66 protein-coding genes and 2 tRNA genes (1 of these 68 cut by a window edge) are annotated in these 53,791 nt (G+C 68.7%); 42 read left to right on the top strand and 26 right to left on the bottom strand.

Annotated elements, in window-relative coordinates; translation table 11 throughout:
* Together BGO15_RS11965 and BGO15_RS11960 are read left to right on the top strand one after the other, a co-directional pair.
* Positions 1-1,702: the 3' end of a Pls/PosA family non-ribosomal peptide synthetase gene (locus BGO15_RS11965; RefSeq protein WP_056519971.1), read on the top strand. 2,219 nt of this gene lie to the left of the window's left edge; 1,702 of the gene's 3,921 nt are visible here — the last part of the coding sequence; its start codon lies off the left edge, out of view; it ends in the stop codon at positions 1,700-1,702.
* The gene (locus BGO15_RS11960; RefSeq protein ID WP_056519974.1) at positions 1,699-3,054 is read left to right on the top strand and encodes a M1 family metallopeptidase; all 1,356 of its coding nucleotides are present in this window, start codon (positions 1,699-1,701) and stop codon (positions 3,052-3,054) included. The genes BGO15_RS11965 and BGO15_RS11960 overlap by 4 nt, the downstream gene beginning before the upstream one ends.
* On the opposite strand, the gene BGO15_RS11955 is transcribed toward BGO15_RS11960, so the two are convergent.
* The 3 genes from BGO15_RS11955 to BGO15_RS11945 form a co-directional block, all read right to left on the bottom strand.
* Positions 3,014-3,640, bottom strand: coding sequence for a 4'-phosphopantetheinyl transferase family protein (locus tag BGO15_RS11955; protein ID WP_056207214.1), 627 nt, complete (start codon positions 3,638-3,640; stop codon positions 3,014-3,016). The genes BGO15_RS11960 and BGO15_RS11955 overlap by 41 nt on opposite strands.
* The gene (locus BGO15_RS11950) at positions 3,615-3,842 is read right to left on the bottom strand and encodes a three-helix bundle dimerization domain-containing protein (RefSeq protein ID WP_056207212.1); all 228 of its coding nucleotides are present in this window, start codon (positions 3,840-3,842) and stop codon (positions 3,615-3,617) included. Before BGO15_RS11950 ends, BGO15_RS11955 begins: the two co-directional genes overlap by 26 nt.
* 127 nt (positions 3,843-3,969) lie before the next feature.
* Positions 3,970-4,046, bottom strand: a tRNA-Met gene (locus tag BGO15_RS11945).
* Between the two features lie 109 nt (positions 4,047-4,155).
* Between BGO15_RS11945 and BGO15_RS11940 the strand changes: the two genes are divergently transcribed.
* Positions 4,156-4,968, top strand: coding sequence for a carbon-nitrogen hydrolase family protein (locus BGO15_RS11940; RefSeq protein ID WP_056519978.1), 813 nt, complete (start codon positions 4,156-4,158; stop codon positions 4,966-4,968).
* A 39-nt stretch (positions 4,969-5,007) separates the two neighbouring features.
* Here BGO15_RS11940 and BGO15_RS11935 read toward each other — a convergent pair whose 3' ends face one another.
* Positions 5,008-6,210 (bottom strand): pyridoxal phosphate-dependent aminotransferase, encoded by a 1,203-nt coding sequence (locus BGO15_RS11935; protein WP_156454828.1) that lies wholly within the window; start codon positions 6,208-6,210, stop codon positions 5,008-5,010.
* Between the two features lie 106 nt (positions 6,211-6,316).
* Here BGO15_RS11935 and BGO15_RS11930 point away from each other — a divergent pair, with 106 nt between their 5' ends.
* Positions 6,317-7,783, top strand: coding sequence for a S1C family serine protease (locus BGO15_RS11930; protein WP_273190501.1), 1,467 nt, complete (start codon positions 6,317-6,319; stop codon positions 7,781-7,783).
* 30 nt (positions 7,784-7,813) lie between these two features.
* On the opposite strand, the gene BGO15_RS11925 is transcribed toward BGO15_RS11930, so the two are convergent.
* Positions 7,814-8,758 carry a hypothetical protein gene (locus BGO15_RS11925; RefSeq protein ID WP_056207208.1) on the bottom strand — a complete coding sequence of 315 codons (945 nt, stop codon included), beginning with the start codon at positions 8,756-8,758 and terminating at the stop codon, positions 7,814-7,816.
* A gap of 90 nt (positions 8,759-8,848) precedes the next feature.
* Between BGO15_RS11925 and BGO15_RS11920 the strand changes: the two genes are divergently transcribed.
* Complete coding sequence (locus BGO15_RS11920) at positions 8,849-9,115, top strand: DUF3039 domain-containing protein (protein ID WP_045248541.1); 267 nt, start codon at positions 8,849-8,851, stop codon at positions 9,113-9,115.
* 21 nt (positions 9,116-9,136) lie between these two features.
* Here BGO15_RS11920 and BGO15_RS11915 read toward each other — a convergent pair whose 3' ends face one another.
* Positions 9,137-10,456, bottom strand: coding sequence for a nicotinate phosphoribosyltransferase (locus tag BGO15_RS11915; RefSeq protein ID WP_056207206.1), 1,320 nt, complete (start codon positions 10,454-10,456; stop codon positions 9,137-9,139).
* A 45-nt stretch (positions 10,457-10,501) separates the two neighbouring features.
* On the opposite strand from BGO15_RS11915, the gene murI reads away from it, so the two are divergent.
* The 4 genes from murI to BGO15_RS11895 all read left to right on the top strand — a co-directional run bounded on the left by murI (position 10,502) and on the right by BGO15_RS11895 (position 13,808).
* On the top strand, positions 10,502-11,350 hold the full coding sequence (murI, locus tag BGO15_RS11910) for a glutamate racemase (RefSeq protein WP_056520003.1): 849 nt from the start codon (positions 10,502-10,504) through the stop codon (positions 11,348-11,350).
* The gene (rph, locus tag BGO15_RS11905) at positions 11,347-12,081 is read left to right on the top strand and encodes a ribonuclease PH (protein WP_045248539.1); all 735 of its coding nucleotides are present in this window, start codon (positions 11,347-11,349) and stop codon (positions 12,079-12,081) included. The genes murI and rph overlap by 4 nt, the downstream gene beginning before the upstream one ends.
* A 4-nt stretch (positions 12,082-12,085) precedes the next feature.
* Complete coding sequence (gene rdgB, locus BGO15_RS11900; RefSeq protein WP_056207204.1) at positions 12,086-12,685, top strand: RdgB/HAM1 family non-canonical purine NTP pyrophosphatase; 600 nt, start codon at positions 12,086-12,088, stop codon at positions 12,683-12,685.
* Between the two features lie 205 nt (positions 12,686-12,890).
* Positions 12,891-13,808 carry a cation diffusion facilitator family transporter gene (locus BGO15_RS11895; RefSeq protein WP_045248537.1) on the top strand — a complete coding sequence of 306 codons (918 nt, stop codon included), beginning with the start codon at positions 12,891-12,893 and terminating at the stop codon, positions 13,806-13,808.
* Between the two features lie 11 nt (positions 13,809-13,819).
* Here the strand turns inward: BGO15_RS11895 and BGO15_RS11890 are convergent, their stop codons facing one another.
* Entirely contained in the window at positions 13,820-14,509 is a 690-nt protein-coding gene (locus BGO15_RS11890) for a DedA family protein (RefSeq protein WP_056207202.1), read from the bottom strand.
* A 51-nt stretch (positions 14,510-14,560) separates the two neighbouring features.
* Positions 14,561-14,642: transfer RNA gene (locus tag BGO15_RS11885), tRNA-Leu, on the bottom strand.
* A 223-nt stretch (positions 14,643-14,865) separates the two neighbouring features.
* On the opposite strand from BGO15_RS11885, the gene BGO15_RS11880 reads away from it, so the two are divergent.
* The 6 genes from BGO15_RS11880 (at position 14,866) to BGO15_RS11855 (ending at position 19,183) form a co-directional block, all read left to right on the top strand.
* Entirely contained in the window at positions 14,866-15,366 is a 501-nt protein-coding gene (locus BGO15_RS11880) for an ATPase, T2SS/T4P/T4SS family (RefSeq protein WP_056207200.1), read from the top strand.
* A gap of 93 nt (positions 15,367-15,459) precedes the next feature.
* Positions 15,460-15,819 (top strand): Cd(II)/Pb(II)-sensing metalloregulatory transcriptional regulator CmtR, encoded by a 360-nt coding sequence (gene cmtR, locus BGO15_RS11875; protein WP_056207198.1) that lies wholly within the window; start codon positions 15,460-15,462, stop codon positions 15,817-15,819.
* The gene (locus BGO15_RS11870; protein WP_056207196.1) at positions 15,816-17,732 is read left to right on the top strand and encodes a heavy metal translocating P-type ATPase; all 1,917 of its coding nucleotides are present in this window, start codon (positions 15,816-15,818) and stop codon (positions 17,730-17,732) included. The genes cmtR and BGO15_RS11870 overlap by 4 nt, the downstream gene beginning before the upstream one ends.
* On the top strand, positions 17,732-18,340 hold the full coding sequence (locus BGO15_RS11865; protein WP_056207194.1) for a cadmium resistance transporter: 609 nt from the start codon (positions 17,732-17,734) through the stop codon (positions 18,338-18,340). The genes BGO15_RS11870 and BGO15_RS11865 overlap by 1 nt, the downstream gene beginning before the upstream one ends.
* Complete coding sequence (locus BGO15_RS11860) at positions 18,337-18,861, top strand: signal peptidase II (RefSeq protein WP_082483053.1); 525 nt, start codon at positions 18,337-18,339, stop codon at positions 18,859-18,861. The genes BGO15_RS11865 and BGO15_RS11860 overlap by 4 nt, the downstream gene beginning before the upstream one ends.
* Positions 18,862-18,871: 10 nt before the next feature.
* A complete protein-coding gene (locus BGO15_RS11855) occupies positions 18,872-19,183 on the top strand; it encodes a DsbA family protein (protein WP_056207192.1) in 312 nt (103 codons plus the stop codon).
* Between the two features lie 7 nt (positions 19,184-19,190).
* Here the strand turns inward: BGO15_RS11855 and BGO15_RS11850 are convergent, their stop codons facing one another.
* Genes BGO15_RS11850 through BGO15_RS11840 form a run of 3 tightly spaced genes read right to left on the bottom strand, consistent with a single transcriptional unit; the run spans position 19,191 to position 22,586 of the window.
* Entirely contained in the window at positions 19,191-21,137 is a 1,947-nt protein-coding gene (locus BGO15_RS11850; protein WP_235557483.1) for a site-specific integrase, read from the bottom strand.
* 5 nt (positions 21,138-21,142) lie between these two features.
* A complete protein-coding gene (locus tag BGO15_RS11845) occupies positions 21,143-21,478 on the bottom strand; it encodes a helix-turn-helix domain-containing protein (RefSeq protein WP_056207187.1) in 336 nt (111 codons plus the stop codon).
* Entirely contained in the window at positions 21,468-22,586 is a 1,119-nt protein-coding gene (locus BGO15_RS11840) for a tyrosine-type recombinase/integrase (RefSeq protein WP_273190858.1), read from the bottom strand. Before BGO15_RS11840 ends, BGO15_RS11845 begins: the two co-directional genes overlap by 11 nt.
* Before the next feature lie 125 nt (positions 22,587-22,711).
* Here BGO15_RS11840 and BGO15_RS11835 point away from each other — a divergent pair, with 125 nt between their 5' ends.
* Both BGO15_RS11835 and BGO15_RS11830 read left to right on the top strand, forming a co-directional pair.
* Entirely contained in the window at positions 22,712-22,936 is a 225-nt protein-coding gene (locus BGO15_RS11835; RefSeq protein ID WP_056207185.1) for a hypothetical protein, read from the top strand.
* 114 nt (positions 22,937-23,050) lie between these two features.
* Positions 23,051-24,142, top strand: a complete 1,092-nt coding sequence (locus tag BGO15_RS11830; RefSeq protein ID WP_056207183.1) for a hypothetical protein — start codon at positions 23,051-23,053, stop codon at positions 24,140-24,142.
* Here the strand turns inward: BGO15_RS11830 and BGO15_RS11825 are convergent.
* Positions 24,120-24,632: a hypothetical protein gene (locus BGO15_RS11825; RefSeq protein ID WP_156454830.1), complete on the bottom strand. Its 513-nt coding sequence runs from the start codon at positions 24,630-24,632 to the stop codon at positions 24,120-24,122. The genes BGO15_RS11830 and BGO15_RS11825 overlap by 23 nt on opposite strands.
* A gap of 92 nt (positions 24,633-24,724) precedes the next feature.
* On the opposite strand from BGO15_RS11825, the gene BGO15_RS11820 reads away from it, so the two are divergent.
* On the top strand, positions 24,725-25,084 hold the full coding sequence (locus BGO15_RS11820) for a hypothetical protein (protein ID WP_286748356.1): 360 nt from the start codon (positions 24,725-24,727) through the stop codon (positions 25,082-25,084).
* Between the two features lie 18 nt (positions 25,085-25,102).
* Here BGO15_RS11820 and BGO15_RS11815 read toward each other — a convergent pair whose 3' ends face one another.
* Positions 25,103-26,431: a recombinase family protein gene (locus BGO15_RS11815; protein ID WP_268768936.1), complete on the bottom strand. Its 1,329-nt coding sequence runs from the start codon at positions 26,429-26,431 to the stop codon at positions 25,103-25,105.
* Between the two features lie 114 nt (positions 26,432-26,545).
* The gene (locus BGO15_RS11810) at positions 26,546-28,003 is read right to left on the bottom strand and encodes a recombinase family protein (RefSeq protein WP_162237871.1); all 1,458 of its coding nucleotides are present in this window, start codon (positions 28,001-28,003) and stop codon (positions 26,546-26,548) included.
* Between the two features lie 81 nt (positions 28,004-28,084).
* Here BGO15_RS11810 and BGO15_RS11805 point away from each other — a divergent pair, with 81 nt between their 5' ends.
* The 3 genes from BGO15_RS11805 (at position 28,085) to BGO15_RS11795 (ending at position 30,387) form a co-directional block, all read left to right on the top strand.
* Positions 28,085-28,576, top strand: coding sequence for a hypothetical protein (locus BGO15_RS11805; protein WP_056207301.1), 492 nt, complete (start codon positions 28,085-28,087; stop codon positions 28,574-28,576).
* Between the two features lie 61 nt (positions 28,577-28,637).
* The gene (locus tag BGO15_RS11800; RefSeq protein WP_056207176.1) at positions 28,638-29,657 is read left to right on the top strand and encodes a diacylglycerol/lipid kinase family protein; all 1,020 of its coding nucleotides are present in this window, start codon (positions 28,638-28,640) and stop codon (positions 29,655-29,657) included.
* Positions 29,658-29,895: 238 nt separating this feature from the next.
* Positions 29,896-30,387, top strand: coding sequence for a hypothetical protein (locus BGO15_RS11795; RefSeq protein WP_235557484.1), 492 nt, complete (start codon positions 29,896-29,898; stop codon positions 30,385-30,387).
* On the opposite strand, the gene BGO15_RS11790 is transcribed toward BGO15_RS11795, so the two are convergent.
* The 8 genes from BGO15_RS11790 to BGO15_RS11755 all read right to left on the bottom strand — a co-directional run bounded on the left by BGO15_RS11790 (position 30,371) and on the right by BGO15_RS11755 (position 39,107).
* A complete protein-coding gene (locus BGO15_RS11790) occupies positions 30,371-31,036 on the bottom strand; it encodes a response regulator (protein ID WP_056207174.1) in 666 nt (221 codons plus the stop codon). The two genes, BGO15_RS11795 and BGO15_RS11790, sit on opposite strands and share 17 nt — an antisense overlap.
* Positions 31,033-32,259, bottom strand: coding sequence for a sensor histidine kinase (locus tag BGO15_RS11785; RefSeq protein ID WP_056519984.1), 1,227 nt, complete (start codon positions 32,257-32,259; stop codon positions 31,033-31,035). Before BGO15_RS11785 ends, BGO15_RS11790 begins: the two co-directional genes overlap by 4 nt.
* Before the next feature lie 23 nt (positions 32,260-32,282).
* Positions 32,283-33,413 (bottom strand): fatty acid desaturase family protein, encoded by a 1,131-nt coding sequence (locus tag BGO15_RS11780; RefSeq protein WP_082486421.1) that lies wholly within the window; start codon positions 33,411-33,413, stop codon positions 32,283-32,285.
* Between the two features lie 296 nt (positions 33,414-33,709).
* Positions 33,710-35,152, bottom strand: coding sequence for a glycoside hydrolase family 130 protein (locus tag BGO15_RS11775; protein WP_235557485.1), 1,443 nt, complete (start codon positions 35,150-35,152; stop codon positions 33,710-33,712).
* A gap of 11 nt (positions 35,153-35,163) precedes the next feature.
* Positions 35,164-36,177 (bottom strand): hypothetical protein, encoded by a 1,014-nt coding sequence (locus BGO15_RS11770; RefSeq protein WP_056519987.1) that lies wholly within the window; start codon positions 36,175-36,177, stop codon positions 35,164-35,166.
* Positions 36,177-37,307, bottom strand: a complete 1,131-nt coding sequence (locus BGO15_RS11765) for a glycosyltransferase (RefSeq protein WP_056207167.1) — start codon at positions 37,305-37,307, stop codon at positions 36,177-36,179. Before BGO15_RS11765 ends, BGO15_RS11770 begins: the two co-directional genes overlap by 1 nt.
* A 149-nt stretch (positions 37,308-37,456) precedes the next feature.
* Positions 37,457-38,479, bottom strand: coding sequence for a glycosyltransferase family 4 protein (locus BGO15_RS11760; protein ID WP_056207299.1), 1,023 nt, complete (start codon positions 38,477-38,479; stop codon positions 37,457-37,459).
* A gap of 67 nt (positions 38,480-38,546) precedes the next feature.
* Positions 38,547-39,107 (bottom strand): hypothetical protein, encoded by a 561-nt coding sequence (locus tag BGO15_RS11755; protein WP_056207165.1) that lies wholly within the window; start codon positions 39,105-39,107, stop codon positions 38,547-38,549.
* Between the two features lie 261 nt (positions 39,108-39,368).
* Here BGO15_RS11755 and BGO15_RS11750 point away from each other — a divergent pair, with 261 nt between their 5' ends.
* Genes BGO15_RS11750 through BGO15_RS11740 form a run of 3 tightly spaced genes read left to right on the top strand, consistent with a single transcriptional unit; the run spans position 39,369 to position 41,694 of the window.
* Positions 39,369-39,911 (top strand): CpaF/VirB11 family protein, encoded by a 543-nt coding sequence (locus tag BGO15_RS11750; RefSeq protein ID WP_082483050.1) that lies wholly within the window; start codon positions 39,369-39,371, stop codon positions 39,909-39,911.
* Positions 39,908-40,771, top strand: a complete 864-nt coding sequence (locus tag BGO15_RS11745) for a type II secretion system F family protein (RefSeq protein WP_056207164.1) — start codon at positions 39,908-39,910, stop codon at positions 40,769-40,771. Before BGO15_RS11750 ends, BGO15_RS11745 begins: the two co-directional genes overlap by 4 nt.
* The gene (locus BGO15_RS11740; RefSeq protein WP_056207162.1) at positions 40,768-41,694 is read left to right on the top strand and encodes a type II secretion system F family protein; all 927 of its coding nucleotides are present in this window, start codon (positions 40,768-40,770) and stop codon (positions 41,692-41,694) included. Before BGO15_RS11745 ends, BGO15_RS11740 begins: the two co-directional genes overlap by 4 nt.
* 170 nt (positions 41,695-41,864) lie before the next feature.
* On the opposite strand, the gene BGO15_RS11735 is transcribed toward BGO15_RS11740, so the two are convergent.
* Both BGO15_RS11735 and BGO15_RS11730 read right to left on the bottom strand, forming a co-directional pair.
* A complete protein-coding gene (locus BGO15_RS11735) occupies positions 41,865-43,253 on the bottom strand; it encodes a recombinase family protein (protein ID WP_268768918.1) in 1,389 nt (462 codons plus the stop codon).
* A 190-nt stretch (positions 43,254-43,443) separates the two neighbouring features.
* The gene (locus BGO15_RS11730; RefSeq protein WP_056207158.1) at positions 43,444-43,695 is read right to left on the bottom strand and encodes a helix-turn-helix domain-containing protein; all 252 of its coding nucleotides are present in this window, start codon (positions 43,693-43,695) and stop codon (positions 43,444-43,446) included.
* Between the two features lie 93 nt (positions 43,696-43,788).
* On the opposite strand from BGO15_RS11730, the gene BGO15_RS11725 reads away from it, so the two are divergent.
* From BGO15_RS11725 to BGO15_RS11680, 10 genes are all read left to right on the top strand, one after another.
* Complete coding sequence (locus BGO15_RS11725) at positions 43,789-44,055, top strand: helix-turn-helix domain-containing protein (RefSeq protein ID WP_056207156.1); 267 nt, start codon at positions 43,789-43,791, stop codon at positions 44,053-44,055.
* A gap of 17 nt (positions 44,056-44,072) precedes the next feature.
* Positions 44,073-44,216, top strand: coding sequence for a hypothetical protein (locus tag BGO15_RS11720; RefSeq protein ID WP_162237870.1), 144 nt, complete (start codon positions 44,073-44,075; stop codon positions 44,214-44,216).
* Between the two features lie 31 nt (positions 44,217-44,247).
* The gene (locus tag BGO15_RS11715) at positions 44,248-44,595 is read left to right on the top strand and encodes a hypothetical protein (protein WP_056207154.1); all 348 of its coding nucleotides are present in this window, start codon (positions 44,248-44,250) and stop codon (positions 44,593-44,595) included.
* The gene (locus tag BGO15_RS11710) at positions 44,592-44,801 is read left to right on the top strand and encodes a hypothetical protein (RefSeq protein ID WP_056207152.1); all 210 of its coding nucleotides are present in this window, start codon (positions 44,592-44,594) and stop codon (positions 44,799-44,801) included. Before BGO15_RS11715 ends, BGO15_RS11710 begins: the two co-directional genes overlap by 4 nt.
* A complete protein-coding gene (locus BGO15_RS11705; RefSeq protein ID WP_056207150.1) occupies positions 44,798-45,109 on the top strand; it encodes a hypothetical protein in 312 nt (103 codons plus the stop codon). Before BGO15_RS11710 ends, BGO15_RS11705 begins: the two co-directional genes overlap by 4 nt.
* A gap of 276 nt (positions 45,110-45,385) precedes the next feature.
* Positions 45,386-46,240 (top strand): PD-(D/E)XK nuclease-like domain-containing protein, encoded by an 855-nt coding sequence (locus tag BGO15_RS11700; protein ID WP_056207148.1) that lies wholly within the window; start codon positions 45,386-45,388, stop codon positions 46,238-46,240.
* On the top strand, positions 46,237-46,917 hold the full coding sequence (locus BGO15_RS11695; RefSeq protein WP_056207146.1) for a hypothetical protein: 681 nt from the start codon (positions 46,237-46,239) through the stop codon (positions 46,915-46,917). Before BGO15_RS11700 ends, BGO15_RS11695 begins: the two co-directional genes overlap by 4 nt.
* A complete protein-coding gene (locus BGO15_RS11690; RefSeq protein ID WP_056207144.1) occupies positions 46,914-47,414 on the top strand; it encodes a DUF2637 domain-containing protein in 501 nt (166 codons plus the stop codon). The genes BGO15_RS11695 and BGO15_RS11690 overlap by 4 nt, the downstream gene beginning before the upstream one ends.
* Entirely contained in the window at positions 47,411-47,608 is a 198-nt protein-coding gene (locus BGO15_RS11685; protein WP_056207142.1) for a hypothetical protein, read from the top strand. The genes BGO15_RS11690 and BGO15_RS11685 overlap by 4 nt, the downstream gene beginning before the upstream one ends.
* On the top strand, positions 47,605-48,000 hold the full coding sequence (locus tag BGO15_RS11680) for an HNH endonuclease (RefSeq protein WP_056207140.1): 396 nt from the start codon (positions 47,605-47,607) through the stop codon (positions 47,998-48,000). The genes BGO15_RS11685 and BGO15_RS11680 overlap by 4 nt, the downstream gene beginning before the upstream one ends.
* Before the next feature lie 5 nt (positions 48,001-48,005).
* On the opposite strand, the gene BGO15_RS11675 is transcribed toward BGO15_RS11680, so the two are convergent.
* Entirely contained in the window at positions 48,006-48,194 is a 189-nt protein-coding gene (locus tag BGO15_RS11675; protein WP_056207138.1) for a hypothetical protein, read from the bottom strand.
* A 63-nt stretch (positions 48,195-48,257) separates the two neighbouring features.
* On the opposite strand from BGO15_RS11675, the gene BGO15_RS11670 reads away from it, so the two are divergent.
* Together BGO15_RS11670 and BGO15_RS11665 are read left to right on the top strand one after the other, a co-directional pair.
* Positions 48,258-48,410, top strand: coding sequence for a hypothetical protein (locus BGO15_RS11670; protein WP_156454831.1), 153 nt, complete (start codon positions 48,258-48,260; stop codon positions 48,408-48,410).
* Positions 48,407-48,703: a hypothetical protein gene (locus BGO15_RS11665; protein ID WP_056207136.1), complete on the top strand. Its 297-nt coding sequence runs from the start codon at positions 48,407-48,409 to the stop codon at positions 48,701-48,703. Before BGO15_RS11670 ends, BGO15_RS11665 begins: the two co-directional genes overlap by 4 nt.
* Positions 48,704-48,708: 5 nt before the next feature.
* Here the strand turns inward: BGO15_RS11665 and BGO15_RS11660 are convergent, their stop codons facing one another.
* The gene (locus BGO15_RS11660; RefSeq protein ID WP_156454832.1) at positions 48,709-48,849 is read right to left on the bottom strand and encodes a hypothetical protein; all 141 of its coding nucleotides are present in this window, start codon (positions 48,847-48,849) and stop codon (positions 48,709-48,711) included.
* Positions 48,850-49,219: 370 nt separating this feature from the next.
* Between BGO15_RS11660 and BGO15_RS11655 the strand changes: the two genes are divergently transcribed.
* From BGO15_RS11655 to BGO15_RS11630, 6 genes are all read left to right on the top strand, one after another.
* Positions 49,220-49,783, top strand: a complete 564-nt coding sequence (locus tag BGO15_RS11655; protein WP_056207135.1) for a hypothetical protein — start codon at positions 49,220-49,222, stop codon at positions 49,781-49,783.
* Positions 49,784-50,017: 234 nt separating this feature from the next.
* Entirely contained in the window at positions 50,018-50,455 is a 438-nt protein-coding gene (locus tag BGO15_RS11650) for a single-stranded DNA-binding protein (RefSeq protein ID WP_056519997.1), read from the top strand.
* Positions 50,455-50,814 (top strand): DUF3310 domain-containing protein, encoded by a 360-nt coding sequence (locus BGO15_RS11645; protein WP_082483049.1) that lies wholly within the window; start codon positions 50,455-50,457, stop codon positions 50,812-50,814. The genes BGO15_RS11650 and BGO15_RS11645 overlap by 1 nt, the downstream gene beginning before the upstream one ends.
* A 193-nt stretch (positions 50,815-51,007) precedes the next feature.
* Positions 51,008-51,712: a hypothetical protein gene (locus BGO15_RS11640; RefSeq protein ID WP_056207131.1), complete on the top strand. Its 705-nt coding sequence runs from the start codon at positions 51,008-51,010 to the stop codon at positions 51,710-51,712.
* A 103-nt stretch (positions 51,713-51,815) separates the two neighbouring features.
* Positions 51,816-52,055 carry a hypothetical protein gene (locus BGO15_RS11635; RefSeq protein WP_056207129.1) on the top strand — a complete coding sequence of 80 codons (240 nt, stop codon included), beginning with the start codon at positions 51,816-51,818 and terminating at the stop codon, positions 52,053-52,055.
* Positions 52,056-52,296: 241 nt separating this feature from the next.
* Complete coding sequence (locus BGO15_RS11630; RefSeq protein WP_156454833.1) at positions 52,297-52,572, top strand: hypothetical protein; 276 nt, start codon at positions 52,297-52,299, stop codon at positions 52,570-52,572.
* Positions 52,573-53,791 lie beyond the last annotated feature (1,219 nt).

Below are 53,791 nucleotides of genomic sequence, written 5' to 3'. Positions count from 1 at the left end.
GCTCGACATCGCCGAGGGTGCCGCTGTCGAACCCGAGGTCGACCTCTCGGGGTACTGGATCGACGGTGACACCGTGCGCATCGGCGGCATCCGCATCGGTGCGGGGGCGACGGTGGGGGCGCGGAGCACCCTCGCGCCCGGCACGAAGATCGGCCGTCGTGCCGAGATCGCGCCCGGCTCCGCGGTGTTCGGGCGCGTTCGCGCCGCGCAGCGGTGGGCGGGTTCGCCGGCTGCTCGTGTCGGTGCCGCCCACCCTGGAGCGACCGAGCGGCCCCCCGCTCCGACGCGCTGGCTGTGGGCCTACGCGGCGTCCTCGACCGTGCTCGGTCTGCTGCCGATCGCCGCGTTCGCGCTCGGCGGGCTGGTGCTCGCGCAGGGCGTGCGGGATGCGGCATCCGTCGCAGATGCCGTGCCAGGGGCGTTGGCCTGGCTGCTCCCCGCCGCGCTCGTGACAGGTCTCGCGTACGCCGCCGCAGTGGTGGTGCTCGTCCGACTGCTCGCGATCGGGCTGCGCGAGGGCGAGCACCCGGTACGCAGCCGCATCGCCTGGCAGGCGTGGACGACCGAGCGCCTGCTCGACTCCTCCCGCACGGTGCTGTTCCCGCTGTACTCGAGCCTGTTCACCCCCGTGTGGCTGCGACTGCTCGGCGCCCGGGTCGGGCACGACGTCGAGGCATCCACCGTGCTGCTGATCCCCTCGCTGACGACTGTCGACGACGGGGCGTTCCTCGCCGACGACACCATGGTCGCCACCTACGAGCTGAGTGCCGGGATGATGCGGCTCGCTCCGGTGCGCATCGGTAAGCGCGCCTTCCTCGGCAACTCCGGCCTCGCCGCCGCCGGGCACCGTGTGCCGAAGGACGGCCTGGTCGCCGTGCTCTCGGTCGCACCGCCCAAAGCCAAGCCCGGATCGTCCTGGCTCGGATCGCCGGCCGTGCGCCTGCGTCGCATCGTGAACGACGGCGACCTCGAGCGCACCTACCGGCCGCGGCCGGGACTGCGCGTGGCGCGCACGTTGTGGGAGCTGTGCCGCATCGTGCCGGTGTTCGTGACCTGCGGGCTCGGCCTCGGCGTGCTCCTCACCCTGGCGGCGATCTCCCAGGCCTGGGGCGGGGTCGCGGCAGTGCTGTTGTCGGGGGTCGTGCTGCTCGTCGCAGGCGCGGTCGCCGCGCTCATCACGACGGCGGCGAAATGGGCATTCGTCGGTCGCATCCACCCCGGGGAGCATCCGCTCTGGTCGAGCTTCATCTGGCGCACCGAGGTGGCGGACACCTTCACCGAGATGCTCGCGGCGCCCTGGTTCGCCAACAGCGCGGCCGGCACGCCGGCCCTCGCGATGTGGCTGCGCACCCTCGGCGCGAAGGTCGGCCGCGGCGTGTGGACCGACAGCTACTGGCTGCCCGAACCCGATCTCGTGACCCTCGGCGACGGGGCGACGGTGAACCGCGGATGTGTGGTTCAGACGCATCTGTTCCATGATCGAGTGATGAGCATCGACACCGTCACGATCGAACCCGGGGGCACGCTCGGCCCGCACAGCGTGATCCTGCCGGCCGCCACGATCGGCGCGGATGCGACCGTCGGTCCCGCCTCCCTCGTGATGCGCGGAGAGGCCGTGCCGGTCGGCTCACGGTGGAGCGGCAATCCGATCGGCCCCTGGCGGGCAGTCAAGGTGCGCGCCTACCAGAGCGAGCGGGTATGACGGTCGACCCGTACACCCCGCAGAGCGGCGACGCCGCGATCGCCGTCGAGCACTACGATCTGCGGCTCGATTACCGCGTCTCGACCAACCGCCTGCAGGGCACCGTCGTGCTCGACGGGCGAGCGCTCGCCGCCACCCGCACGGTGAGTCTCGACGTCGTCGGCCTGCGGGTCGGCAAGGTGCGGGTGGACGGTGACCGCAAGGCGACGTTCCGCCAGAGCGACCGCAAGCTGCGCATCACGCTGTCGGCAGAGCTCGCCGCGGGTGATGCGTTCCGCCTCGAGGTCGCGTACTCCGGCTCGCCGCACCCGCGTCGCACCCGGTGGGGGGCGCTCGGGTGGGAGGAGCTCACCGACGGCGCGATCGTCGCCTCACAGCCGACTGGCGCGCCGACGTGGTTCCCGTGCAACGACGTCGCCCGTGATCGCGCCACGTACGCCATCGAGGTGACGACGGAGGCCGACTACACGGTGTCGGCCGGTCCCGCGCTTCGCAGGTCGACCCGGGGTGGGCGAACCACCTGGTCCTTCGCGCACCCCGAACCGACGTCGACGTACCTCGTCGCGCTGCAGATCGGCCGCTACGTCGTCGAACGGGTCGCGACCGCACCGCCGGTCGATCTGGTCTATCCGCGCGCCCTCGAGGCTCGCGTGCACGCAGACCTGGCCGATGTGCCGCGCATGATGGCGGTCTTCGAGGAGGCGTTCGGTCCCTATCCGCACCCCGCCTACACCGTCGTGGTCACCGCCGACGACCTGGAGATCCCGCTCGAGGCGCAGGGGATGGGGGTGTTCGGCGCCAACCACATCGACGGCGCGGGAAGCCTCGAGCGCCTCGTCGCCCACGAGCTCGCGCACCAGTGGTTCGGCAACAGCGTGGGGGTCACGCTCTGGCGGCACATCTGGCTCAATGAGGGCTTCGCCTGCTACGCCGAATGGCTCTGGTCGGAACGGTCGGGCGGGGCATCCGCTCATCAGAAGGCCCTCGCCCATCACGCGCGGCTCGCGTCGCTGCCCCAGGATCTGCTGCTCGCCGACCCGGGACCCGACGACATGTTCGACGACCGTGTCTACAAGCGCGGCGCGCTTACCCTGCAGGCGCTGCGGCTCACGCTCGGCGACGGGCCGTTCTTCACGCTGCTGCGCGAGTGGATGTCGCGGCACCGCGGGCGCAGCGTCGGCACCGACGATTTCGTGGCGCTGGCCGAGGAGATCGCCGGCCCCGAGGTGCGTACGCTGCTGCACGCGTGGCTGTTCGAGACCACGCTGCCGGAACTTCCCGCGGGTGGCGCACCGGGGGAGCCGGCGCCGCTCACGGCTCCGCTGTCAACGACGCCACGATCGCCACGCTGACGGCGACGCCGTCGATCCCGTGCCACGTCGCGACGTGCACGGGCTCTGCGCGGCCCGGCACCGTGACAGCGACGGCGCCCGGCAGCGCGGACGGCACCGCCTCGCCGACGACCACGTCTCCCACGGGCACGCGGATGCCGCGGCCATCGGCTTTCAGCGCGGCTTCGATCTGCGTCCACCCGACGGTCGTCGGCGGGGGAGCGGGAGCGAACAGGGGCGCGAGGTCGGCGAGGGGGGAAGCGGCATCCGCCCCCTCGTTCTCGGCGTCGACCCCGATCTCATCGGCGATGTGGTGCGGAGCAGCGGCGGCCACCACCAGATCCCCGGCGTAGGTGACGCTCACGGCGATGTCGCCGGCGGTGACGCGGGGACGGCCGTGAGTGCCTCCGCAGCGTGCGCAGACGGAGACGATGTCGACGGATGCCGCGGCCTCCAGCTCGCGCGCGAGCTCGCGCATCAGGCGGCGACCCGTGTCATGACGGTGCTCCGGCGGGGAGGCGCTCCACGCGAGGAGGACGTCGCCGAGCGCCGAGCGCCCGACGGGTGTCTCTACGACGGGGTCAAGCCGGGATACGCCGATCGGCACGTGCCTCCTCGTCGCGCAGCAGACCCTTGGCCTGGCGCTCGACCAGCACGGGCACGAAGTCGCGCACACGCGCCGTGCTCATTCCGTCGTAGGCCGCCGCGACGACGCTGGCCACGTGGCGAGGGTCGAGGTGGGGATACCGGGTCGACAGTCGTTCGGTGATCTGCGCGACGCTCGCCCGTTCGTCGATCTCGTTCGTCATGGTGCACCTTCCCGAGAGGTCCGACGGGGTCAGCCTACGAGAGCGCGCGCGTCTACGGAAGATCCGGCGAGAACGCGAAGAGGCCGCTCCCGGAATTCTCCGGAAACGGCCTCTCTGGCTTTCGCCGTGGTTGCGGGGACAGGATTTGAACCTGCGACCTCTGGGTTATGAGCCCAGCGAGCTACCGAGCTGCTCCACCCCGCGGCACAAGGAATGAGCCTAGCACGCTCCCGGAGGGCCGTCGAATCCGGGCCGGTCACCCGGGCGCGTCGCCGCGGTTGGCGCGGCGACGCCGACGCGGGAGGATGGGCGGGTGACCTCTCCTGCGCTGACCGTCGCCGTCGCCCAGTTCACACCCACCGAGGTGCTTGCGGCCAACCGCGAAGCGGTCGCAGCGCTCGTCGCGCGGGCCGCGGCATCCCGTGCCCGTCTCGTGGTGTTCCCCGAGTACGCGAGCTATTTCGTCGACCCGTTCGATGAGCGCCTCGCCGCCCACGCGGAACCCCTCGACGGCCCGTTCGTCACCCACCTGCAGGCCCTCGCGCAGCAGCACGACGTGGTCGTCGTCGCGGGACTCGTCGAGTCGGCGCCTGTCTCCGGCAAGGTGCGCAACACCGTCGTGGCGGTCGCCGCCGACGGCGTGCGCGCGGTCTATCGCAAGCAGCACCTCTACGACGCGTTCGGGCAGCGTGAGTCCGACTGGATCGAGCCCGGTGCGCTCGACGCTCCCCAGACCCTCGAGGTCGATGGCGTGCGCGTCGGGCTCATCACCTGCTACGACCTGCGGTTCCCCGAGTCGACCCGTGTCGTCGTCGACGCCGGCGCCGATCTCGTGCTCGTTCCCGCCGAGTGGGTGCGCGGTCCGTTGAAGGAAGACCAGTGGATGACGCTGCTGCGCGCCCGCGCGATCGAGAACACGGTGTTCGTTGCCGCCGCCGACCACACCCCGCCGATCGGCGTGGGGCACTCGGCGATCATCGACCCGACCGGAGTCGTGCGCGCGTCGATCGGCACGACCACCGGGCTCGCGCTCGCGGACGTCTCGCTCGATGACGTCGAGCGGGTTCGTCGCGTGAACCCCGCCCTGCAGCTGCGTCGATACACGGTCGTGCCGCGCGAGATCTGACGGGATCGAGCACGGCCCACCGGCTTCGGTGCGACCGGATCAGCGCAGCTCGGCGAGGCGGGCCGCGGCATCCGCGAGCACCTCGGTGCGTTTGCAGGCCGCGAAGCGCACCAGGGTGGCGTACTCGGTTCGCGCCGCGTCGCTGACGAACGCCGTCAGGGGGATCGCGACGACGCCCGCGCGCGCCGGAAGCTCGCGGCAGAACGCCGCCGCATCGGTCGCGCCCAGGGGAGTGGCATCCGCCACGACGAAGTACGAGCCTCGCGAGGGGGCGACGTCGAAGCCGGCGGTCCGCAGGCCATCCTGCAGCAGGTCGCGCTTGTGCTCGAGGGTCGTCGCGATGCCGGTGAAGAAACTGTCGGGCAGCCGCAGCGCGGTCGCGACGGCGGGCTGGAACGGCGCGCCGTTCACGTAGGTGAGGAACTGCTTGACCGCCAGCACGGCGTCGACCAGCGCGGCCGGCCCGGTGACCCAGCCGATCTTCCACCCGGTCACCGAGAACGTCTTCGCGGCCGACGAGATCGTCAGCGTGCGCTCCCACGCGCCCGGGAGGGTCGCGAGGGGGCGGTGACGGTGACCGTCGAAGGTGAGGTGTTCGTACACCTCGTCGCCGACGATGATCGCGTCGTGCTCGATCGCGAGGCGCACCAGCTCGGCACGCACCTCGTCGTCGAAGACGGCCCCCGTGGGGTTGTGCGGGTCGTTCACGAGGATGACTCGGGTGCGGTCTGTCACCGCATCGCGCAGCCGGTCGAGGTCGGGTCGGAAATCGGGCCAGGCGAGGGGGACCGTCACGAGACGGGCTCCCGCGAGGGCCACGCAGGCCGCATAGGAGTCGTAGTACGGCTCGAAGACGACCACCTCGTCGTCGGGGGAGTCGATCAGCGCCAGCAGTGTCGACGACAGCGCCTCGGTGGCGCCCGCGGTGATCAGCACGTGACGGTCGGGGTCGAGGTCCAGGCCGTAGAAGCGACGCTGATGCTCGGCCACGGCGAGCCGCAGATCGGGGATGCCGCGCCCCGGCGGGTACTGATTGACACCGTTCGCGATCGCCGCCCGGGCGGCCTCGAGGATCTCGGCCGGTCCGTCTTCGTCCGGGAAGCCCTGACCGAGGTTGATCGCGCCGGTCTGCTGGGCCAGCGCCGACATCTCGGCGAAGATCGTCGGAATCGGCACCCCGTCATCGGTCAGCAGGCCCGCACCGCGGGCGGCTCGACGCCAAGCGCCGGGAATGTCGTGCACCCGCCACACGCTACTGGAGGGGAGCGCATAGGACCGTTTCACGTCTGTCATAGAAAACGCACAGAGTCGCTGTGCAGGGTGGTCCCAGAGCACAGAAGGAGCAGTCATGAGCGACACCGAGGGCACCCGCCCCGAGCAGTCCGACGCCGAGGCGGCAGCCGCGGCACCGATTCCCCCCACCCCGAGCCCTGCGCCGGAGCCGGCCGTCGACACCGCCGCCGCACGGCCCCCGCTTCCTGAGATCTCCGCGGCCGAGGCCGCCTCGGCGACGGCGCCGACCGTTCCGGTCGCCCCGGCGACGGGTGAGTCGTTCGGCCCGGCCGCGACCGGCCCGACCGCTCCCCTCTGGGGCACCCCCGCTGCTCCTGCGCCGAAGAAGAAGTCCGGCGCGACGCGCGCGGTCGGTCTCCTCGTCGCCGCGGCGATCGTCGGCGGTGCCGCCGGCCTCGGCGGTGCGGCTGCCGGTATGACGCTGTGGAGCCCGAAGGGCACGACGTCCGCGGCATCCGGCCCGACGACGGTCACCGTGAACGACACCAGCTCCGTCAACCAGACCACGGCAGTCGCCGCGAAGGTGGTGCCGAGCGTCGTCACGATCAGTGCCGAGTCGGGCCAGTCCGCCGGAACCGGTTCGGGTGTCATCCTGACCGCCGACGGGTACGTCGTGACCAACACCCACGTCGTCACCCTCGACGGCGCAACTGCCAACGCCACGCTCAAGGTCACCACCTCCGACGGTCACATCTACGACGCGACGGTCGTCGGCACCGACCCGACCTACGATCTGGCCGTCATCAAGCTGACGGGCGCGTCGGGGCTGACCCCGATCACCTTCGGCGACTCGTCGAAGCTCAACGTCGGCGACCAGACGATCGCCGTCGGCGCGCCCCTTGGCCTGTCGAACACCGTGACCAACGGCATCGTCAGCGCTCTGAACCGTTCGATCGAGATCGCGTCGTCCGCTCCCAGCAGCTCCGGCAGCTCGGGCGGCGACACGCAGCAGGGCCAGCAGTCGCCGTTCCAGTTCGACTTCGGACAGGGCCAGACGCAGACCTCCACGACCTCGACGATCAAGATCTCGGTGATCCAGACGGATGCCGCCATCAACCCCGGCAACTCCGGTGGCGCGCTGGTCGACTCCTCAGGTCAGCTGATCGGCATCAACGTCGCGATCGCGGGCACCGGCTCGTCGACGTCGGGGACCCAGTCGGGCAACATCGGCGTCGGCTTCTCGATTCCGTCGGACATCGTCAAGCGCATCACCGACGAGCTGATCCAGAACGGCAAGGCCACGCACGGTCTGCTCGGTGCGTCGGTGCAGGACTCGGCGAACGTCACCGGCGCGACGATCTCAGGCGCCTATGTCGCCGACGTCACCTCGGGCGGCCCGGCGGCCGCCGCGGGTCTGCAGAAGGGCGACATCATCACCGAGTTCAACGGCCAGCCCGTGACCGGTGCCGTCGACCTGACCGCCGAGGTGCGTGCGCTTGCTGCGGGCGCGAAGGCCTCGCTGACCTATGTGCGCGACGGCGCATCGCACACGGTCGACGTCACGCTCGGCTCGCTCAGCTGACGAACGGATGCCGCACAGCGGGCGTCGACCTCAGGGTCGGCGCCCGCTGTCGTCGTCGGGGGCGGGGTTCTCGCGGATGCGCAGCTCGCGGCGGGGGCGCAGCCGCTCGGTCGCCTTCGACACCCCGCGCACCGCGCTGCCGGTGATCGCCGCGGCGCCGCCGGCGGCACGGCCGAGCGCGCCGCCGACGATGTGCTCGGTACGCCGGGCGCCCGCCCGCGGTTCGAGCTCGACGGGCAGCATCGCCGGGGGCGCGCCGAAGGCCTTCCGTGAGGTCGTCACGACCCGGCGGCCGAGCAGATGGTTGCCCGTGCCCCCGATCGCGGCGCCGATGCCGAAGGGGAGTGCCTTCCCGATGATCGAGGCGCCGCCGCGGGTCGCGAAATGACGCACGAAGGTCGACTTGAGGGTGTCGACCACAGGACCCAGGGCGCCGCGGGGGATCGTGCGGGTGACGAGGTCACCCCAGTAGCCGGCGCGGTTCTGACCGCGTCCGGTGGCCTCACCGGCCAGCTGTGACACGAGGGCGACGCCCTCCTGTCCGAGCATGAGGGTCAGCACCAGCGCCCGAGCCCGGTCGGGGTCGTCGATCGCGACGCCGTGCACCTCGGCGATCGACTGTGCGAACAGGGTCGTCGTCTCGAGGAACCCCACGGTCTCGACACCGCTCAGGGCGAGTGTCACTCCGGTCCCGATCCCCGGCACGACGGCAGTCGCACCCACCGCAGCGCCGCCGGTCGTGATGGCGGTGAGGTAGCGACGCTCGAGCACGCGAACGATCTCTGCCGGTGAGGCATCCGGATGCCGCAGCCGCACGCTGCGCAGGTGTGCGAGCACGACCGGCCGCTGCAGGGAGAGCACCCGATCGAGGGCCCGGATCGAGAGCGGATGCTCCGGCGACCCCTCGGGCGGCAGACCTCCCGCCCACGGCGCGTCGTCCGGGAGCGAGTGGATGCGGTGCACCTTCTTCGCCACGCGGCGATCCTATGCGCCCGCCCTGACAGTGCGCTCCGGGCTGGGGATCACCGGTCCGAGCGGGCGTCCCCGCGGCTACACTGGCAACCCATGAGCACCCCACTCGACGCGCCCGACCATGGGGGTCTGGCCACCCTCGACCGAGAGCTCGAAGAGCTCATCCGCGAGGAGAACATCGAGCCCGGTGACCATGAGCGCTTCTCCCACTACGTGAAGAAGGAGAAGATCCTCGAGTCCGCGCTCACCGGCAAGCCGGTGCGCGCGCTGTGCGGCAAGAAGTGGACGCCGGGGCGCGACCCCGAGAAGTTTCCCGTGTGCCCCACTTGCAAGGAGATCTACGAGTCGCTCAAGGCGTGAGCGCGGCATCCGCCCCGCTCATCACCCGGCGGCGTAGACCGTCGGGATCGCGGGGTCCGATCGGCTGAGACCGAGGGCCCGCGACGGCAGCTCGGCGCGAGCCGCGATGTGGTGGGCGCGTGCGGCGGACACGCCCTCTGACCCCTCGAACGCGGTGTCGATGTCGCCGTGATCGACGAGCACCGTCTGGAGTGCCCGGGCGTCGGGGTGGTCGCTGCCGTGCGGGGTGTCGAAGCCGTCCGCCACCCGGATGAGCTCGGATGTCGCCACCCCGCCCGAGAGCGTCCGGAAGGCGCTCTTGCGGCCACCCGTCGTCGCCTTCTCGGCCGACGCCTTCGCCACGGGGATCCAGGTGCCGGCGGAATCCTGCCGCGCGACGAGCTTGTAGACCATCTGCGCCGTGGGGCTCCCGGAGCCGGTCACGAGCGACGTGCCGACCCCGTACGCGTCGACGGGGGAGGCGGCGAGAGCCGCGAGGGCGTACTCGTCGAGATCGCTCGTCACGGTGATGCGGGTGCGCGGCGCACCGAGGGCGTCGAGTCGGTCGCGCACGTGCGCGGCGACGACCGGCAGATCGCCCGAGTCGATGCGCACCCCGCCGAGCCCGGGGCCGGCGACCCGCACCGCAGTCTCGACCCCGCGGTCGATGTCGTAGGTGTCGATGAGCAGGGTCGTGTCGACGCCGAGCGCCGCGATCTGCGCGCGGAAGGCGTCCTCCTCGGTGTCGTGCAGCAGCGTCCAAGCGTGCGCCGCCGTTCCCATCGTGGGGATGCCGAACCGGCGCCCCGCCTCGAGGTTGCTGGTCGCCCCGAATCCCGCGATGAACGCGGCGCGCGCGGCCGCGATCGCCGCCTGCTCGCTCGTTCGACGCGAACCCATCTCGGCGAGGGGTCGCGATCCGGCCGCGATCGACATGCGCGCGGCGGCCGTCGCCACCGCCGAGTCGTGATTGAGCACGCTGAGGGCGAGCGTCTCGAGGATGACCGCCTCGGCGAACGTTCCCTCGACGGTGAGCACGGGCGAGCCCGGGAAGTAGAGCTCGCCCTCGCGGTAGCCCGTGATGGTGCCGGTGAACCGGTACTGCTCGAGGAGACGGAGGGTGGCGGCATCCACCACTCTCTCGTCGCGCAGGAACCGCAGCTCGTCCTCGCCGAAGCGGAAGTCGCGCAGCAGGCTGAGAAGGCGGCCCGTGCCGGCGACGACACCGAAGCGCCGACCGCCCGGCAGGCGCCGGCCGAACAGTTCGAACACGCAGCGGCGGTTCGCCGTGCCGTCGCGCACTGCGGCGTCGAGCATGGTGAGTTCGTACCGGTCGGTCAGCAGAGCCGTGCTCTCGGGCATGGCTCCAGCGTAGGGGCGCGCCGCACGCGGGTAGGCTCGGTGATCGTGAACAGCGCGCCGATCGGGATCTTCGACTCCGGGGTCGGCGGTCTCACCGTCGCCCGGGCGATCTCGCAGCAGCTGCCGGCCGAATCGCTGCTCTACGTCGGCGACACCGCCCACTCGCCGTACGGCCCGAAGCCGATCGCCGACGTGCGGCGCTACTCGCTCGAGGTGCTCGACACCCTCGTCGAGCAGGGCGTGAAGATGCTCGTGATCGCCTGCAACACGGCGTCGTCGGCGATGCTGCGCGACGCGCGCGAACGCTACGACGTGCCGGTCGTCGAGGTCATCGGCCCCGCCGTGCGCACCGCCGTCGCGACGAGCCGGTCGGGCCGTATCGGCGTCATCGGCACGCTCGGCACCATCTCGTCGGGCGCCTACCAGGACATGCTGCAGATCGCGCCCGGCGTCGAGGTCTTCACGCAGGCGTGCCCGCTGTTCGTCGAGTTCGTCGAGCGGGGCGTCACCGGCTCGCCCGAGGTGCTGCGCGCCGCCGAGGAGTACCTCGCGCCGCTGCGGGAGGCGGGGGTTGACACCCTCGTGCTCGGCTGCACCCACTACCCGTTCCTCGAGGGCGCGATCAGCTATGTGATGGGCCCGGACGTGAGCCTCGTCTCGAGCGACACCGAGACCGCGAAGGACGTCTACCGCGAACTGGTCTCCCGCGACCTGCTCGCACCGGCGGATGCCGCACCCCACCACGTCTACGAGGCGACGGGAACGTCCGCCGACGACTTCATCCGGCTCGCCCATCGACTGATGGGCCGCGAGGTGCGCAGCGTGCAGCTCGTGCAGACCGGAGTCATCGACCTGCCGCGGAGGGCCGCGGCATCCGAGGAGGCCATCTCATGACCGACATCGTCCGCGCCGACGGCCGCGCCGTCGACCAGCTGCGTCCCGTGACCATCGAACGCGGGTGGAGCGCCCAGGCCGAGGGCTCCGCGCTCATCTCGTTCGGCAACACCAAGGTGCTGTGCACGGCGTCGTTCACGAACGGCGTGCCGCGCTGGCTGACCGGCAAGGGCAAGGGGTGGGTGACCGCCGAGTACGCGATGCTTCCGCGCGCCACCAACCAGCGCAACGACCGCGAGAGCGTGAAGGGCAAGATCGGCGGTCGCACGCACGAGATCTCCCGGCTCATCGGTCGCGCGCTGCGTGCCGTCGTCGACACGAAGGCGCTCGGGGAGAACACGATCGTCATCGACTGCGACGTGCTGCAGGCCGACGGCGGAACCCGTACGGCGGCGATCACCGGCGCCTACGTCGCCCTCGCCGACGCGATCGCGTGGGGGCGCGAGAAGAAGTTCATCGGCCAGAAGTCGCAGGTGCTCATCGACTCGGTCTCGGCCGTGTCCGTCGGCATCATCGATGGTGAGCCGATGCTCGACCTCGCGTACGTCGAGGACGTGCGCGCCGAGACCGACATGAACGTCGTCGTCACCGGCCGTGGGCTCTTCGTCGAGGTGCAGGGCACCGCCGAGGGCGCGCCGTTCGACAAGCGCGAACTCGACCGCCTGCTCGAACTGGGAGTCGCCGGTGCCGCGTCGCTGCGGGACGCCCAGACCGCTGCGCTCGAGGGCTGAGCGGATGCCGCAGCGCATCGTGCTGGCCACGCACAACGCCCACAAGGTCGAGGAGTTCGCGGCCATCGTCGCCGCGACCCGGCCCGACCTCGAGGTCGTCGGCTACGACGGGCCCGAACCGGTCGAGGACGGCGTCACATTCGCGCAGAATGCGCTGATCAAGGCGCGGGCCGCCGCCGCCCACACCGGCCTCGCCGCCCTCGCCGACGACTCGGGCATCTGCGTCGACGTGCTCGGCGGCTCGCCGGGCGTGTTCTCGGCCTACTGGGCCGGCCACCGCAAAGACGGCCGCGCGAACCTCGAACTGCTGCTCGACCAGCTCTCCGACGTCCCCGACCCGCACCGCGGCGCCCAGTTCGTCTCGACGATCGCGCTCGTCGTGCCCGGCGGCGACGAGCACGTCGTCGAGGGCGTGTGGCCCGGGCGCCTCGCGCTGGCGGCCTCGGGCGACGGGGGCTTCGGCTACGACCCGATCTTCATCCCCGAGGGTCAGGATCTCGCGGCCGAGCGCACCGTCGGCGAGTGGAGTGCGGCGGAGAAGAACGCGGCATCCCATCGCGCGCGCGCCTTCGTCGCGCTCGCGCCGCTGCTCAGCGCGCTCTGACGCGGGGGCGCGGCGGCCGGGCGGCCTGCGGCCGCGCGTGGGCGACCGCATCTCCGGAGATCCGCGCCTGACCGCGCGTCGCCGACGGCAGAGGAGCCGGTTCTCCGGAGTGGGCGCACGCCGCCGGGCGACCCTGAGAATCGGTCTCGTTCCCGACTAGCGCGAGGACGCGGCATCCGGCACCTCCCGGTTCTACCGTGGAGTCATGCACGATCACGCGCACGGAGCCGGGGGGCTCCGCGGGGGAAGCAATCGCCGGCTGCTGGCGATCTCGTTGTCGATCACCTCGGTGGTCTTCGTCGTCCAGGTCGTGGGGGCGATCCTCACCGGGTCGCTCGCGCTGCTGGCCGACTCGGCCCACATGCTGACGGATGCCGCGGCCCTCGTCGTCGCGCTCATCGCGAGCGCCGTGGCGGCCCGGCCGGCGAACGAGCGGCGCACGTTCGGCTACCAGCGCGCCGAGGTGTTCGGTGCCCTCATCAACGGCGTCATCCTGATCGGCTTGAGCGTCTGGATCGTCGTCGAGGCGATCACCCGTCTCGTCTCCAACGAGGACGCCCACGTGCTCGCCGGCCCCATGCTCGTCGTCGCGATCGTGGGCCTTCTCGCGAACGCGACCGCGATGTGGCTTCTCAGCGCCGCCCAGCGTCACAGCCTGAATGTGCGCGGCGCCTACATCGAGGTGATGGGTGACCTGCTGGGCTCCGCGGCGGTGATCATCGCGGCGGTCGTGATCCTCGTGACGGGGTTCGGTCAGGCTGACGCGATCGCGTCGCTCGCGATCGCCGCCCTGATGATCCCGCGCGCGATCGGGCTGCTGCGCGAGGTGTTCTCCGTGCTCGCCGAGTCGGCACCGGCCGGCATGCAGGTCGAGAAGATCCGCGATCACATCCTGCAGACGCACGGCGTCGTCGCGGTGCACGACGTGCACGTGTGGCAGCTGACGCGGGGAGCCCCGGTCTTCTCAGCCCATGTCGTCGTGACCGACGAGTGCTTCGCGAGCGGGGAGGCCGGCGGCATCCTGAGCCGTCTGCAGACGTGCCTCGCCGACCACTTCGACGTCGAGCACTCGACGTTCCAGCTGGAGCCCGCCGGGCACGTCGAGCACGACGCCCACGTCTGACGCTGCGCTGATCAGGCCTCGCCGGCGGATGCCGCGGCATCCCGCGCGATGCGCGCCTTCTTCGCCTTCTGACGCTCGCGCAGGTAGTGGTAGCCGGTGACGAGCACCGTCAGCACCACGACACCCACGAGGATCAGGTCGATGTAGTTGACGACGAAATGACGGATCCACGGCACGTACGCGATCACGTAGCCGAGCATCGTCATGCCGAAGCCCCAGAGCAGCGCGCCGATCAGGTTGTAGAGCGAGTAGCGCTTCCACGGCATGTGGCCGACGCCGGCGGCGACCGGCGCGAAGGTGCGCACGATCGGCACGAAGCGGGCGAGGATGACGGTGAGCCCGCCGAAGCGCTCGAAGAACGCGTTCGTGCGATCGACGTTGTGTTTGCTGAAGAGCCCGGATTCCTTGCGTTCGAAGATCGCCGGCCCGGCTTTGTGTCCGATGAGGTAGCCGACTTCACCGCCGATGAACGCCGAGAGGGCGATGAGCAGGGACACCACCCAGATGTTGAGCCCGAAGATGTCGTGGGTGTTGGTGAGCACACCCGCGATGATCAGCAGGGTGTCGCCGGGCAGCAGGAACCCGACGAGCAGGCCCGTCTCGGCGAACACGATGAAGCAGACGACGGCGAGAGCCCACGGACCTGCCTGGTTGATGATGTGGACAGGGTCGAGCCAGGGGATGAGCGCTGCGTGGTGCACGGGAAACCCGATCTAGACAGGGGACCTGCCGACGACAACGGCCGCCGGTCGTGCGGAAGGTGGGACTTGAACCCACACGCCCTCAGGCACAGGAACCTAAATCCTGCGTGTCTGCCAATTTCACCACTCCCGCGAGTGCGATCAGTCTAGTGAGAGGCATCGTCGCGGAAGCGGCGATGGCCGACGGTTCCCGGCGGTCTCGCGGCTAGCCGTCACGGGTGTCGTTCGTGGCTGGCGCGATCGGGTGCGGGCTGGGTCCGCGATGCGGCACGCGTGCCTGCCTGGTCTCCTCCCCACGAGGGCGACTGTGGAGAGCGCTCCGCGCGCAGGCGGCGCTCGTTGCCAGGATGCGTCGCATGAACCCGCCTCCGATCGCGACGCCGCCCACCGGCCGCGCCGTCGTGGTCGAGCGGGTGCGTGAGCGGCTGCGCTCCGAGCGCACCGACGCGTCGCGGCATCCGGAGATCGTCGCCGACGTCGTGCGCGCCGAAGTGCGGCGCTTCAACGATCAGGCGCTCGCGCGCGGCGCGGCTCCGCTCGACGACGAGCACGCCGCGGTGCGTGCCGTGCTCGCCGCGGTGAGCGGATTCGGGGTGCTGCAGACCTATGTCGATGACCCGACGGTCGAGGAGATCTGGATCAACGCGCCCGACCGCGTCTTCATCGCGCGCGGAGGTCGCAGCGAGCGTGTCGCGCTGACGCTCACCGATGAGGGGGTGCGTGACCTCGTCGAGCGGATGCTGCACACCACCGGCCGCCGCGTCGACCTCAGTCAGCCGTTCGTCGACGCGTCGTTGCCCGACGGCAGCCGTCTGCACGTCGTGATCCCCGATACTGGTAGCGCCGATTGTTGTTGAGTCGCGAATTGACCAGATGTCGGCTGGCTTCCGGGTGGTGGCTGGCCACCGGCCGATCCGTGATTGATCAGCGCATACTGTATAGTTCAGTGCATGCTGACCATTGCTTCACGCCTCGATGTCATGAACCGGCTCGGCCGGGCCATGGCAGACCCGACGCGTTCCCGGATCCTGATGTCCCTGCTCGATGGCCCGAGTTACCCGGCTGTGCTCTCGCGCGAGCTGGAGCTGACGCGCTCGAACGTGTCGAACCATCTCACGTGCTTGCGTGACTGCGGGATCGTGGTCGGCGAACCGGAGGGTCGTCAGACCCGTTACGAGATCGCCGACCCGCACCTCGCCGCCGCGCTTGTCGCGTTGGTGGATGTCACCTTGGCTGTCGACGAGCACGCTCCGTGCGTGGACTCGGCGTGCACGGTGCCGGGGTGCTGCGGAGCGGGGGCTGACGCGTGAGCGCGGCGTGCGGCTGCGAGCATGAGCCTGCCGCCACGGCGGGCGAGGAACACGAGGAGGCCGAGCGGCCCTGGTGGAGGGACCGGAGGGTCATGGTGCCGGTGTTCTCCGGTGTCGCGTTCCTGGCCGGTCTGGTCTTTGAGTGGTCCGGCCTCGCGATCCCGGCGCTGGTGCTGTTCTGGATCGGTCTCCTGCTGGGTGCGTCGACGTTCACGCCCGGTGCGATCCGGAAGCTGTTCAAGGGCAAGCTCGGCATCGGACTCCTGATGACGATCAGCGCTGTCGGCGCGGTGATCCTCGGCTACGTGGAGGAAGCCGCAGCGCTGGCGTTCCTGTATTCGATTGCTGAGGCCCTGGAGGACAAGGCGATGGACAGGGCCCGCGGGGGTCTGCGGGCGTTGCTGAAGCTCGTTCCGGAGACCGCGACCGTGCTGCGCGACGGCGGGTCCGTGGAGGTGCAGGCGAAGGAGCTGACGGTCGGCCAGGTCATGGTCGTTCGTCCGGGCGAGCGGATCGCGACCGACGGGATCGTTCGTGCGGGGCGTTCCAGCCTGGACACGTCGGCGATCACCGGGGAATCGATCCCGGTCGAGGTCGGGCCCGGGGATGCGGTGTCGGCCGGCGCGATCAACAGCTCCGGCGCGCTGGAGGTCGAGACGACGGCGGCGGGCACAGACAACTCGCTCACGACCATCGTCGAGTTGGTGGAGCAGGCGCAGACGGAGAAGGGCGAGCGGGCGCGTCTCGCGGACCGGATCGCGCGCCCGCTGGTGCCGGGCGTGCTGATTCTCGCTGCGCTGGTTGCGCTGATCGGGTCGCTGCTGGGCGACCCGGAGGTGTGGATCACCCGCGCGCTCGTCGTGCTGGTCGCCGCCTCTCCCTGCGCGCTGGCGATCTCGGTGCCGCTGACGGTCGTGGCCGCGATCGGCGCGGCGAGCAAGTTCGGCGTGATCATCAAGTCGGGTGCGGTGTTCGAGCGGTTCGGTGCTGTCCGGCACGTCGCTGTCGACAAGACCGGCACCCTGACCCGCAACGAGCCGACGGTTACCGCCGTCCTTACCGCCGACGGCGTGACCGAGACGCAGGCGTTCGCCTGGGCGGCAGCGCTGGAACAGCACAGCACGCATCCTCTCGCTGCGGCGATCACCGCGGCAGCGCCGGGTGTTCCGGCGGCTGCCGGCGTGACCGAGCAGGCGGGGCACGGCATCGAAGGCACCGTCGACGGGGCGAGGATCATAGTCGGCAGCCCCCGCTGGCTTGACGCCGCTGGGCTCGGCGACCGGGTGGCGGTTCTCGAGGAGAAAGGGATGACTGTCGTGATCGTGCACCGTGACGGGGCACCTGTTGCCGCGATCGGCGTCCGTGACGAACTGCGACCAGAAGTCCCCGAAGTCGTCCGCACCCTCGCGGATCAGGGCATCGAGGTGACCATGCTCACCGGCGACAACGCCCGCACCGCTCGTGCACTGGCTGCGCAGGCCGGGATCAATGACGTGCGCGCGGAACTGCGTCCTGAGGACAAGGCGACCGCGATCGGCGAGCTGTCGAAGGCGGGATCGGTCGCGATGATCGGCGACGGCATCAACGACGCTCCGGCCCTCGCGGCCGCCGACATCGGCATCGCGATGGGCGCGACCGGCTCCGATGCCGCGATCGAGTCCGCCGACGTCGCCTTCACCGGCCACGACCTGCGCCTCATCCCGCGGGCGTTCGACCACGCCCGCCGGGGACGGCGGATCATCAACCAGAACATCATCCTGTCGCTGCTGATCATCACCGCGCTGCTCCCGCTCGCCCTGTTCGGGGTCCTGGGTCTCGCCGCCGTCGTCCTTGTCCACGAGATCGCCGAGGTCATCGTGATCCTCAACGGGCTGCGCGCCGCCCGCACCCGCACCCCACGGTTGGAGAGCTGATGCTCGCGACCATCGGCTCCGCGATCGGTCTGTTCGCGGCGACCAACATCGACGACATCGTCGTGCTCACCGTTCTCTTCCTCGCCTCCCGGCGCGGGAGCCCACGACCCTGGCAGATCGTCGCGGGCCAGTACCTCGGGTTCATCACCCTGGTCGTGATCAGCGTGGTCGCCGCCCTCGGCTTGACGATCGTCCCGGACGAATGGGTCGGGTTCCTCGGCCTGATCCCGCTCGGCATCGGCATCTGGACCCTCGTGCGCGGCCTGCGCCGCAACGGAGACGACGATGACGACGACCACAAGATCACTGCGGTCGGGCTGTGGGGCGTAGCGGGGATCACCATCGCCAACGGGGCGGACAACATCTCCCTCTACACGCCGATCTTCCGCACCAGCACCCCCGGCGACGTCGCGATCATGATCGTCGTGTTCCTGATCCTCGTCGCCGTCTGGTGCGCCGCTGGCCGACTGATCGGGACCCACAAGGCCGTCACGGAGACGCTCGAGCGCGTCGAGCACTGGCTCGTTCCCGTCGTCTTCATCGGCCTGGGCCTGTTCATCCTGATCGAATCCGGCGTCATTGTCCGCCTCTTCGAGGTCCTCGCATGACCCCGGACGCGAAAACTGACGTTGAGCGGGCGTCGGAAGAGCAGTCGCAGAGAGGGCGCTGGCGGCTCACGGCCTGGGCGCTGCTGATCGCCGTCCTCGTCGTCCTGGTCGACCAGGGGACGAAGGCGTGGGCCGAGGCCGCCTTGTCGGAGCACGAGCGGATCCCGTTGGTCGGCGACCTGCTGGGCCTGCAGCTCGCGTACAACCCCGGAGCGGCGTTCTCCTTCGGCGAGGGCTCCACCTGGGTGTTCGCTCTCATCGCCGTCGCGGCCACCGTCACTGCGATCGTATTCGCGTTCCGCGTCCGACGCCCTGGGTGGGCGATCGTCATCGGCGCGCTCGGCGGGGCCGCCGCCTCGCACGCCGGCGACAGGCTCTTCCGTGCCCCAGGATTCGCTCGGGGGCACGTCGTGGACTTCCTCGCCTATGGCAACTGGTTCATCGGGAACGTCGCCGACATCGTGATCGTCACCGCCGCGATCGCCGGAGCGCTGTTGATGATCCGCGGCACCGAGAACTGAGAGGACCTTCATGGAGATCACACTGCAGTACTTCGACGGCTGCCCGAACTGGGAGGTGCTCGATCACCGGCTTGCTCAGGTCGTCGAGGGTCGAGCGGATGTCCGCGTCGCCCATCAGCGAGTCGAGACCGCCGAGGACGCCGCCCGCCTCGGGTTTCACGGGTCTCCGACCGTCCTCGTCAACGGCGTGGACCCCTTCGCGGAGGAGGGTGCGCCGGTGGGGCTCGCCTGTCGAGTGTTCCGCACCCCTGCCGGGCTGGCAGGGTCACCGACCGTCGATCAGCTGCGCGAAGCGATTTCCGGCCCCGGCTCGGACGTGTGATGCTCGTTCAGGCGTGGGTGGAACGAAGCGCCGGGTAGTCGGACCATTCACCGCCGGCGAGACGCGACCATGATGCAGCGGACGCCGTCGTGATGCCGAGGAGATCCGAGACGATCCGGGGATGCAATTGCCGGGTGAGCTCGATGAGCGCTGTCGTGCGGGCGCTCCCGGCAAGCAAACCTTCGGTGCGAAGACGGCGGCTCAGCGGGCCCGGGGTGAGGTGACGGCCGGGGTTCCTGCCGGGGAACAGCCATCCTTCTGGGTGGTGCTGGGCAGCATCGACAAGTTCGACGATGGCGTCGCCGAGGATCTCGGGGAGCTCGATCGGCTCGGCTCCGACGGTGAGTGTTACGGGCTGCGAGCTCGTATTGACCTGTGTCCGTGTGATCGTGACGATGCGGGTCAGTTGTATTCCGTAGAGCAGCACGAGGAGACCTGCGGCCCGGGTCTTCGGGTCCAGGTCAGGATCGGACAGGAACCTGCGGGCCATCTGCCAGCGGTGGTCGGAGGCGTAGTCTCGCCCTTCGAGGCGGTGGGCTCGGAATTCGACCCGAAGGGTGCTCAGCCGGTGCTTTCGGAGCCAGCGAGTGAACGGTGCCAGCGCGTCGCGTTGGCTGGGCGAACCGGTCAGATAGGCGTCGAGCCGGCGCTGCGGGAACGTCGCCGGTGTCTCCTGTTGCGCCCGGATCTCTCCAAGGAGCGCGGCACAGTACTTCAGCGCGGCTCGTTGCCTCTGGAAGCCGGCGGCGGGGCTGGATTGGCTGCGGGTTCGAGTGGACCGGAGGAGCTCCCAGGTGCAGTAGCGGCGGAGGATCAGCCGGTCCTCGGGGTGGTCGATGTCGTCGAGCCAGTCGTTGAGCCAGTGGTTGAAGCGTGTTGCTTCGACGTCGAGCGCCGGGAGCACTCCTGAGCGGACCAGAAGCGAGAGGAGGAACGCGACGGCCTGTCCTGACTGGGCTCGGGTAATGATCGCCTCGGCGGTGAGCGGCAGGGCTCCGTCCGCGAGCTCGCGGAGTACGCTCGCGCATTTACTCTTGTGCAGCCAGCGTTCCAGCGACGCCGCCTTGCTGTGATGCGTGAGCAGGTAGTCCGTAAGAGGGTGAAGATCCGTCCGAATCTCTCCCGTGTCGTCGGCGAGCAGCTGCTGGATCGCGATGGGCCTGCGGCACTCGACGCAGAGGTGATGCTTGCGGATCTCCTCGATCGAGCCGCAGCCAGGACAAGCCATCGTTACCGGCGCACCCGCGCAGTCAGCACAGACCTTCTGATCATTCATGAACCCGGTGAGGAACACCCTGCGCCCGCACTCGGGGCAGGGCTGGGGTCTGCGCATCGCGTAGTAGCAACGCGCGCAGACCCGTCGCCCGTCAAGGTGGGAGGCGACGCGGCCAGGCTCTCCGCAGAGACCGCAGGTCTTGATCGGTGCGGTGTAACAGGCCAGGCAGACAAGTTCCGGGCGGCGGACGATGATCGTCGCATGCTGACCGCACCGCGAGCAGTCGCCGAACGATCGAGGGTCGGCTCGCCAGCAGTCGCGGCAGAAGCGCTGCCCGTCGATCGTGCGCTGCACGGGTCGGACCCGGCCACAGGAAGCGCAGGAAACCGACCGGGCGTTCCGCTCGCATCGGGAGCAGTGCCGACCACCGTTCGGTGTCTTGTGTGGCAGACGGACCGCGCGGCCACACGACTCGCACGTCGGCAGGACGACCATGCCTGCTCCGTCGTCGACGAGCGCACGGGCCAGGTCCTGAACAGTCACCGGCACGTTCGCATGCCGCCCCTCGAGGACCCCCGGCTGCTTGATCAGCGCAAGCTCAAGAAGCCGCTGCGTCAGCGGCACCGGCGCGACTGAATGCACGATCTCGACGAGACGCTCGGGCGAGATCTCGGGAACAAGGGGGCGTACGAGGTCGACGACTTCCGCGACTCGCGGCTGCTGCGGAGGCTTCGCCACCGCGGCTACTTCGTCCGCGGCCGGCGGATCGTCGCGCGAACGGGGCGGAGATCGCCAATCGACCCGCGCGTCGCTTCTTCGCCCACGGCAACCGGGGCCGAGGCCTCCCGGCGAGTGATCGTCACGAGATCGTCGAGTGAACACTCCAGCGCATCGCACAGAGCAGCGAGGACGTCGAGACGCACCCGCTGGGGTGGCTGCGTCACCAGCCGATACACCTGCTCTCGGGACAGGTCGATGCCGCGGTCCTCGAGCAGAGGCTTCAGCTTGGAGGTCTGGAAGATCCCGCGCGAGGCCATCACACTGCGCAGATTCCATCCGGTATCGAGCTCAATGGTCATCAGCTTCTCCTTCGATGAGGGCCTTCAGGGCTTCGGCGAGCACCCGGTTCTTGTAGTCCGAACTGACAGAGGCGTAGATCGAGGTCGTCGACGCGTGCATGTGCCCGACCTGCTCCTGGACGAATCGATCGGCGTAGCCGAACTCCAGCAGGTGCGTCACATAGGAATGCCGGAGGCTGTGCAGCGTCAAATCCTTCGACAGGCCGGCCTCGTCCCGCAGCTCCGCGAATCTTCGGTCGAGATAACCGGCGGACAGACGCGTGCGGCGCTCGGTCACCCAGAGCGCGTCGAGGTCATCTCCGGGCGCGAAGCGCTCCCGGGCCTGCTCGAGCCATTGCTGCATGCCGGGCACCCACCAATCGAACTCCGGCACCAGCAGCACCGTGCGCCGTCGTGGTGCGCCGCCGCCCGCGGCCTTCGCCCACCGCACATGGATCGCACCAAAGCGCCCCCACTGGCGCATCTTCGCGTTGTGGTGCAGATCGACGGTATCGAGCATCACCGCCTCGGTGCGGCGCAGACCGAACGCGTACACCGTCTTCAGCAACTGGGCATCCCTCAGCGCGCCGAGCGCGCCCTTGCGGCCCGACGCCACGAGCAGCTCAACGCGGGCGTCGGCCGTGTCGAACAGGCGCTCCACCTCGTCATACGTGAACGGGCGACGCTTCCCATCGCCTTCGAACTCGAACCGGTGCGCCACTGTGTTCCACGGCAGACACACTTGCGAGGGGACGTCCCCGAACTCGCGATCGCAGATCTCCATCCAGTCGTACAACGGGTTCGTGAGGTAGTCACAGAACCCACGGATCGACCCATGATTGGCGCGCATCGTCGACAGCGTCCGAGTCCGGCCACCGGACTCCGCAGTGAACTCATCCACATCCGCCACCGTCCATTTCCACGGCGGCTTGTCCACGAAATCACGGAACCGGGTCACCGTCGCCGTCCGATTTCGGATCGTCTGATCACGAAGCCCCCGTGACAACTGCTGGTTCCGCCAGCCCTCGATCATCGCGTTGAAGACCTGCTCCTCAGGGTTCGCCAGCGCGACGTTCGAAGCTGAAGTGATCAGTCGAAGCGCCGCTGGAGAAGCCCCAAAGTCTTGCATTAGATGCAACAAAGTATGGGACAGTGCATCACCATGTCAACTCAGGACTCGGCATCCGCAAGATCGCGCTGTTATGGTCAGAGCAGTTCGGCACCGAACAAGACGAATAGGCGTCGTTTGCAAACGTGAACAGTTGCATTCACTGCAACACGCGATGGTTCATCACGCGGCGTCACTGGTCGGTGAACATCCGCAAGTTCCTTCCGTCCTTCGGCGGGCTCGGCGACCTCGTGGCGGCGGGCTCCCTCGACGCGCAGCGTGCCGACCTGCTGCACACGGCCATGCGGGCGGGACGCAGCATCCTTGTCTCCGGTGCCACCCATGCCGGGAATACCACATGGAGTATCTGACCTCAGTAAGTCCGTGGTGGAGAGCGACACCTAGGACGATTTCTGACCCTCGGCGTGTCGCGACCCGGATCTCGTGTGCGTTCGCGGTAAAAGTGGGATCTGGAGGATCAGATCGTGAGCACAACGCTAGCGGGAAGGATCGAACCGAGTTTCCTGTTTCAGGCCGGTTCGACGGACTTTGCTGCTGCCGTTGCGCAGGCTCGTGAGACTCCTGGTGCCGGCGTCGTGCTGACTGGCTCCGAGGTCGGCAGCTTGCGCGGACTGTCCGAGTCAGAGCCTGATCTTGTTCTCGTTGTCGACGACGGTAGTTGGCGTGATGCGATCGCGGATGTCGACCGCCCGCTGTCGAAGGTCGCCGACGACGGGTTGTTTGGCCTCAGTCTGGATGAGTACACCGCTGCGCTTGTCGACGCGGGAGCGACGGCGGTGCTGTCTCCGACGCGAGCGATCCGTCGCGAGGGGTGGCAGCGCACACTGGCGAGTCTGTTCATGGAGCTCGACAAGGCGACGCGTCCGGAGCTGATTCCCCATCTCCCGCTGCAGTCGTCCATCCTCGACGAGGACAATCTCGTTGCTCTGCGGCAGGCCCTTGATGAGTTTGGGCGCCCGGTCTCGATGACACTTCTTGGCGGCCGAGACTCGATGGTTCCTAATGGGCGGTTGGCGTCTCTTCGCCACCTCGTTGCTGATGGGTGGGTGCAGCGGCTGTTCGCGACGGAGCCACTCATCGCGGCCGACACGTTCGCTCACGGCGCCGCGTCGGTCGCGGTCGGAATCAACAGCGGCCTTCGGGTTCCGTCGATGCCAGGTGGCGGGGGCAGGCGCTCGCGTAACTTCGAGCTGGGTGTCTTTCATCGTCCGATCATGGAGATCTGCACGCCGACGGTGTTCGCGGAGATGTACGCGTCACGACCGGATGCGCCCTCATGCACAGAGTGCGGGGGACGTTCGTTGACGATCTATCGACAGCGGGAGTACGCAGAATTCGTCGAGCACAACCTTCATGCCTTCACCGATCACCACAACGAGGTCGCTGCGCTTGATCCGCAGCTCCGCCGCGGGTGGCTCGCACAGGAGCGGGCGTCTGCGTTGGCTGGGCACCCGCTGGCACTGGTTCGTGGAGCCGGGGGCCCGAACAGGACGCTCGTGCAGCTGGTCGAGCTTGACGGTCTGACACCCGAGTTCAGTGGTGCGGGAGCGCGCTGAGCCAGTGGTCGTAGGCTCGCTCGTGGAACGCCCACGTCGCCGGATCTAGATCGTTGTTGACGGGGATTGGCTCGACGAGTTGTTCGTGAACGGGCCCGGTGGTGATTACCAGGCCGACCCCGAGGGCGCTGGCTTCGAGCGCAAGCTCTCCAAGCCCCGTTCTCGGCCAGGGGGTGACGACGCTCACCGGGCTGACGGCCCGGAATATCACCGCGCGGTTGAACGCCGCTCGAGCATCGCGAGCATGAACTTCGACCTTGATCACACGCCCGGCTGGACGAGCCGGCAGTGCTGAGCTCAGATCTCCAACTGGAGCTAGCTCGTCCGCCTCAAGGTTGTGAAGAGCATCGTCAAGAAGATCTAGCCGGGTCACGGCTCCCATCCCGATGCTCGCTCTCCGCTGGTGCTCTGCCAGATCCGGGGCGAAGAACGCGTCACCAACCGCGCCGCTCAGGCGAGCGGCGCCAGCGAGACGGTCGAGCGTGGTCATCTGGGAGATAGGTGATCCCATGCTCTCCACCCTATCTCCAAATGGAGTAATCTGGACTTTCCAACACACCAATTGGAGTTAGCTTGGGTGCGATGTTCACGACGACCGGTTTGGCGAACCGGCTTGGCGTGAGTACTTCCACGGTTACGAACTGGACACAGCGATCCCGTGATCCGCTCGCATGCTCCGGCACTGGACGTGAGCGTCGGATCGATTGGGACGACTATGTCGCGTTCGCGAGCAAACACCCAGGTCTTCGTGGTGTCGCACGTCAGGCCGCGTCGGTGGCCGACGGTCAGAGGCCGGAACTCGCGTCGACGTTGCAGACGCTGGAACGCGTCTTGCAGCAGGTCGAGTCCGTGATTGAGGACGCTAAGCGTACCGGGGATGCTTCCAAGGGCTTGAGGCGACAGATTCGCCAGGTTGTTCGTAGCCTCGAGGGCGTCGGATAGCACCCCGACAGAGCATGCTCAGGTGGCGGCGTAACCGTCCAACGGCGAAATTCCTCGAGCTGTCTCGTGGGGTGGACACGTGCCGCCGTAGACGCAGTCCGGGTAAAACGCACAGACGACCGCCCGGCGAAAGGACAGACTCGCTCCCCACCGCTCCTGAAGGTCTGGCCCTGCGAGCGACAGGACTCTTGCCCTGCGGTGTGCGCTGAGAGCTCGGAAACCTTCGCAGAGAACGGTCGTCTGGGGGACCCGACGCTCGAGATACTCAGCATGATCGAGTTCCCCCGCGCCAAAATCTTCCGCGAGGAGAACGAGCCGACGACGAGCTTCCCGGACACTGCGGAGTATCTGATGCGCGCACGGCAGATGTCCGATCCGCTCCCTGTTCAAGAGGTTGAAGACCTCGGCCTCGACTTTGGCGTCCAAGAACTTGGCATCGAGGGTCGGTCCGCCGCATCGGACGGTCGCGGTGCGGCACGAGTATTCTCGGCGCCCGAGCCGGTTGACGCCGGAAACGAGGCGACCAGTGCATCGAGGGCAACAGACGATGCCTCCCAGAAGGCTCCGGGACGAGCGCGAGGCCGCGATGCCCGGCAGCAGCAACTGGGCTTCGACGAGCGCTGCCTCATCGGCAGTGATGATCGCGTCCCAGCGTCCTGGGGTTTGTGGCTCGCGCTCCGCCGTGAGGCGCCGCCGGTGCAGTCGGTCGCTGCCGAGAATCGACCGGATGGTGGTCGCGCCCCACCGGTCGCCGCCGATCGGCGTTCGGACTCCCGCTCGGGTGAGGTCTCTGGCGATGACAACGGGAGTTAGCCCAATCAGATAGTCATCCACGATACGACGGATGACCCTGCCCTCATGTGTGTCGAGGGAGCCATCGCGCCGGTATCCGTAGTGGCGTCCGCCGTGCAGTAGTCCGCGTTTGGCGCGTTGTTGTTGAGCGCGGGCTACTCGGGCGCCCTTGTGGGCGGATTCGTAGTGCGCAAATGCGACGAGCTGGCGGGCGAACAGGCGTCCTTCGTGCCGATTGAGGTCGAAGGACCCGCCCTGCACGGATTCCACGCGGATCGGGTTGGCATCGAGCAGGTCGAGGAGCTGCTCGAGCTCTCGCGGCTTGCGGTAGAGGCGATCGAGATGCCAGACGATCACGGTGGTGGTCGCTGACTCTTCGAGCTGCCGCAGCAGCTCTTGGTAGGCGGGGCGTGCTCGGTCTTGGTAGGCGGAGACGGCTTCGTCGGCGAACTCGATCATCCGCGCGTAGCCGAGCTCGTGAGCCAGCTCAACGCAGTCGGCTCGTTGTTGCCCGATGGAAGCGTGTTCGCTGGTCCGGTTGGCGGAGATCCGCAGATAGATCAGGGCAGTCGTGGTTCCGATGGGGCTCTCCGGGGTGAGCGCAGCGCGTACGTCAGCCTCCCCGCGCGAGCTCGCCGGATCTGATCTGACCTTCGGGTGCGTGGTTGGTTAGGGGCGGTAGGTGATGCGAACCCGGGACGTGTCGAAGCTGCGTCCCGGTCGGCCGGGAGCGATCCGGAGTTTGGCGATGAACGTCGTGATCACGGCGCGGCGGTCGGTGACATCGAGTGCATGCCACCAACTCTCGAGCGCTTCCCGGTTCCCGACGGGTGCCGCATACAGGCCGATCGCTCCCTCAGCAGCGACGAGGCGCCGCTCAACGTCGCGAAGCGCTGAGCTGGCGGCCTCGATCCCGATCTGGTGTTCACGGCGCGTGATGACGCGGTGCTGATAGTCCTGATCGAGTTGACCGATCCGAACATTGATGTTCGCGACCTGCCGCAGTAGTGCGTTCGTCGATGGCCCGTCTCTCCCGGCCGGAGGGTGGGCGAGGCGGCGCAGAACGCGGTCGGTGACGTAGTCGTCGAGGTGGGCGGTGTTGATACTCAGTCCACCCCGTTCAGGGCGGGAGGGGTCATTTTGACATGTGTACCGCCGGGTGTCGCTGGTGGGGGAGAGCTTTCCGGTGATGGTGAGTCCGGCGCCGCACTTCCCGCAGCTCGCGATCCCGCCTAACAGAGTCGGGCGTGCCGGTGTGGTGCGCCGGCGGGTGGGATCGGCGAAGATCGCCCGGATCTGCGCGGTCTCCTCCGGGGTGATGATCGCTTCCCAATCACCCGGACCGAGGATCTCCCGCCCGCCCGCGGGATCCGCGCGGGTATCGGGAGCATAGGCGCGTTTCCCGGAGATCCTGGCGGAGGACAGGATGCTGCGCACGGTGTACGGATGCCACAGCCCTGACGTGCCGGTGCCGGCGCGTAGGGGTGGGATTTCGGAGCGGTTGAGCCAGGCGGTGATGGAGCGGAGGGATTCGCCGGCGAGGAACCGGTCGGCCATCTGCCGGATCACCGCCGCCTGCTCGGGGATAAGGACCCCGCCGGGTCCGTATCCGTACCGGGCGGGGCCGTGCCAGACGCCTTGCTCGGCGAGGCGCTTGTTGGCTCGTTTGACGCGGTCGGACTTGTGTCCGGATTCGTACGCGGCGATCGCGACGAGCTGGCGGGCCATGAGGCGGCCCTCGGTGGTGTTCAGGTCGAACCCGCCACCACGCACGGCCTCGATCCGCATCGGGTGCTGCTCGACGAGGTCGATCAGGTCCTCGAGCTCACGGGGCTGCCGGTAAAGGCGGTCGACGTGCCAGACGATGATGTGCGTCACCCCGGCCCGCACCTGCGCGACGAGCGCGTCGTATCCGTTTCGTCGGCCCCCATCGAACGCGGACACGTCGTTGTCGATGAATACCTGCGGATCAGTGAACCCGAGCTTCGCGGCGTGGGCGAGGCAGTCTTCTTGTTGGCGTTGGATGCCGGCTTGTAGGCCGGTGCGGTCCTGCGAGATCCGTAGATACACCGCCGCCTGACTCATGCCAATTCTCACTCTCCGCTCGTGACGAGCGTAGAGCGGCAAGCGTGTCCGGGGTTCCGGGCCGGCGCGCCGGCGGTTTGCGGAACCTGTGAGGTGTACATGTTGGAGGCGTATCGTCAGGTCATGGATACGCAGAAACGAACGAGCGGTGTAGATGCCGCGACGCTGGGCCTGAGATCGGTGCTGGTGGGTTCGTTGCCTGCAGCGCTGATGACTGAGGATGCCCCGGATCGATACACGGTGGAGGCCGTGTTCAGTCGTCGTCCCGAGCGGGAAGAGGTGGCGCAGATCCTTGGGAGCGAGACTCGTGACGTTTTGGCGAGTTCGGGTTACCCGACGGTTGAGGTCACGGTGTCGGATCGCCGTTTGGAGATCGCGAACACGAACCTGGAGGAGTTGCGTGATGGGTTGGCGCGTGTCCTCGCGGATCGGCTCTCCGAGATCAGCACAGTCGTCCGTGCGACGCGGGAGGCAGCGGCCGCGAGGTTCGAGGATGCGGCCGCTAGCGAGCATGTACGCGCAAGCGCGGTGACAGCGCTGGCGGCGTCCGTGACGTTCATGACCTCGGGAGACACGGAGACGGTGTCTGCATCCCGTCAGGAGGGCGGTCGCTGACGCTCGCCTGGTCGATGCCTCGACTTGCCGGTCAGCCGACTCCCTTTCCTCTGCTCATGCAATGATCGCGACGGCATCACAGCTCACGGCGGGAGCTCACGCGGCCGTCGTCTACAACCCGGCCAAGATCTCGATCGATCGAGTGCGCCCTGCCGTCACGGCGCAACAGCGCTCACATGGGTGGGAGGAGACGCGTTGGTTTGAGACGGCCAGTGAGGACTCCGGCCGGTGTGCTGCCGAGCAGGCACTCGCTGGCGAGCCCACTGTGGTCATTGTCGTGGGCGGTGACGGCACGGTGCGGGCCGCTGCGGAGGTGATGCAAGGTACCGGGATCCCGATCGCGTTGGTGCCGGCAGGTACCGGGAATCTTCTCGCCCGGGATCTCGGCGTACCGCTGAATGACATCTCCGCGTGTGTCTCGGTCGCGTTCTCGGGCGAGCTTCGCAACGTTGATGTGGGGGTTGCCGAGCTCGAGGAGCTGGCCGGTAGACGAGCTTCCCATGTGTTCATGGTGATGGCCGGAATCGGGTTGGACGCGGCGATGGCGCAGAACACCAGCACGATCGCGAAGAGGCATCTCGGCTGGTTCGCGTACGTCGCCCCGATCGCCCGGTCGATCATCGCGAACCGCCTCTTCCACCTCGATTACCGGATCGACCGAGGCCGTGCGCGGTCGACGCGCGCGCATACGGTTATCGTCGGTAACTGCGGAACTCTGACGGGAAATATGCTGTTGATCCCGGCCGCGGTCATCGACGACGGTCTGTTGGACGTGGTCATGATGCGCCCGCGAGGACGCTTCGGATGGGCGCGGATCGGGACGCGCCTCACTCTGCAGGGCATCGCCCGCCGCTCCCGGCTCAGTCGGGAGTTGCTCCGACGCGCGCCAGTCTTCCACGCCCTCGCGTATGTGCAGGGAAGGCAGTTCGAGGCGCGCTTCGAGACTCCGCACCTCGTCGAGCTCGATGGTGACAGCTTTGGTCATGCCATCCGTGTGCGCGTCAGCGTGCGTCCGGGCGCGCTCGGTGTTCGGGTCACCGCGCGGGCGAACCCGTCTGGGTTCGCCGAGCCGTCAGGCTGAGGCGCCTGAGGTGCACGCGAGGCGGCGCTGGCTGTCAGACGCAGAGATGTCTCGGTGTGTCCGAGAGTTTCCGCGGAGGGCTGGCCAGGGCACGCTTCGGTCCCGCGCCGCGGCGAGACGGTTCTACCGGGGCGGGCGTGTCTCGGCCGCGCCGGTCAGGGGTTGTACAGCGCGGCGTGACAGAGTGAAAGGGTGCTCCGCCTCGGTGATGGCATGTCAATCCGAGGGGAGGGCGTTCATGCCCGGATGGTGGGAAGAGCTTGTTCATATCGTGACGGGACATGTCAGGCGTCACGATGACTTGCCCGATCTGCGAGGTTTGCCGTCGCGCTCGGTCGCGTTAGAGCGCACGCACTATCTCGTGAATGATCGCGAACGTCGGGACGGTGAACGTCGCGCCTACGTGCTGCGCTCTGAACCGGGCAGGCAGCGAGCGCGGGGGGATGTCGGCGTCTTCGCCAACGGACGCGGCGTGGGCTATCTGCCGAGCCGTGCAGCGGAAGAGGTTCGTCCCTTCCTGGAGCAGATCGGAGGGGCCGCGATCGTGAACGGTGCTGGCGTGAGGACCGGGAGTATCCGACTATGGGTGGATCTGCCTCTGTCGAGCGCGCTGTCCGAGTTCATCGGGGCGGGTGCCGCTCACGGAACACCCCTTGATGACGGCGGGTGTCCCGCAGAAGAACCGCTGTCGAACCGACAGCGGTTCGCCCGTTTCAGTCGCTCGGGATGACCAGCCCTGACTCGTATGCGGCGACGACCGCCTGGGCGCGGTCTCGGATCTGCAGTTTCGTGAGAATCCTGCTTACGTGGCTCTTCACGGTCTGCTCGGCCAGCACGAGTTCCGCAGCGATCTCCTGATTGGACAGTCCCCGCGCGATCAGTACAAGCACCTCACGTTCCCGCGTGGTCAATGCGGTCAGCGCGATGGGTTCCGGTGTCGCTTCTCGCGCGCGCACGAAATGCTCGATCACCCGCCGGGTGACCGCCGGGTCAAGCAGGGCGTCTCCTCTGGCCACGATCCTGACGGCGGTGGCGAGTTCGGAAGGTGGGGAGTCTTTGAGCAAGAAGCCGCTGGCGCCAGCTCGCATGGCTTCGTAGACGTACTCGTCGATGTCGAACGTGGTCAACATGAGGACATGCGGACGTTCTTCGGCCGCGGGGAGCGCCATCAACTGTCTGGTGGCATCGATGCCGTCGAGGACGGGCATCCGCACATCCATGAGGACGACGTCGGGTTTCAGTGTCTGAGCGAGCGTGACCGCTTCGGCGCCGTCGGACGCGGTTCCCACGACGTCGAGGTCGTCGGTCGCGTCGAGCAGGGCGGCGAAGCCGGCGCGGACCATCGCCTGATCGTCGGCGATCAGCACACGGATGCTCACTGCTCAATCTCCCTCGCGTGTGGCGGAGCTTGTCTGAGGGGGAGCGTGACGTGCACTTCGTATCCCCCTGTGGTGATGGGGCCGTATTCGACGGCGCCCTTCACGGCGGCTGCGCGGTCGCGCATGCCGAGCAGCCCGTTGCCGCTATTTCTCTTCGTCTCATCGTCACGGACCGTCGTTGGAGAGATGGGCGGAGGCGTGTTGGCGATGACGATATCGATCTCGGCGCCGCGTCCGACACGTATTTCAGCTTGCGTACCGGGCGCGTGGCGGATGATATTGCTGAGCGCCTCCTGCACGATGCGATATCCGGTGACCCCGACGGCCTCGTCGACGTTGTCGTCCGTGAGAGCGTCCATCCCGTTCAGGCGGACGTCAAGGCCCGACTGTTGTGACTGCTCCACGAGTCTCGGGATATCGGAGAGTCGTGGCGTGGGAATGCGGGGGAGTGGCGCGTCTGGATCTCGCAGAACGCTGAGTAGCGAGCGCATCTCGGAGAGGGCCCGGCGGCTCGATTCTGCGATCTCGTCGAACTCTTGCCGCAGTTCGTCGCTCGCGCCCGGATGTCTGACTGTTGCGCTGCTGGCCTGGATGGTGATGATCGACATGCTGTGCGCGATCACGTCGTGCAGTTCCTGGGCGATCCTGGTCTTCTCCTCGGCGAGCATCCGGCGGGCGCGTTCGCCCTCGGTGAGCTGGCGTTCGCTGGCGAGTTGGCGGCGGATGGCCTGCCATTGCCGTGACACGATGCCGGCGGCGAGCGCGGTCCCGCCGATGGAGGTGAACACGACGAGGTCGATCGCCACGGTCTGCTGATCGCGCGTCTGCCCGGAGAGTGCCGCGACGACCCCGGAGAACACGAGCACCACGATCAAGGTGCCGGCTCCCAGCGGCCAGGGCGCGCGAAATCCGAGCAGCGCGAGGACCAGCCCTTGGGTGATCATGGTCGTCACCGACCAGGGCCAGGGGGCGCCGCCCGCGTGCGCGGACGCCATGATCGTGACGGCGCCGACGACGGACAGGGGAGCTGCGATCCAGGGGCGGATCAGCGCGATCGGTACCGCGGACACCTGCACGAGCACACCGACGAACAGCACGAGAAGCGCTCCCCGGTACACGGTCGCGCCGAGAGGCACCGACACGGCGAGCAGCGCGACGGCCGTCGCCGTCGCGCTGATTCGCAACCAGCCTTCCGGGCGACGGGCCAACCTGCCGACCATCATGCTGCCGATGGTACGCGGCCTTGTCAGCGCAGCTGGGACGCGAGGGGGCATTCGAACGGGTCAGCGTGCTTCAGTCCGACTCTCTGCAGGTAGCGCAGGACGATCCTGTACGACTCCACGAGGGTGGTCTCCGTGTATCGCACATCCCGCTCCCGGCAGAACTCACGTACCACCGGGCGGGCCCGGCGTAGGTTGACTGACGGCATGCTCGGGAACAGGTGATGCTCGATCTGGAAGTTCAGCCCGCCCATCCCCGTCGCGACCACCGGGCCGCCACTGATATTGCGGGAGGTCAGCGTCTGACGGCGCAGGAAGTCGATCGAGAAGTCCTTCGGCAGGATCGCCATCCCCTTGTGATTCGGGGCGAAGCTGCCGCCCATATAGATGCCGAACAATGCCACCTGCACGGCCATGAACGCCAGACCCATCAGTGGCCCCGCAGCGATGATGACCAGCGCGGGGAACCCGATCAGCCGGATCGCGAGGAGCGTGGCTTCGACCCCACGAGCCTTCACCTGCTCCCCGCCGAGCACCGCCTTCACTGCGTTCACGTGCAGGTCGGCGCCGGCCAGGGTGAGGATCGGGAAGAAGAACCAGTGCTGCTTCGACATCACCGCCGCCCGCCAGCCGTGATGCTGGCTTGCGTCCTCGGTCGTGAAGACGATCACTCCCGGCTTGATGTCGCCGTCCTTGCCCATCTTGTTCGGGTTGGCGTGGTGGCGGGAGTGCTTGTTCATCCACCAGCCGTAGCTCAGGCCCACCAGCAGGTTGCCGACGACGCGTGAGAACCACTCGTTGCGGATGCCCGAGGCGAAGATCTGCTTGTGCGCGCCGTCATGCGCGAGGAACGCCGTCTGGGTGAACAGGACCGCGAAGTACGCGCCGACAAGAAGCTGCCAGGGCGATGAGCCCAGCGCGAACAGCGCCATGAAGCCGCCGACGTACGCGGCGAGCAGGATAAGGCAGCGCGCCAGGTACCAGCCCGGACGCCGCTTCATCAAGCCCATCTCCTTGATCGTTGCGGCCAACTCGCTGTACTCGCTCGCATTCCGCTCGTGTGCCTCACCGGCGCCGACACGTCGAGGGCGGGTGGCCCGGATCCTGGGGGAAGGACCGCTCTGCGTCGTGAGTTCATCGGTCGATGTCGTGGTCATATTCGAACGTTACGTTCGGCAGCTCTCCGATGCGTCCCTCCGTGGAGCACACTTTCACCCGATACCCCGGTACGGGCAGCCGGTCGGTCGGCCACGAGGGCGGATGTCTAGAGGTCGTCGAATAGGTTGTTCCCGCGTAGGAGGGCATCTCCGACCCACCAGACGATCGCGACTTCGTCGCGGCGCGCCCGATGCGTGTCGGGACGCCGCCGCCGCACCGAGCGGTTGGCCTTCACGAGGCATTCATGGACGAGTTCCTCGTCCGGTCCCCAGGAGTCCGGCTGGGAGCGCGGTCATCAGGTCATGGAGGCGAGAAGGTCTGTGAGCTCCACCGAGCAGACGCCGATGCGCGAGTCGGCGATGCCGATCGGGATCCATAGCACGCCTTCGTGAATGATGCCGCCGCAGGAGTAGGCCACGTTGGGGACGTAGCCGTCGCGCCGCCCACTGTGAGGTTCGAGAATCGGGGTGGAGGTGCGGCCGAGGACCTTGGTCGGGTTGTGCAGGTCGAGCAGCAGGGCCCCGAGGGCGTAGGTGCGCATGGGGCCGACGCCGTGAGTGAGCACGATCCAGCCTTGTTCGGTTTCAAGTGGTGGGCCGCAGTTGCCGGTTTGGACGATCTCCCATGCTTCTTGAGGGCCGTGTACTCTGCCGGCCTGCGTCCAGATCACCCCGTCGTCCGATTCGGCGAGGGAGATGTTCTCTCCGCCGGTCCGGCTCAGCGCCAGGTACCTGCCGTCGACCGGGCGGGGGAACATCGCCATGCCCTTGTTCTGTGCGCCGTCGCCGACCAACCGGTGGACGCGGAAGTCGCGGAGGTCGGGGGTGATTATCAGCCGCGGTGCGATGTCGCGTCCATCGTAGGCGGTGTAGGTGGCGCGGTAGTGGGTGGAGCCGTCGGTGTCGGTGAAGCGCACGAATCGCGCGTCCTCCATGCCGCGGTGTTCCTCTGCCGCGACGGGGGAGAGTACTCGTTGACTCAGCTCGGTGTCGAGGGGGAAGCCGGCTCTGTATGCGGAGGACGCGATGACGCGGAGTGCGTCGATCTGTCGACGGGTGTCCGCGCGCGATGACAGCTCGGAGGGGATGAGCGTGGCGGCGGTGTCGATGTCCGGCGTTGAGAATCGTGTCGGCAACTCGCGCAGGACGGCGTGGGAGGTTTCGTTGAGGACCCCCTCGTGCGCGGCGGCGGCACGGAAGTGGGCGACGCTCCAGGCGCCGGCGCTCACCTGCGGGCGCCAAGGGGGCCGGCGGCGGTCGTGGAAGGTCCAGGTAGTTCCGGGGCCGATGACGGCTTCGGCGAACTCGATGGATGAGAGATGCCCTTCCCCGATCGCGCGGAGCGCGATCGCGACGCGCAGCTGTCCGGGTCCCATACCGCTCTGGTCCGGGTGCTCGACGGCGCTGGGGTTGCACAGCGCCGCTCCTTCCAGTGCGAACTCTGCGGTGAAGCTGGCACCGAGGACGATCCGCCGGGAGTCCGTGATCTCGACCGGGCCGGCAAGCCGGGAGCTGACGGCATCCGCGCTCGCGAGGAACAACGCCCGGACGTCGGGATGCCGACTGCTGAAGTGTTGTATCAGCCGGGCCGCGATCTCTTCGGTCTCACGTTCGGGCAAGGCGAGGACGCGGGAGACTATGTCCGAGGCGCGTGAGTGCGTGTCCGCCGACTCCTCTCCCGGGAGGAAGAGCTGCCCGATCACCCGGTCTGGCTCAGGGCGAAGCTCGGCGGAGTGCATCCGCACGAGGGTCATGTGTCCTCCAGTGCGCCGACGCGGCGCGCCTGTTGATGCGTGCTGATCGCGGCCAACGTTGATTCTGCCCCTCGGTTCTCGTTGCGGCCGTCGCGTTCGAGCCCGTCGAAGCCTGCGCCGGTTCCCTCATCCACCATGGGAGTGTGGCTGTCGTTGCGGCCCCGGAACCACTGCCAGGCGAGGGCGATGCCGATGAGCCACCTGTCGTCGTCTGTCTGCTCGAAGGCGCGGGCACTGGCGTCCGCGATCGCGGCGACTTCGATGGGCTGCTGGTCGAAGAGCGGTCCGACATCATCGGGTCCGCGCCCGCCGTGACCTGTCACGGAGAGCCGATCGGCCGAGGTCTCCACGGAGAGAAGGAATTCGAGCAGTGTCAGACCTCGGCCCACCGCCTCATCGTCGCCCAGCCGTCCGCCGGCGGCGATGAGGGCTTCGGCGATGGAGGCGTTTGCGTATCGCAGGCGCGGCTCGGGCCACGGCCAGTCCGTATCCGTCGACTGGGGAATTGCATCGATGAGTTCTCGAAGGAGGTGCCTGGCAGGCATGTCGTCCGGATGCCTGGATGCGACCTCGCTGGCACCGAGCGCGGCGAAGGCGATGGTGCGCAGATCTTGGGATTCTTGTTGCGCGGCGCGGTCGAACGCGTGTAAGGCGCGAGCGCGGATGTGTGCATCGGGTGCCCGTGCTGCTGCGGTGCCGAGTCCCCAGAGCAGCCGTCCCCACCAGTCGCCCATGCTCGGCTCATCCGTCCACTCGCCGTGTTCGTCCATGCGGTTGTGCGCAAGGCCGTCCGTTCCGATGGCCGCTTCGAGGAAGCCCAGGTAGATCTCGCCCAGCCGCTGGAGCTCGGGATCGTGGTCCGGCTCGCGGACGACCACGATGAGTGCACGGGCAACGTCGTCGACGCAGTATCCGTGTTCGCGGCGGGGGGTGTCGAGCAGAGCGTGTTCGAAGACGCCACGGTGATCGGTGAGGGCACGCAGGTGCTGAAAGAGATCAGGACCGTCCATCACGCCGCCACCGCGCGCATCGCGGCGGCGAGGTGCCGATAGCGGTCCGCGACCGCAGACCAGGTCATATCGTCCGCATCCTGCAGCGCGACCGCTCGCATGCGTCTGGCGATGCCGTCACCGGTCAGGATCGTCCGCAGCGCGGACGCGATCGACCGCGGGTCCTCATGGGCGACGATGATTCCCGCGCCGCCCGACAGCAGCTCGACCGCATGGGGAAAGCCGGTGGCGACCACGGGAATGCCTGCGGCGACCGCTTCGACGAGGACTCCGGAGGTTGCCTGGTCGCGCGAGTCGTAGGGCAGCAGCACGACATCCGTCGATGACAGCAGAGCGGCGAGCTCGTCGCCTTCGAGGTAGCGTCCGTCGAGGTGCACCGACGGGCCGACACCGAGTTCGCTGACCAGATGTGCGAGTCCTGATCGATAGCCATCGCCGGCGTGGGCGAGCACCTTCGGGTGCGTCTGCCCGGCGACGACGTACTCGACCTCGGGGGAGAGGTCGGTGAGCTGCGCGATGGCTCGGATACCCCATTCGATCCCCTTCCCCGGCGAGATCAACCCCCAGGTGAGGACGCGCCGACGACTGCGGGGCGCGGCTGCGGCGACAGCGAGGTTGGTCACCCCATGCGGGATCACGTGAACGAGCGAGGGATCCACAGAGTAGTGCTCGACGAGGGTGTCACGTGCGCCGCTGGTCATCACGACGGTCACTGATGCGCGGGCGCACACCTGCGACAGGACCAGGCGCTGATGCGGTGTCGGCGAGGGGAGCACGGTGTGCAGTACCGCGATGGTGGGGACGGTCATGGCGGTGAGGACGTCGAGGATCTCATCGCCGTCCTCGCCGCCGTAGATGCCGTACTCGTGCTGGACGATCGCGACATCGCAGTCGTTGAGCATCGATGCCGCCGCGCTCCGGCTGCGGACATCCCCGGCGATGAGGTCCGCCCTCACCTGCGAGGACACGCCGGGCCCAGGGGAGGCGGCACGCTCGGGGGCGTCGAGGACGCGCACGATGTCGGCATGATCCACGGGACTCGCGGTGAGCGCGCGTGCCAGAGACTCGGTGAAGGTTGCCAGCCCGCAGCGGGTGGGCGGATAGGTGCTGAGAAATCCATAGTGGGTCACGGCGACGCGCTCCTCGATATGCCCGAGCGACGACGTCTTCGGGCGATGGCGAGACGTCTGCCGGCGGCATCCCTCGTGGGATCGCGGCGACGGCGGCGTGATCCGGTCCACGCCGAGAGTACGGAAATACCCGGCGCTGTGGCCCTACTCTACTCCGGTCGCCTGTGAACCGAGCCGGCTCCCCGTCCGAGCACCTGGTCGTACACCTGCAGATAGTCCTCGACCATTCGCTCGACGCCGAATCGAGCCACCGCGCGTTCATGGACATCCCGACGATCCAGCATCGCCACCTTCTCGACGGCGGCAACAGCCTGATCGAGCGTGGTCACGGTGCGTCCGGTGACGCCTTCATCGATCACCTCACGCATCGATCCGCGCCGGTATGCGATGACCGGCGTGCCACACATCATCGCCTCCACGACCGAGAGCCCGAATGGCTCGTCGAACGCGATCGGATGCAGTAGGGCGGTGGCGTTGCCCAACACCTGAGCCCGTTCGGCCGACCCCACGGAACCGCGGAACACCACCCTGTCACCGTCGATGTGCGGTTCCACCTCGGAAGCGAAGTACTCCCGATCGTGCACGATGCCGCAGATCATCAACCGGCGCCCCGCCCGGCGGGCGATCTCGATCGCCCGAGCTGTGCCCTTGTCAGGATGGATACGACCGAAAGACACCAGATAGTCATCGGGGGAGGCGACCAGAGGCAGCTCCGCCGCATCGACGCCATGGTGCACCGTCGCCGCATACGTCAGATCCGGCGACCGATCGCTGTCCGAGATCGAGACGAATGCCGACGAGGATGCTCTGTATGCGGGCAGGATCGCCGCACCCGAGAACCCGTGGACCGTCGTCACCATCGGCGCCCGCCACTGAGCACTGAACGCGAGCGGCAACCAGTCCACCTGGTTGTGCACGATGTCGAACTCCTCAGATCGAGCCATCGCGTGCGCGACATGAAGCGCCTCCCACACCCGACCGTCCATCGACGCGTCCGCCTCATATCCGTGCGGGACCACCGCGTCGAGCACCGCATCGGTCACCGAGTTCGCGGTCGCGAACAGCGTCACCTCCACACCTCGTCGCACCAGACCCTCGGTGAGCAGGCTCGTCACCCGTTCCCACGGGCCATAGTGCTCAGGCGGCGTCCGCCACGCGACCGGGGCCAGCATCCCCATCTTCAGAACCATGCCGGCCCGTCCAGCAGGGAATGCTCAGCGCACCGGCCGCGTCCCGGTGTCACGAGCGGGTTCGCGCATGACCGCCATCATCGGCCCACTCATCGATCTGCGCCCGGTAGCTCGCATCCAGATCAGCCTGATCGAGGAAGGACCCGTGCGGAGCCTCCGCATCGGCGGTGATTCGGAACTTCACGGATTCCGCCAGCGTGGCCACGGCCGCCGCGCGGATTTGCTCGCTCGCGGCCGCGTGCTGAAAGCGTGCGGCCGCCGCCTCCCGCCCGGCACGGACAGCCTCGCTGATCTCAGCGAGCCGATCAGCCAGGACACCCGCAAGGCCATCCCTCAGCTCTTCCAGATTCGTGTTCGCGATCTCCAGCCGACGATCCGAGACCGTCACCTCGACCGTTGGGAAACCGGCCCTCGCGAGGAAATCCCGCGTTCCGCCGTCGAGGATCTGCGTCACCTCGTCGCGTTCGGGACGACGAGTGAACACCGCCTCCACCGTGTACCGGTCTGGGGCCTCATCGGTCATCAGCGCAGCAGGCAACGAACCCACCAGCACCGATCCCAGGCCCAGCGTCGCGGCATCGGGGCCGCTCGTTCGTGTCTGTGTCTTCATGACCTGACGGTACGCCCCGAAGATGTGTACCTCACAGTTTCGCCTCAGCGAACGCGAACCATTCGTGCGACTCGTCACAAGTCGGCAGACCCACCCTGCTCGCACTTGGCGGAGACGTACGGCCTGAGCGCCTCCGCGAGGTGCTGAGGGCCGCTTACTGGCGTCACATCTGTCAAGACACTTTTCGAATAGCAGTCGGTGGCCCTCGGACTCAACAAATTCCCGGTCAGGGGTCAGTTATACGGATGAAAATGTAGGGGGATTGCAGCGAAGACGACGCTCCTCGGGGCGCTGATCGCCGCGTGCGCGCCGCATCAGCGCATCGTCACGGTGGAGGAGACGTTCGAGCTCGCCGCCGAGATGCCCGACCTCGTGGCGATGCAGAGCCGCCAGCCGAGTCTCGAAGGCGGGGGAGAGGTCACGCTGCGGCGGCTCGTGAAAGAGGCGCTGCGCATGCGCCCCGACCGGCTCGTCATCGGCGAGGTGCGCGACGCCGAGGCCCTCGACCTCGTGCTCGCCCTCAACACGGGCGTGCCGGCGGCGGCGACGATCCACGCGAACTCGGCGCGCGACGCGCTCGTGAAGCTCGCCGCGCTCCCGCTGCTGGCCGGCCGCAACATCGACCGGGACTTCCTGCTGCCCGCGATCGCGAGCTCCGTCGACCTCGTCGTGCACTGCCGGCAGGATGCCGCCGGCACGCGCCGCGTCGCGGAGATCGTCGCGCCGACGGGCCGGGTGGTCGACGGCGTGATCGAGGTGCGCCCCGTGGCGGCAGGGTTCATGCCGACGGGGAGGACGGCATGAGCATTCTTCTCGGCCTCCTGCTCGGCGCGGGCGCGCTGCTCGTCGTATCGCCGTGGCTCTGGCCCCACACGTCGTCGGCGCGACCGACGCGACCGCTGTCGGCTCCGGCGCTCGACCGTCTTCTCGCCGAGGCGGGGTTCGCCGCGCGTCGGCGCCGTGCTGTCGTGTTGTCGGCGCTCGCGCTCGCCGCCGTCGCCGCGTCGGCGGCGCTGCTCCTGACGGGAGTGCCGGTGGTGGCGGCGGTGGCGGCGCTCGCCGCGGCGGGTGCGCCGTTCGTGTGGCTCCGGTCGCGCGCCCGGGGCCTGGTGCGCGCCCGCCGGGCGCTGTGGCCCGACGTCTGCGATCTGCTCGTCGCCTCCGTGCGCGCAGGAGTCGCGCTCCCTGACGCCGTCGCCGCGCTCGCCGCATCCGCGCCGGCCGCGCTGCGCGGGGCTTTCGCGTCGTATGCACGGGATGTCGCGGCATCCGGTCACTTCGACAGTGCGATGGCCCGTCTCAAGGCCGCCCTCTCCGACCCTGTCGCCGATCGCCTGGTCGAGGCCTTGCGCATGGCCCGACAGGTCGGTGGCACCGAGCTTGTGCCGGTGCTGCAGGCGCTCTCGCAGTCGATCCGCGCCGACGCTGCGGCGCGAGCCGAAGCCGAGGCGAGGCAGTCCTGGGTGCGGGCGGCAGCGGTGCTGGGCGTCTCGGCGCCGTGGGTGATCCTCGTGCTGCTGTCGCTCCGCGCCGAAGGGGCGGCGGCGTACGCGTCGCCCGGCGGGATGGCCCTCGTCGTATTCGGCGCTGCGGCCTCGGTGCTCGCGTTCTGGCTGATGTCTCGGCTCGGGCGTCTCCCGGAGCCGCGGCGGTGGTTCGGATGACCGCCGCGTTGCTCCCGACCATGGCCGTGTCCGTGCTGCTCGGCGGGGCATTCTCCGCCGGCGTTCTGCTGATGTTCGCGACGGTGCCGCAATGGGGCGCACCGCGTCTCGCCGATCGCATCCAGCCGTACGTGCGCCACGTCGCAGATCCTCGCGGGCTCACACCGCTTGACCCGGTGGCGACGCTCGGGAACTCGTGGACGGTGTGGCGGGCACGGGTCGTCGGGGCACTGGGAGGCGGTGAGGCTGTCGCCGCGCGCCTGGCCGCCGCGCGATGGGAGATCGATGTCGCGCGTTTCCGTGCCCGCCAACTCGGCTGGGCGCTCGCGGGGGCCGGCGTCGGCGCCGCTGTCGCGGTGGGGATCGTCATCGCCCGCTCCGGCACGGCTCTGCTGGTGGTGCTCCCGGTGCTGACGGCTGCCGCCGGCGCGGTGCTGTGCGATGTCACTCTGACGACGGCGGCACGGCGCCGCCAGCACCGCATCCGGGAGGAGCTTCCGACGGTGCTGGAGTTCCTCGCACTCTGCCTTTCCGCAGGAGAGAGCCTGCTCGATGCGCTTCGCCGGGTGAGTGCGGTCGGCTCGGGCGAGCTGACGGCCGAGTTCGGGCGCGTGGTGGTGGCCGTGGCATCCGGGATGCCCCTGGCCGCCGCTCTGCGCGAGCTGTCACGCGACGTGGCGGTGCCCGCTCTGTCGCGCGCCGTCGATCAGCTGACGTCGGCGCTCGACCGCGGCACACCGCTCGCGGGAGTGCTGGAGGCTCAAGCCGGCGACGCCCGCGAGGATGCCAAGCGATCGCTGCTCGAGGCCGCCGGCCGCAAGGAGATCGCGATGCTGCTGCCACTCGTCTTCGTGATCCTGCCGCTGTCGGTGCTGTTCGCGATCTTTCCGGGCATCGTCATGCTCCGGTTCGGAATGGGGTGACCGTGCCCTCCACGGTCGATGACGCGCGGATGTGGGATCCGCGCGGAAGGAGTGAGAGAGATGACGCGCATGTGGCGCCGCCTGCGGGCGGCCTGGGCGGGTGCCGTTCACGACGACACGGGCGACGTGCCCGGATGGGTGCTGATCACCCTCGTGAATAGTCCCGATTCTCACCCGTCTTCGTGGCCGAACACCTCGACATCGGAGATCGGTCGCTTCGGCGTGACCTCGACTCGCGCGATGATCGCGCGGAGCAGCTCTCGCTTCTCCGCTACTTCGATGTCCTCCCAACGTTCGAGCAGCACAGGGAGGATGCGCAAGGGTGCCCCAGACCTGACACGGATTGTGCGAAGCTCAGCCTCCGCGGCCCGCCGCGACGCCTCGTAACGGTCGCGCAGGGATGCATAGACGTCGAGTGGTAGATCCAGTTCGATTCGTTGGTCTGCCAACTGGATGAGCTTCTCCGTCGCGCGCGTGACTCGTCTCGAGAGTTCGGCGCGCGGGTCAGAGGAAATGTGCGGCGGCAGCGCAGCGATCCCTGCCGCGGCGGCTTCGCGCACCTTGACCTCGCGCTCATGGAGCCACGAGCGCACCGCATCAATGAGTACAGACTCGCTCACGTAGCCGCCGGCGTGGGTGCGCTTCTCGTGTGCGGCCTTGCAGCGGAACTTCGGAGTGTGGGCGCGTCCGAACTGCCCTGCGTTCATCTTTGACCCGCAGGCGCACCATACGAGGCCGGAGAGTAGGTACTCCGATCGCTCGCCGCGTCGGTATGTGCGCCGCCGCTCGCGAGCCTCGAGGTAGGCATCCCACTCGGCCTGGGTGATGAGCGGCCGGTGTGCCCCCGGGTGTCGCTGTCCGTTCGCGATGATCAATCCCGCAGCGAAGCCAGAGTCGAGCACTCGCCGTAGGGTGCGATCCGACCAGAGGCCGTCACCCTTGCGACCATATCCGTCGACCGGACGCGTCGACCCGGCGTTGAGCCATGCGACCAGCGCATAGATGGATTCGCCAGCGGTGTACCGGAGATATGCCTCGTGAAGGACTGGCGCCGTTGTCGGGTCGTGCGTGAAGCCGGCGCTGCGGTCGTAGACGTAGCCGAACCGCGGCTTGCCATTTGCCGGGAGCCCGTCGCGGACGCGGCGAGCGTGCGTGTCGCGCCACGTTTCGCCGATGAGGTCGGCCTGATATGCGTTGACCTCGCCAAGTAGGCCTCGGGCGAACTTGCCGGATGCGGTGCGGGATTCGATCGGCTCGGTCGCCGATACGATCGAGCCGCCCAGCGTGTCGACTCGATCGAGGGCGACCGCCCAACGCAAGCGATTGCGGGCGGTGCGTGAGAACTTCCAGACGATGATGGTCTGAAACTCGCCGCTTGCGAGACGGTCGATGGATTGCTCGAGTCGTGGCCACCAAGCGGAGCGCGCTCGGGATCCTGACTCGTCGATGCCTTCGACCCAGTCGACGATGGTGTAGCCGCTTTGGGTGGCGAAGGCTTCGATCGCATGACGCTGGATCTCGGGCGAGGTCATTCCCTCGCGTTCGCGTGAGACTCGCACGAGTGCAATTGCACGTTGGCTGTTAGTTGACGGACTGACGCTGGCGTGTCGCTTCGCGTTCACGTTGGTGGCTCACCTTACCGATCTACGTCGCGGTGTGCGCGGCGAATGGAGGGGGAGTGCCGTGCACATTGCCACGGTCGGAGAGTTGTTGGTACACGCGGTGAGGCTTGGCCTCACGCCTTCGGTGCTACTGGCTGCGGTCGCGGCGACGCTTCGCGTCGTCGATAACGCGGCCGGCGTCGAGGTTCAGCTCGCGCACGATGTCGAGGAAGACGGGGATCGGAATGTCGCGATGACCGTTTAGGTACTTGCTCAGTGTCGCTCGGTCGATGCCGACCTGCGCGGCCAGTTGGATCGCGGTGAGGGGGGACGCGGCCAGTTCTGCACGTAGTTGGACGGCGACAGCCGCCGCCCAATCGCTCGCTTCATCTGTGGTCATGCGGCCACAATAGCACCACTACGACAACAAACATAGCGTGATCGGCAACATTCGCGCCTTGACGCATTGCCGAATGGCCTCTACTGTGGCCATATGACCACACGCACCCTCGGCAGCAATCAGGCGACGACCGTCGCCGAGATCATCGCCGCCGCAATCGTGCGCGCTGACCGCTCCCAGAAATGGGTTGCCGAGCGCGCTGGCATTCCGCTCACGACGTTCCGCCGGAAGCTTCGCGGCGGGAACGCCTTCACAGTCGCCGAAGTCATCGCAATCGCACTCGCGCTCGGTGTCGACCCGGCCGACCTTCTCATGCCGGTCGTGGCTGCGGCCGACGACGTCGCTGCGATTGCGGCCTGACGTTGGCGCGCGCTTGCGTGCGCACCGGCTCCGAGCCGTCCGAAGCGGCCTGGGAGCGGTTCGGCGCGCTCGCAGCGCAGATCCTCCGGCGACTCGCCGAGCGTGACGCGCTTGCGGAATTGGAAGCGCGCGACGGCGATCCCGAATCCATCGCCGCGTAGGCGGCACCGATCCGAATCGAAAGGGCACATCATGACGGATCTCAGCACCACTCAGAGCACTACCCAGGCGGGTATCGGCTACCTGAATCGCGAGTCGATCTTCGACGCTGACCTGACCGTCACCGGTCACTCGGATCGGCACCGTGTGACGGTCGTGAACGGGCAGCCGACGATCGACGCGACGCACGTCTCGGTGCGCTTCTCGGGCGCCGAGATGGTCGTCGACACGTCCACGGTCGCGGGGGAGCGTGTCGTGTCGCTCGAGCGTGACGGCGAGGTCATGTGGCTGACGCGGGCGGAGGCGTATGACCTCGTGCTCGCGGTGCTCGGGCGCCTCGGCGTGATCGGGTTCCCGGGCGATGAGGACGTGACCCCGTGACTGACACGATGCGCACGGTTCGGTTCCCTGGCGTCGTCGCGCGTCGGGCCGAGGAAGGCTCTCGCTGGCGCCAGGACCGCGCGGAGCGGCTCGCGCGGGTGGAGAGGTCGGACAAGGCCATTCGTCGCGAGGAGCGGCACACGGACACCCGGGAGCTGCGGCGCCCGGTCGACGTGACGGAGCGCCTCGCGGAGGTGGAAGGGTGAGCGCCCTCGAGGTCGATGTCGCGTATGCGTGGCGGGTGCGGGACGCGTACGCGGAGCACCTCGCGTTCTGGGGGCGGTTCGCTCTGCACTTCGAGACGTGGAAGGCGCTCGGCGGAGCCGACCGTGCCGCCGCGGAGTGGGAGCCCGAGCGCATCGTCGGTGACCCGGCGCTCGGCGCCGACGGCGACCGGATCGCGGTCGACGCGGTGTGCCCTCACTGCGGGTGGCCGGAGCGGAGCTACTCGACGCTCACCCGCCGGTTCGGGTGCGTCGTCTGCGAGTACACGAGCGACGAGCGCGACGGATGACGTGCCACCTGTGCCCGCGCGAGCGGGTGTTCGGGTGCGCCGCCGGAGCGAAGGTGGCGGCGTGGTGGTGCCGGTCGTGTGACGGCCCGGGCGCGCGGCTCGAGCCGGCGGAGGCGCCGTGAGCACCGCAGCGCGCAAGGCGCGCAAGCGGGCAGGAGCCCCGTTCAGTAAGCCGCCGAAGCGGCGGACCCGTCGACCGGCCGGAGGGCTCGGGCTGGTGTCGGGTGCAGAGATCCTTGCGGCGATCGTCGTCCGCGACCTACTGGGAAGGCAGTCATGACGGAGTCATTGAGTGGTGTTGTTCTCGGGCTCCCCGAGGACGAGTACCACGCACACCCGGCGCTCTCGTCGACCGGGGCGCGGCAGCTTCTCATCGCGCCTGCGAAGTTCCTCTTCGCGAGGTCGGCGCCGAGGGTGCACAAGAAGGCCTTCGACGTCGGGACCGCGGCTCACTCGCGCGTGCTCGGCACGGGGTGGGAGATCGTCGCGATTCCCGACAGCGTGCTCGCGGTGAACGGTGCCGCATCGACCGCGAAGGCGAAGGCGTTCATCGAGGAAGCGCGCGCGAACGGTCAGGTGCCGATCAAGCAGGCCGAGTTCGACGAGGTCACCGCGATGAGCGAGGCCGTTCTCGCGCACCCGTCGGCGCGGATCCTGCTCGAGCAGGACGGCGCGGCCGAGGCATCCGTGTTCGGCGTCGACCCGGAGACGGGTGTCGAGACGCGCGCGCGGTTCGACTTCCTCGGGCGCGGATCCGGGCGGCGCGTGGGCGTCGACCTCAAGACGCTGCACGGCGAAGCGTCCCCGGTGAAGTTCGCGAAGACCGTCGCCGATCACGGCTACCACGTCCAGGGCGCGCACTACGAGGACACGCTGCGGTTCGTCGGCGAGCACATCGACGCGTTCGCGTTCATCGCGGTCGAGAAGGAGCCGCCCTATCTGGTGGGCGTGTTCGTGCTGAACGAGGACTACCGGGAGATCGGCGCCGCCCGCGCGCGTCGCGCCCGACACCTGTTCGCCCGCGGCATCCAGGACGGCATCTGGCCGGGATACCCGGACGAGATCCAGATCGCGCGCCCGCCGCAATGGGCGATCTACGACCACATCGACACGGAGGCACTTGAGAAATGAGCATCGAGATCCCGACCGACGCGAAGCCGTCGCGCATCCATCGGCCCGAGCCGGCACCGACCGAGGACGACGTGCGCGAGACGCTCGCGGAGTACGAGCGCCTGGCGATGTCGACGGGCGCGATGGTTCGTATCGACCCGCCCGAGTTCGCGTCGCCCGACGCGTCGATCGACTGGGCGCCGTGGTGGCTGGGCGATGAGCCGCCTCAGCTCGTGCGCGTCACGGTGTGGCGCAACGGAATCCAGACGCAGGTGTATCGCGCCTGGCAGGAGTCCCTGCCGGTCGACCCCGTGTGGCAGGAGCTGTGGCGGGCGCGGCCAATGACGTTCTTCGGGGCGTCGGGGATCCGTGCGGCGCTGCGTCGCGCGTACCGCGACGTGATCGGCGATCACCGGCAGGCCGACGACGTCGAGCCGGACGCGCCCGAGGCGGTCACGCCCGAGGCCGTCGCGCCCGCCCCGCAGCACGACTGGCGCCCGAGCGGCCCGCCGATACCGGCAGCCGAACCGCGGCCCCGGACGCGCCCGAGCGCACCGCGCCCGGCACCGGTCGCGGTGCCGCACGCGCCCCGCACCGAGCTGCGTCTCGACGCGCTCCCCGTGAAGCCGGGATCCAAGCGCAAGGCGGCGTCCCGTGGGCGCCGCGACCGAGGCTCGAATCGTGGGCACAACGCATGACCACACGACCGCGGGTGAAGCACCGCACGGGCTCGGCGGAGACGATCAATCCCGACCACATCGTGATGCACCGGCTGATCGTGGCGGGCGTGCTCGTCACCCTGATCGCGGCCGTCATGACGTCATGGAACGGGCTCGCGTTCGTCGCGTCGTGGCAGGAGCTGCCGGAGTCGCTGCGGTGGCTGACGCCGCTCATGATCGACGTTCCCCTCGTGGTGCTGACGTGCGCGCGCGGCGCGCTCCGTAAGCGCGGTGTGCGGGCGCGGGGGATGCTCGCGGGCATCATCGCGTTGACGGCGTACAGCTCCCTGGCGAACCTCGCTCACACCGTGGATCTCGCCGGGTTCTCGAGCGTCTCGGCCGTCGTCGGCGGCGTGACGAACGCGCTTGCACCGTGGCTGATCCTCGCCATGACCGAAGTGCTGTGGCTCGTCGTCACCCGGGCGCCGCGTCCGGCGCCCGCCAAGCCGAAACCGCGCCGCAAGCCGGCAACGTGACCGCACACCAGTCGTCGGGTCGACCGACCGAGGCGGGTCGCGCCGTGATCGTCTGCGACGGCTGCGCGGCCCGGTTCACGAGACGGCACGTCTCCGTCAACGCGACGCGCGCAGCCGCCGAGAAGGCCGGCTGGCTCGTCGGCACCCGCGACAACCGTCGCGACTACTGCACCAACTGCCGGGAGGCGAAGTGAGAGACACCGGATTCACGCCGCTCGTCGTGAGCCAGATATGGGAGCGCGACCGCGGGTGCTGCGCCCGCTGCGGGCTCGGGCTCGTGCGGGAGCGCCGCGGGGATGACTGGGCGATCCATCATCGGGAGCCGCGCGGTCGTGGCGGCGCGGGCCGCAAGCGGTGGTGGGTGAACCTGCCGTCGAACGGCGTGCTGCTGTGCACCGCATGTCATGTCGCGGTCGAGAGCGACCACGCCGAGGCGACTGCCGCGGGGTTCATCGTGTCCGCCCTCGGCGTGGTTCGGCCTCACGCCGCCCGCATCGTGCACGCGTTGCTCGGTCCCGTGTTCCTCACGAACGCGGGCGGGTGGGAGTCGGCGACGCCCGACGAGCCGCAGGCGGTCGCGGCGTGAGCGAGTCAGTCTTCGACAGGGTTCACGAGGAGGGCGCGATAAGGCACGACGCCGAAATGCGCAGCCTCGTCGTCGGTCACCGCGAGGTCTCCGGACGGGCCGCGCCAGATGTAGAGATCGGCGGAGTGGGTGCGGAGATCCGGCGGGCAGACGAGTCGCATGACCTCGCCGCGGTGAGTCTTGGTGGCGTTCATGCGGCAAAGGCTACCGTCCACACCCGAGCATTCGGACCTCACTCCGGTGAACTCTTCGCGGCCGTGTTCAGCCTCGCAATCGCGATCCACGACGTGATCGGTTCCGCGCGGGCATCGTTCTGCTCGTTCGACGATGCGGCGTCGCAGGTGCTTGCGCGACGGCGGGTGCCAGCGATCGTCGCCCGGCGGTCGGAGGTGGCGAGGGATGCCGCGTGAGCATACTGTCGGCGGCGTTCAGCGAGTGGCGGGAGTGCCGCGCGGAGTACGAGCTGCTGCTGAACGCGGCGTACGAACGGGCGGCGGAAGCGACGAACGATCGCCTTCTCAACGAGCGCGGGCGGCGGAAGGGCGTCACCTCGATCTCGCTGTTCATGGGTCCGCTCGTGCGGGCGAGCGCGTACGCGTCGGAGGAGTTGCTCGAGCACTGGGAGCGGCACCCGCGGGTGACGTACGAGGCGTTCGAGCGGCAGTGGATGCGAGATCGCGAGGCGGAGCGGTGGGCGGCTTGACCCGGTCACCACATGCCGAACGCGCGACCGAGGGTCGCCGCGATCTGACCTGCGGAGTAGAGCGTGCCGGCGACGCGTGCGGCGTCGAGGTCGAGCACGCGGGCGAGAACGCAAACGAGGGCTGGGCGGGGCTGAAATGTGGTCACACCTACAGCCCCTGCGGCAACTTTGAACCGCGAGACGGACTGTCGGCTGCCCCGCGATCCGAGGTGTGGGGATACGTCGTGTTCTGGCCTCGGCAGGGCGTGCTGAAGGTCGGCGTGACGAGGTCGCACGCGCGGCTGGCGGCGCTGTGTCGGACGGGCGGCGTGGTTGTGATCTTGGATCGTGACCGGCCCCGCGCCGAGGAGCGGTTCATTCTCGACGCGCTCGCGGCGCGGTTCCCGCGCGCGTTCGCGTCGGAGGAGGCGGCGCGGTCGCTGCTGCCCGGCGGTCGGGGGTTCACGGAGTGCTTCGCGGTGTCACTGCATGAGATCGAGGCGGCGGTGTCCGCGGTAGTGGAAGGGATGCGGGCGCATGATCGGCAAGCAGAGGGCGATCCCGCCCGATCTCTGGCTCGACGAGGATCTGATAGCGCTGCCGCTGGCCGTGAAGTGGACGGCGATCGGTCTGAGGATGCACGCCGACGACGAGGGTCGGGAGACGACGACGGACTGGATGCTGCGTCCGTCGCTGTGGCCGGGCGACCCGCTGTCGACAGACGACCTGATCGAGCACCTTCTACTGCTCGACGACCTCGGCTATGTCGGGATCTACGCGGCGGGCGGTCGGACCTACTACCAGGTCAGGGAGTGGCCGGCGGTGTCGCACCCGAAGCGGTCGCGTCATCCTGCACCGCCGCCAGAACTGTTCCAGCGGGCCGCTGGCGACCCGCTAGAGGACCGCTCGGCATGGGGGGGAGAGGGGGAAGGGGGCGAGTGGGGGGAGTCCGGGGGATCCGGCTCGCGTCCCGCTGGACTGCCGCCGTCTCCGTTCTGTCGGGTCCACCAACCTGCGGGTACGGGTGGCGCGCCGTGCCGTCACTGCGGGGACGCGCGCCGCGCTCACGACTTCTTCAACCAGGAGCGGCGGCGGGGGTGAGTCGTGCGCGCGGCGAGCCGTGCCCAGTTGGGGGCCGTTGAGCGGGCGCTGGCGCGCCGCAGGGTCGAGCACGAGCGGGCCGACCGGCGGGTGCTGGACGAGCTGGCGAAACACGGGCTCCAGTTCCGCTCCGTCGAGGGAGTGCAGGCCTTCCAGGCCGCGGTGGAGAGATCGAACCGGGCGAACGCGGAGAGCGTCGTCCGGCTGTATGAGGCAACGAGAGAGGGGTAGGACATGGCAGGCGAGACGGTTCTGACGGTGGTGGGAAATCTGACGGCGGACCCGGATCTGCGGTTCACGCAGAGCGGGATCCCGGTCGCGGGGTTCACGGTGGCGGCGACGCCGCGGCAGCTCGATCGGCAGTCGGGCGAGTGGAAGGACGGCGAGGCTCTGTTCCTCCGGGCGACTGCCTGGCGGGAGTTGGGGCAGCACGTCGCCGCGTCGCTGACGAAGGGGTCGCGGGTGATCGTGACCGGTCGGCTGCGGCAGCGGTCGTACCAGGACGCCGACGGCAATCCGCGGACGTCGCTCGAGCTTGAGGTCGACGAGATCGGACCCTCGCTGCGGTACGCGACGGCGACGGTCGTGCGGGCACGGTCGAACACGCAGGCGCCGGCCCAGGGGCCGGCCGATGACGTGTGGGCGGCGCCGTCTGAGGAGGTGCCGTTCTGATGTCGGACGCCGTGAATAGACCCGCGCACTACACGCAGTATCGGGGGCTCGAGGTGATCGACCTCACGGAGCAGATGAACTTCAACCGGGGCAACGCGGTGAAGTACCTCGCCCGCGCGGGGGCGAAGGATCCCGCCCGGGAGATCGAGGATCTCGAGAAGGCGCGGTGGTACGTCGATCGTGAGATCGGGCGGCTCGGTGGCAAGCGGATCCGTGACGCCGTCGAGGCGGATGCTCGGGCGGAAGTCGTCGCGGAGATCGCCGATTGGCTGCGCGGCGGGCACGGAACGGGCCTGATCGGTAACGGGCTCATCGCGTCGCGGATCCAGGAGCGCTTCGGGGGTGCCGTTGACGTCTGAGCGTGAGTGCGTGCGCGGGTGCAAGACGCGCGGCGCGCACTACGGGGCGTGCCCGTGGTACGGCGTGGACGACGCGTCGATCGCGGAGCGGCTCGCGTTGCCGGGCGCGCCGCGGGAGTGCACCGGGTGTGCGGGGGCGCCGACGGCCGCGGAGTCGGCGGTGTGCGATCGGTGCGCTCGAGGCTTCCGCCGGATGCTGGTCGACGGCCCGGATCTGCTCGGCCGGTTGCGGTCGCTCGCGGATCCGCGGTCGGCGCTGGTGTACGAGGACGCGGCGCAGCGTGGTGGGTCGACGTCGACCGAGGCGCCCGCGCCCGTGCCGGCCGACCTTCTGGACGCGATCGTGGCGCTCGAGCGACTGTTCCTCGTGACATCGTCGGATGCCGCGGAAGCGTTCGAGCAGGCCCGGTACGGCGCGAACGTCATCCTCCACGACCTCGACACGGGGCTGCTGAACGACCACGCATGGGTGCTCGCGTTGGCCGGTCAAGTGCTGGATCGGCACGAGCCCGACGGCGACGGCGTGCGGGACGCGTGGTCGGTCGCTGACGCTCACGCCCGCTGGGGTGTCGTGCGACGTGAACGGCCGACGCTCGTCGTCGCGAGCCCGTCACCCGCCCTCAGGCCGGTGCCCGAGTACGACGAGGACACGGCGTCGCCGGTCACGGAGTGGGGGGCGGAGTCGCTGATCGTGCGCGACCAGGCGGCGCAGCTCGCCGGGTCGCTCCGCACGTTGCAGCGGTGGGAGAAGGCGGGAGAGATCGCTCCCGAGGGTGCGATCTGGACCGCGGGCAAGCGGACGACGATCTACCGGCGCGCGACCGTGATCGCCGTGCGCGAACAGATGAAGGAACGGGCCGGACGCGGCCTGTCCGAGCCGACGGCGGAAGCCGCATGACGAGGGGAGAGGCGATGCACCACCACTACATGACCACCGACGCGGAGAGTCAGCCGACGTTCACCTGCACCGCGTCACCCGACCACACAGATGGGAGCGCATCGTGACCCACACGCGCAAGGACATGGAGACGGTCGAGTACGAGTGCGCGATGGGCGACTGCGCGCACGAGGAGCGACCCTGCCCCTCGACCGGCATCTACGAGGTGTGCCAGGAGTGCACCGACCGCAACTGGGCCGAGTGGGAGGGTGGCGTGATCACCTGGGACGAGTGCCAGGGTCGCGGCGCGATCTGGGATGACGACGAAGACACCGAACCGACCGGTCTGGAGTCTGAGCAATGACGTTCCTGGCCTACAAGCTCCCGAAGGGTGCGCCGCAAAAGCAAGTCTGGTTCGTGGAGTGCGACGTGTGCCGCGCGAAGTTTCTTGGACCATTCCCGAACGCGCCGAAGCCGGATCAGCGGGCGACCGTCGAGGGTGCCGGATGGCGCTACCAGATGCCTCACCCGATGGACACATGCCCTTCGTGCCTGAGCACCAGTTCGACCGATCCGTCACCCGACCACACGGATGGGAGCGCATCGTGAGCAACCGCAAAGAACTGCGAGACGCCCGGCGCAGGCTGGCCGAGGCGCAGGAGTCACTACGCGCTATTGAAGCTCTACCTCGCCGTATCGGGCAGACGTGGGATTGGGCGAATGGTGTCCGCTGGGTCCGCATCGGAGACGACGCATGGGAGGCGCGCCACGAGAGTGACGGCTACGAGCGGCATCCCGATTACGACCAGCACTTCAACGTCTACCCGAGTGCGCACGTCGCATGGGGGACGCCAGCCGATTCGGCCGATCCGTCATCGTGACGCGCGAGTGCGCATGGTGTCGGGGGCCGATCCCGGAGCGTGTTCGCCGCGATGCGGCGTGCTGCTCGGTGCGGTGTCGGCAGGCGCGGCATCGGTTCACGTCGGGGGTAGGCGTCGCGCCTCACGTCGGTCGCGACGTCTTGCGGCTCGCGTATGCCGATCCGCGGTATCCGGGGCTGTCGCGGAGGTACTACGGGAAGCATCCTGACTTCGCCGGCGAGGTCGACCACGCGGCGCTGATCGCGAAGCTGGGGGAGTTTGACGGCTGGGCATTGTCGACGTCCGCTCGATCGCTACAAGATGTGCTTGCGCTGTGCCCGCCGGGGAGCCGTGTCGCCGTGTGGGTGCGTGGTGAGCGGCCGGCGCGCAGTGCGGGGCCGTTGAATGCGTGGGAGCCGGTGATCTACTGGGGTGGGCGCCGGGACGCGTCGCGGTACACCGCGGCGGGTGAGAAGGCGTCGCGGCGACCAGGTGGACGCGTCGCGCAGGTCCGCGGCGACGCGTCGCGCGCGACTCGAGCCGACGCGTCGCATGCTGCCGGCGTACGCGTCGTGCTGGCCGGTGACCTCGACGCGTCGCGTGACGCGGCCGCGCGACGCGACGCGTCGGGATCGGCCGCGGACGACGCGTCGTCGGGATCCTCGCGACGCGTGGGTGTCCTCACGTACCGGCCGGGCGCGCGGACGACCGATCCGGGCCGGGTGATCGGGGCGAAGCCGGCCGTGTTCTGTCGGTGGATGTTCGATCTCCTCGGTGCAGAGCCCCAGGACGAGTTCACCGACATCTACGCCGGGTCGGGTGGCGTCTCTCGCGCCTGGGGCGTGTTCGCGGGAGCCGCGGCCTAGCCTTGAGCGCCTCTCGAGTCGTAAGCCACTTGAGGGTGCGAGCATCGTGGGATGATCTCGCCGTGAGCGATGACACTTCCCGTCACTCGAGCAACCCGGATGAGCCGCTCCGGGATACGGAACTTGTGCGTGTCCAGATAGAGGCGCTATGTCGACTCTGGGAAGAGTCCGAGCACGAGAGCGTCACCTACCGTGCCGATGTTGGTGTGGATAGGGCGCTGGCGATCCTTGCGCACGCCCATCACGCTGTGCGCTGTGCTCGCGCGATTCTCGCACTCCACCCTGATTTCTCGGGCATAGAGACGTCGCCGCTATGCCGTCTGCTGTGGGCTGACCCCGTTTCGTAGGTCCAGTCGTTATGAGAGTCGTCCTGT

The organism is Microbacterium sp. 71-23 (genome assembly GCF_001897265.1).
In the GTDB taxonomy this organism is placed as follows: Bacteria; Actinomycetota; Actinomycetes; order Actinomycetales; family Microbacteriaceae; genus Microbacterium; species Microbacterium ginsengisoli.
Note: the sequence above shows the minus strand (reverse complement) of the source record. Positions and strands in the feature narration are given on the sequence as shown.

What these genes read in the sequence shown, in the direction of transcription:
- BGO15_RS11700 (WP_056207148.1), top strand. Translation starts at nt 45,386, where the DNA reads ATGACGGAGTCATTGAGTGGTGTTGTTCTCGGGCTCCCCGAGGACGAG.
- BGO15_RS11865 (WP_056207194.1), top strand. Translation starts at nt 17,732, where the DNA reads ATGCTCGCGACCATCGGCTCCGCGATCGGTCTGTTCGCGGCGACCAAC.
- BGO15_RS11730 (WP_056207158.1), bottom strand. Translation starts at nt 43,695, where the DNA reads ATGACCACAGATGAAGCGAGCGATTGGGCGGCGGCTGTCGCCGTCCAA.
- BGO15_RS11855 (WP_056207192.1), top strand. Translation starts at nt 18,872, where the DNA reads ATGGAGATCACACTGCAGTACTTCGACGGCTGCCCGAACTGGGAGGTG.
- BGO15_RS11960 (WP_056519974.1), top strand. Translation starts at nt 1,699, where the DNA reads ATGACGGTCGACCCGTACACCCCGCAGAGCGGCGACGCCGCGATCGCC.
- BGO15_RS11845 (WP_056207187.1), bottom strand. Translation starts at nt 21,478, where the DNA reads ATGACCATTGAGCTCGATACCGGATGGAATCTGCGCAGTGTGATGGCC.
- BGO15_RS11675 (WP_056207138.1), bottom strand. Translation starts at nt 48,194, where the DNA reads ATGAACGCCACCAAGACTCACCGCGGCGAGGTCATGCGACTCGTCTGC.
- BGO15_RS11795 (WP_235557484.1), top strand. Translation starts at nt 29,896, where the DNA reads ATGCCCGGATGGTGGGAAGAGCTTGTTCATATCGTGACGGGACATGTC.
- BGO15_RS11650 (WP_056519997.1), top strand. Translation starts at nt 50,018, where the DNA reads ATGGCAGGCGAGACGGTTCTGACGGTGGTGGGAAATCTGACGGCGGAC.
- BGO15_RS11695 (WP_056207146.1), top strand. Translation starts at nt 46,237, where the DNA reads ATGAGCATCGAGATCCCGACCGACGCGAAGCCGTCGCGCATCCATCGG.
- BGO15_RS11820 (WP_286748356.1), top strand. Translation starts at nt 24,725, where the DNA reads ATGTTCACGACGACCGGTTTGGCGAACCGGCTTGGCGTGAGTACTTCC.
- rph (WP_045248539.1), top strand. Translation starts at nt 11,347, where the DNA reads ATGACCGACATCGTCCGCGCCGACGGCCGCGCCGTCGACCAGCTGCGT.
- BGO15_RS11755 (WP_056207165.1), bottom strand. Translation starts at nt 39,107, where the DNA reads ATGAAGACACAGACACGAACGAGCGGCCCCGATGCCGCGACGCTGGGC.
- BGO15_RS11775 (WP_235557485.1), bottom strand. Translation starts at nt 35,152, where the DNA reads ATGCACTCCGCCGAGCTTCGCCCTGAGCCAGACCGGGTGATCGGGCAG.
- BGO15_RS11690 (WP_056207144.1), top strand. Translation starts at nt 46,914, where the DNA reads ATGACCACACGACCGCGGGTGAAGCACCGCACGGGCTCGGCGGAGACG.
- BGO15_RS11920 (WP_045248541.1), top strand. Translation starts at nt 8,849, where the DNA reads ATGAGCACCCCACTCGACGCGCCCGACCATGGGGGTCTGGCCACCCTC.
- BGO15_RS11805 (WP_056207301.1), top strand. Translation starts at nt 28,085, where the DNA reads ATGGATACGCAGAAACGAACGAGCGGTGTAGATGCCGCGACGCTGGGC.
- BGO15_RS11825 (WP_156454830.1), bottom strand. Translation starts at nt 24,632, where the DNA reads ATGACCACGCTCGACCGTCTCGCTGGCGCCGCTCGCCTGAGCGGCGCG.
- BGO15_RS11770 (WP_056519987.1), bottom strand. Translation starts at nt 36,177, where the DNA reads ATGGACGGTCCTGATCTCTTTCAGCACCTGCGTGCCCTCACCGATCAC.
- BGO15_RS11840 (WP_273190858.1), bottom strand. Translation starts at nt 22,586, where the DNA reads ATGCAAGACTTTGGGGCTTCTCCAGCGGCGCTTCGACTGATCACTTCA.
- BGO15_RS11780 (WP_082486421.1), bottom strand. Translation starts at nt 33,413, where the DNA reads ATGACCACGACATCGACCGATGAACTCACGACGCAGAGCGGTCCTTCC.
- BGO15_RS11745 (WP_056207164.1), top strand. Translation starts at nt 39,908, where the DNA reads ATGAGCATTCTTCTCGGCCTCCTGCTCGGCGCGGGCGCGCTGCTCGTC.
- BGO15_RS11800 (WP_056207176.1), top strand. Translation starts at nt 28,638, where the DNA reads ATGATCGCGACGGCATCACAGCTCACGGCGGGAGCTCACGCGGCCGTC.
- BGO15_RS11880 (WP_056207200.1), top strand. Translation starts at nt 14,866, where the DNA reads ATGAACCCGCCTCCGATCGCGACGCCGCCCACCGGCCGCGCCGTCGTG.
- BGO15_RS11860 (WP_082483053.1), top strand. Translation starts at nt 18,337, where the DNA reads ATGACCCCGGACGCGAAAACTGACGTTGAGCGGGCGTCGGAAGAGCAG.
- BGO15_RS11760 (WP_056207299.1), bottom strand. Translation starts at nt 38,479, where the DNA reads ATGCTGGCCCCGGTCGCGTGGCGGACGCCGCCTGAGCACTATGGCCCG.
- BGO15_RS11895 (WP_045248537.1), top strand. Translation starts at nt 12,891, where the DNA reads ATGCACGATCACGCGCACGGAGCCGGGGGGCTCCGCGGGGGAAGCAAT.
- rdgB (WP_056207204.1), top strand. Translation starts at nt 12,086, where the DNA reads ATGCCGCAGCGCATCGTGCTGGCCACGCACAACGCCCACAAGGTCGAG.
- BGO15_RS11915 (WP_056207206.1), bottom strand. Translation starts at nt 10,456, where the DNA reads ATGCCCGAGAGCACGGCTCTGCTGACCGACCGGTACGAACTCACCATG.
- BGO15_RS11740 (WP_056207162.1), top strand. Translation starts at nt 40,768, where the DNA reads ATGACCGCCGCGTTGCTCCCGACCATGGCCGTGTCCGTGCTGCTCGGC.
- BGO15_RS11645 (WP_082483049.1), top strand. Translation starts at nt 50,455, where the DNA reads ATGTCGGACGCCGTGAATAGACCCGCGCACTACACGCAGTATCGGGGG.
- BGO15_RS11950 (WP_056207212.1), bottom strand. Translation starts at nt 3,842, where the DNA reads ATGACGAACGAGATCGACGAACGGGCGAGCGTCGCGCAGATCACCGAA.
- cmtR (WP_056207198.1), top strand. Translation starts at nt 15,460, where the DNA reads ATGCTGACCATTGCTTCACGCCTCGATGTCATGAACCGGCTCGGCCGG.
- BGO15_RS11655 (WP_056207135.1), top strand. Translation starts at nt 49,220, where the DNA reads ATGATCGGCAAGCAGAGGGCGATCCCGCCCGATCTCTGGCTCGACGAG.
- BGO15_RS11785 (WP_056519984.1), bottom strand. Translation starts at nt 32,259, where the DNA reads ATGATGGTCGGCAGGTTGGCCCGTCGCCCGGAAGGCTGGTTGCGAATC.
- BGO15_RS11640 (WP_056207131.1), top strand. Translation starts at nt 51,008, where the DNA reads ATGCTGGTCGACGGCCCGGATCTGCTCGGCCGGTTGCGGTCGCTCGCG.
- BGO15_RS11715 (WP_056207154.1), top strand. Translation starts at nt 44,248, where the DNA reads ATGACGGATCTCAGCACCACTCAGAGCACTACCCAGGCGGGTATCGGC.
- BGO15_RS11725 (WP_056207156.1), top strand. Translation starts at nt 43,789, where the DNA reads ATGACCACACGCACCCTCGGCAGCAATCAGGCGACGACCGTCGCCGAG.
- BGO15_RS11930 (WP_273190501.1), top strand. Translation starts at nt 6,317, where the DNA reads ATGAGCGACACCGAGGGCACCCGCCCCGAGCAGTCCGACGCCGAGGCG.